The following is a 54,706-nucleotide window of genomic DNA, read 5'->3' as shown; positions in this document are numbered from 1 at the left end:
GAAGTCAGATGTCTGTTATCTGTTATCTGTTATCTGTTGACTGTTGATCAGCTGGTCAGGGATGCGGCGAGGGCGATCATGACGATGTTCACCACCATCCACACGACCGACACGGCCAGATAGCGGCGAATCCAGGTGGTCCAGTGTTGGGAGATCCGTGCGATCACGACCCCGGCGAGCCACCACAGCGGGGCGCTCGTCACCATGCCGAACACGATCACGGTGAATCGCGTCACATCGATGAACGGGAAGGCGAGCACCCAGGCGGTGGGCGCGACGATGAGGAACAGGATCGAGGCGGCGACCGAGCCGGCGAAGTCGGTCATGTCGCCACCCTCCCTGAACCCGACCGACAGCGCCATGACACCGATCACCGTCGGGAACACAAGGGCGAAGGCACCACCAAGAACCGGTGAAACGGTGGTCCGCCTCGGGGCAAAGGAAACATCTCGCTTCACACCCCGAGCTTACCGCCCGTGGCCGGGGGGCCGATAGTGGTCCGCTGTCCTCGGCGGCGGCGGCGGAAGCCACCGGCGGTAAGCTCATCACCATGGATATCGAGACGAATGCTGTCAAGACGATCGAGATCACCGGTGTCTCAACGACCGGTTTCGAGGATGCCATCGACAAGGCCGTTGCCAAAGCCGCGGAGAGCGTCAGCGGCATCACGACCGTCGAGATCACCCGCCAGACGGCCGATGTTCGAGACGGACGGGTCGCCGCGTACCGGGCAACCGTGAAGCTGTCCTTCATCGTTCGGTAGTCGCCGACTGGCCCCTATCCGGGTCGGTCCACTACGCTTCGTGCCTCGTATGCAGCATCTGCAGAAGTCCCGAATACTGCTCATCGTGGTCGCGCTGGCCGTTGTGGTGGTGACGCCGGTAACAGCCAATGCCCAATCGAAGTCCGATGTCACGAAGGCCAAGACGGCGGCGGACAAGGCGCTCGCCGCCCTCGAGGAAGCCGATGCCGAGCTCGAGGCAGGCCTCGAGGAGTACGAGCGGATCCGCGGCAAGCTCGCGAACCTCACCTGGCGCATGGAGCGGCTCGAGGAGGCGATCAGCACCTACGGACTCGATGTCTCGAACCTCGAGACTCGGGCACGCGATCTCGTGGTCGACGCCTACACCAACGGCGGACGCTCGGTTATGACGACCGCGTTCACGGCCGAGAACATCCAGGACCTCATCACCACCCAGGCGCTGTACGACAAGGCGACGACGAGGGATCTCGCCGAGCTCGACCAGCTCGGAGCGGTCCGAAGGCAGATGGACCGCCTCACGGTCGAGCTCCTCGACAAACAGGCCGAGGTCGAGGCCCTCAAGGCCGAGCAACAGACCGTGGTTGAAGCACTCGCCGCGAGCAGGGAAAAGGCCGACAAGGCCCACGAAGAGGCGCGCACCAAGTACAAGAGCGTCTACGCGAAGTACAAGGCGCGGATCGCGAGGGAAGCAGCGGCAGCCGCTGCACGCCGATCGGGCCCATCTGCGGGGATTCCCGGCCAGACCAAGGGAGTCGTGTGCCCCGTGAAGGGCTCATCCTACTTCATCGACTCGTGGGGCTACCCCCGATCGGGTGGGCGCACCCACAAGGGCACCGACCTGATGGCGGCGTACGGGACCGAACTGGTGGCGATGACGAGCGGGTCGGTGCGTCTCAACAGCCACTACCTCGGCGGCAGACAGGTGTACCTGTACGGTGACGACGGCGTGACCTACTACTACGCGCATCTGTCGCAATGGCCGAGCGGTCTCAACAGCGGTGAGCGGGTGAACAAGGGCCAGACGGTCGGCTTCGTCGGCGACTCCGGAAACGCGAAAGGGACCCCGCATCTGCATCTCGGGATGATCGCCGGTGGCATCTATGTGAACCCGTACCCGACGGTGCGACCGGTCTGCTGACCGTCAATCGTCCTCGACAATCTCCACATCGAGCTCCTCGACTACCACATCGTCGATGTTGCCGTCCCCGGTCGTGTCCAACCCGTAGATCCGGGCACCGTCGGCTTGAATGTCCCTGAGGTTGCCGTCCTCGTCCGGATCGATCCCGGAAACGGTCACGACATCGGTCCGCGTGACATCCGGGATCCCGTCCCCGTCGAGATCGTGCGCAACCGTACGCACCTCGGTGATGTCAACGGAATCCGCAACCCCATCGCCGTCGACATCCATGACCACCTCGGTGGTCTCCACGGTCGTGATGACATCGACGACACCGTCGCCATCCACATCGATCGCGGTCTCCTCGATCGTTGTCGTCGAGACGATGTCAGCGACACCGTCGTCGTCAACATCGATCTCGCGGACCTCGGTGTGGACCGAGCGAACGCCGTCGGGCCTGCCGTCACCGTCAAGGTCGATCTCGGTTGTGCTCGAATCGCGGTACTCGACCTCGCCGCGGTTCACAACAGGTGTGGTCTCTTCCGAATCATCCGGCATTGATGCTCCCTCGTCGGCGTCAACCCTAGCGAAACCGCGGGTCCCGGATGATCCGTCAGCCGACCGAGATCATGGCGACGGCGGAAGCGGCAAGGGCGACTCCTGCCCACTGCGATCGAACGAGGCGCTCGTCGAGGAACAACGCGGCCAGGATCACTGTCACGACCGGGAACATCGCGACCGCGACCCCAACGACCACGAGCTCCCCGACCTGTGACGCAGACACGAAGAACCCCATACCGACGCCGGCGAAAACGCCGGAGAGCACCGCGGGTTTCACCGCCGTTCGCGACACCCGACGAGGAGCCCCGACCGCCACCATGGCAAGGGTCGCGAGGGTCGCGGCACTGATCCGTCCCGATACGGCTGCGGTGAGCCCCGAGGCTTCCGATGTGGCTGCGTAGATGACGACCATGGCAGCGAAGCCGCTGCCTGCAACGATCCCGTGAGCCACGCCCCGGATCGACAGCCGGGCCTGTCCACGGACATAGCCGACGAGAAGAACCGAGGCAACGCCGAACACCAAGCCCGTGGCAACGAGCGCTGATGGGCGTTCGCCGGTGGCGAGTCCGACCACGATCGGGAGCATGGCTCCGACCGTGGAAGCGATCGGGGCAACGACACCGACGGACGCGACCGAGAACCCCCGATACATCACGACGACGCCGAGCGCGGACCCTACGCCCGCGAGGAGCCCGAGCTGCGCGTCCCTCGCAATCATCGCACCGCCTTCGAGGAGGGCAACGACGGTGATGACGGGAACGCCGACCCACTGGGACAGCGCCGCGACCGTGAACGGGCTCGATCGCTTCGACGCGATGCCACCGAAGAAGTCGGCGCTGCCGATGAGCCCGATCGACAACACGACGAGGACAAGGACACGAGGAGTCACGGCATGACCCTAGAACCCAGTGGCCACGAGCGTCGGGTGCCGACGCATCGGTGGCGGGACGATCCGCCAAGACCCATACGATCCCTGCATGACCCAGCTGCTTGCCATCGCGTCTGCCGCCATGTTCGGAGTTGCCGATTTCGCCGGTGGCTTGGCGACCCGCAGGCTCTCGGCGTGGACGGTCACCGCATGGTCCCAACTTGCCGGCACACCCATTCTGGTGCTCGGACTCGCCGTCGTTGCAGCCCCAAACCCCACCCGGGGAGACTTGGTCTGGGGCGCGACCGGAGGCATCTTCGGCCTGATCGGCCTCGCGATCATGTACGCCACTCTCGCCGCGGGCACCATGTCGATCGTTGCTCCGATCATCGGGGCGGGTGCCGCCATGCTCCCCGTCGCTTGGGCGGTCGCGACCGGAGAATCCATCGTGGGGGTCCAGTGGATCGGGATCATCGCAGCCGGGTGCGCCGTGGCGATCCTCGCCTCCGAACCCGGGGCGGGACGGCTGGACCGCAGGCTGTTCCTTCAGGCGCTCGCTGCGGCGTTCGGCTTCGCCGTGTTCTTCATCGCCCTCGGCCAAACCCACGAGGACTCGGGGCTGTGGCCGCTCGCAGCCGCGCGGGCCGTGACGATACCGGTCGCCTTCGGTGTGCTGATCGTCACACGCCGGCACCGCCTTGTCCCGCATGGGACCTGGAGGTTGATCGTGGTCACCGGGGCCTTCGACATGGCGGCCAATGTCGCAATCGTCCTTGCCGTCCAGCGTGGACCCCTCGGCATCAACGCGGTGCTTGGAAGTCTCTATCCGCTCTTCACCGTTGCGGCAGCGATCACGATCCTCCGCGAGCGTCCGTCGAGCCGTCAAGTGGCAGGCATCGTGTTGGCGCTCGGCGCCATCCTGCTCCTTGCGATCTAGATCCCGGGCTGGTTTCGCTACCGCTCCTCACACCGGCTGCGCAGGCATGAGTCGAGCCACGCTCGTTCAAATGTGCCATTGGCGAGGCGCGTGATGATCTCGTCGGCCATCGACTCGGTATCGCCAAGCAGCATCCAGTCGTTCAACCTGAGGTGGATGTCGGCCGCTGCCAAGCCGACACGCTTGTTCCCATCGACAAGAGGATGGATCAGGATGAGACTCTCCATGAGCGCAGCTGCCTCCGCAATGGCATCGTCGTAGTAGCCGGTTTGCGGTCGAAAGACGGCGGCTTCGAGGGCGCCCATGTCTCGGACTCCCTTGCTGCCTCCGAATTCATCGATGATCTGTCGGTGTACGGCGAGAAGCTCGACCACCGTGAGGTATGTTCGCTCCATCTACTCGGCGAGTCGCTTGTATGCAGAGCGATTGCGCGCCATCGAGTCCTTGAGATGTGCAAGCACCTCCGGACGGGGAGTCAGTCCGCGTTTGCGGTTGAGCCACTCAGTCAGTGCTTCATCGAGTATTGATTGGAACTGCCTGCCTTCTTCGTCCGCGATCTCTCGGATGTCAGCGAGCAGTCCCTCTTCGAGCTGCGAGGAAAACTTCTGCTTCATATCCACCCATCGTATCATGATCGATCATGAAACATCAATCAGGTGTATTGCGAGGAGGTGTGGGCCGGTAGGGTCGCACACGAAAGCCGACGACACCGTGGCTGGTCGCCTCGATCCAGATCTCACCGCCGAGAGCGGTCACGAGTCCGTTGGCAATGGCCAGTCCGAGGCCCGCTCCACCCGAGCGGCGCGACCGGGAAGCATCCGACCGGGTGAACGAATCGAACGCCTGATCAATGAATTCGGGAGGGAAGCCCGGGCCTTCGTCTGCGACGACGACCGTTGCTCCCCCACCGCCGGTGACAGTCACCGTGACGGTTGATCCTCTCGGCGTGTGACGGATGGCATTGTCGATGAGGTTCCGGATGACCCTTGCGACCGCTGCGGGCGCCGTCTCGACAACCACGCGTTCATCGACATCGAGTTTCAGCGCAACACCCTTGTCGTCGGCGACCGGCAGCATCGATTGCACGACATCGTCTGCGACCTCGGTGACATCGGTCGCGTCGATGTCGAGCGTCATGTCGCCTGCCTGGATGCGCGCGAGCAGAAACAGGTCGTCCACAAGGGTCTGGAGAGCCCGCACATCGGTGAGGAGCGAAGCGAGGTAGCGGTCCGGATCGGCAGCGACACCGTCCCGCAGCGCCTCGGTCGCCGCCTGCATCGAGGCGAGGGGCGTGCGCAGATCGTGGGACACCGCTGCGAAGAACGAACGGCGGCGGGTGTCCTCCTGCTCCCTTGCGATCGTTGCCTCCTGGAGGAGACGGGCCAGCTCGTCGAGATCTCTGGCGAGGTCCCCGATCTCGTCCGCCCGATCGACGCTTGTCCGTGCAGCCAGGTTGCCGGAGGCGACATCTCGCGCAACGGACGACATCCGGGACAGGTCGGTGGTGAGCCCTCGGGCCGCTGCGACGGCGAATCCGACCGCCGCGATGAGTCCGAAACCGAGGACCACGAGCACCAGCGTGAGGTCGTGGTCGGAGATGAACATGCGGTTTGCGGCAACGGCGAGCCCGACCGATGCGACAACGAGCGACACGAGGGCGAGTGCGAACAGGGTGACGATCAGCCGCTGGAAGCGCCTCGCAAGGAGGGGAAGGAAGGCCGCAGCGACACCTGACAGCGTCGCCATCAGGACGAAGATGACCGCAAGCTCCGCGCGTTCGGATCCGGATGGCTGCATTGTGACCTCGAACAGTGCAAGGCCAACGAGCACGGCAGTGATCGACGCGAGGGCGATCCTCATTGTTCGAAACGGTAGCCGCGGCCCCACACGGTGGTGATGCGTTCCGGATTGTCCGGGTCGCGCTCGATCTTCTTGCGAAGTCGACGGATGTGAACAGTGACCGTCGAGGGGTCCTGCCAGTCGGCGCTCGAGTTCCAGACATGTTCGAGGAGATCGGCACGGGAGTGCACGGTGTGCGGCGATGCGGCGAGATACAGGAGCAGATCGAACTCCAGCGGCGGCATCGGAACGGAGATCCCGTCCAAGGTGACCTCGCGGGACGCCCCGTCGACGATGAGATCACCGGATTCGACACGCCGTGGTTCGGTCCGTGCGTCGGGTGCGTCGGCACGACGCAGGACCGCCCGCACCCGCGCCACAACCTCACGGGGGCTGAACGGCTTCACGATGTAGTCGTCTGCGCCGAGCTCGAGGCCGAGGACGCGATCGGTCTCGGATGATCGTGCCGTGAGCAGGATGACCGGGACCTCCGTTCGCTCGCGCAGCTGCGAAAGCACCGAGTAGCCGTCGAGTCCGGGGAGCATCACATCGAGGATGACGAGGGCAGGTGACAGCGCCCCGACCGCGGCGAGCGCTGCTCGGCCGTCATCGACCTCGCAGGTTGCGTAGCCCTCCTTCGCGAGATAGGCGCAGATCACCTCGCGAACCATCGGTTCGTCGTCCACCACGAGTACGGTCGTGTCGCCCACACCCCCATCGTATTCCCCCAACCACGATCGGCACCCGGTACCGGCGAACCCGGGGCTCCCACTCGGCTCTATCCATGTGGCAGCCCCGGGTACAGCCCTGGGTTGCACCACGGCCGACTTCGGGGGTGTCATAGACTCGGGGACGGAGGCCGCATGACGAAGCGTTTTCGGGACCATCTCGCTGGTGAAACAGCCGCCATCAAAGATGCCGGTTTGTACAAGTTCGAGCGGGTCCTCGCGTCGCCCCAGGATGCCGTCATCACGCTCGATGACGGCTCGCAGGTCATCAACCTCTGCGCCAACAACTACCTCGGCCTCGCGCACAGCGATGTCCTGGTGTCGGAGGCAAAGGTCGCGCTCGATCGGTACGGCTACGGGATGGCGTCGGTGCGTTTCATCTGCGGCACCCAGACCGTGCACAAACAGCTCGAGGCCCGGATCAGCCGCTTCCTCGCCAAGGATGATGCCGTGTTGTACTCGTCGTGCTGGGATGCGAACGGTGGCCTGTTCGAAACGGTGCTCGGCCCCGACGACGCGGTGATCTCCGATGCGTTGAACCACGCCTCGATCATCGACGGTATCAGGCTCTGCAAGGCACAGCGGTTCCGCTACGCGAACAACGACATGGCCGACCTCAGGGCACAGCTCGAAGCCGCTCAGGATGCCCGCTTCCGGATGATCGTCACCGACGGGGTGTTCTCCATGGACGGGATCATCGCCAACCTTCCTGCTATCTGCGACCTTGCAGACCAACACGATGCGATCGTGATGGTCGACGATTCGCACGCCGTCGGGTTCGTTGGCCGCAACGGCGGGGGGACACCCGACTATTGGGGGCTCACCGACCGCGTCGACATCGTCACGGGGACCTTCGGGAAGGCGCTCGGCGGTGCGAGCGGGGGGTACACGGCGGGACCATCGGAGCTCACAACGATGTTGCGGCAGCGTTCGCGACCGTACCTCTTTTCGAACTCCCTTGCTCCGGTGATCAGCGCCACGACCATCGCCGCGATCGACCTGCTGGAAGGTTCCGCCGAGCTGCGCACCCGGGTCGCTGACAACGCCACACGGTTCAGGGCCGGCATGGAGGCAAGCGGGTTCACGCTTGCGGGAGCAGACCACCCGATCATCCCCGTCATGCTCGGAGACGCGAGGCTCGCCACCGAGATGGCGGATGCTCTCCTTGAAGAGGGTGTCTACGCGATCGGGTTCTCCTACCCCGTTGTCCCCCACGGAGAGGCCCGGATCCGCACCCAGATGTCCGCCGCGCACACCCCTGACCATCTCGCTACCGCCATCGATGCCTTCGCCACGGTTGGGCGCACCCTCGGAGTGGTGGCGTGATGCGGGCGCTGGTCAAGGCAAAGCCGGAGCGCGGCATCTGGATGGAGGACATCGAGCGGCCAACCGTGGGCCCAAACGATGTCCTCATCGCGGTGCGCAAGACCTCCATCTGTGGAACCGACCTGCACATTCTCGAATGGGACGAGTGGGCGTCGTCGACGGTGCCAACACCGATGGCCATCGGGCACGAGTACATGGGAATCGTTGCCGACATCGGTTCCGAGGTCGAGGGGATCGATATCGGGCGGCGCGTTTCGGGTGAGGGCCATGTGGTGTGCGGCCGGTGCCGTAACTGCCAGGCGGGACGCAGGCATCTGTGCATCCGAACCAGCGGCGTTGGGGTCAACCGTCCCGGAGCGTTCGCGGAGTTCGTGGTCATACCGGGCTCGAATGTCCAGCCCCTCCCAGACGATGTGGACGACGACATCGGTTGCATCCTCGACCCCCTCGGCAACGCCGTCCACACGGCCCTCAACTTCGATCTCGTCGGCGAAGATGTGCTGGTGACCGGGGCAGGGCCGATCGGCATGATGGCCGTCGCGATCGCGCGCCATGTCGGGGCACGGTTCATCGTCGTGACCGACATCAACGAATATCGGCTTCGCCTCGCGGGTTCCCTCGGTGCGGACGCTGAGCTCAATCCGACCAGCGGGACGCTCGCGGAGGTCATGGCCGATCTCGGGATGGTCGAAGGTTTCGATGTCGGGCTCGAGATGTCGGGGAGCCCCGATGCGCTCCACGACATGATCTCGACGATGGACAACGGGGGCAAGATTGCGCTGCTCGGCATTCCTCCCCGGCGTGCCCCGATCGACTGGAATGACATCGTGTTCAAGGGCCTCACCCTCCAGGGCATCTACGGGCGACGCATGTTCGAGACCTGGTACAAGATGCTTGCGATGCTCCAAACCGGCCTCGATGTGGCGCCGACCATCACGCACCATTTCGCCGCAGCCGACTTCGCGACGGCCTTCGAGGTGGTTGCATCGGGCGAATGCGGCAAGGTCATCCTCGACTGGACCTGATGAGCGAAAAAGGTTCGTTCTGAGGCGTCAATCGCTCAGAACTGACACACTCGGTTCCCGCTCGCTATGGTGACAGGCAGTCAGCGGATGAATCCGCTGTTGATTGATGCCCGTGTGGCCTGTTGTTGAGCGTGTATCGCTCCGACCTCGAAGCCTCGACACGGGATCAGGTGCCAGCGGACTCGAACCCACCGACAAAGCACACCAACGGTTGCAATCGTGCTACGGGGACCGCCGATGTCGTCGCGACCGGCCGTTGGTGGCCGGACACGACACAGCCAGAACCGAAGCCACAAGAAGGGGACATCCATGCCATACCGACCCAAGACGCGCATCGTGGGCGTGTTACTCATCGCGGTTGCCCTCGTTGCGTCAGCGTGCGGGAGCGACGACGGAGCCGAGGGTGGAGCCCTCGCAGAACACGATCTCAGCGGAATTGAGATCGCCGTTGGATCCAAGGACTTCGATGAGCAGCTGATCCTCGGAGAGATCCTCGTCGCCGCCTTCCAAGCTTCGGGCGCCGAAGTGGACAACAAGGTGAACCTCGGCGGTACGAATGTCGCAAGGGCTGCACTCGAATCTGGTGACATCGATGTCTACATGGAATACAACGGAACTGGATGGACCCAGCATCTCGGACTCGAGGACCCCAGCTTCGATTCCGAGGCTCTCACACAGGGAGTTCGCGAGCGTGATCTGGCCGAGAACGACATTCACTGGCTTGGTCGCTCACCGTTCAACAACACCTATGGCTTCGTATCGAGTCCCGAACTCACGGAAGATAACGGCGGAGCGTTCGGAATCCAGACGATGGTCGACTATCTCGAAGCAAATCCCGATGCGTCCTTGTGCCTCGAATCTGAGTTCCCGAGCCGGTCGGACGGGTTGGTGCTCACGGAGGAGTACGCCGGCTACGACATCCCGGACAGCCAGATCACGATTCTCGATACCGGCGTCATCTACAGCGAGACAGCTGCCAACAACTGTGACTTCGGTGAGGTTTTCACCACCGACGGGCGTATCCCGGCACTCGGCCTGACCTTGGTTGAGGACCCGGGTGTCAACATCGTGTACAACATCTCGATGAACATCCGGGATGACAAATATCAGGAAGCGCCCGAGGCATTCGACGCCATCGCCGAGCTGATTCTTGCACCCCTTGACAACGAGCGGATGGGCGAACTCAACGCGAGAGTTTCGGCCGAGGGCGAAGATCCTGCCGATGTCGCTCGGGACTTCCTCGTCGAAGAGGGGCTCATCTCCGACTGACGGGCAAAGAGATGAAGGAGGGGGAGGGATCCGCGCTGATCCCTCCCCAGCCCCCAGCTCCGCCCGAGGAGGTCGCATGGACGGCGTAACAAGCTGGTTCGAATACATGGTGGACCGAGCCGACGATATCGCGGTCGGTCTCTACGAGCATGCCATCTACATCGTGACCGTCGTCATCGTCGCAACCATCACCTCTCTTGTCGTGGGGATCCTCGTGCGGCACCGGCCCGTGGCCAAGGAGATCTCGCTCGGGATTGCGAGCGTGTTCCTCACGCTGCCGTCGTTGGCGCTTTTCACCATATTCATCCCCCTGACAGGCCTCGGATTCCTTCCTTCCTTCATCGCCCTCTATCTGTACGCCATTCTGCCGATTCTGCGCAACACCGTCACCGGACTCGCTGGCGTGGATCCCGCGGTGCTTGAATCGGCACGGGGGATGGGACTCAGTTCGTGGCAGCGGCTGCGCAAGATCGAGATCCCGCTCGCATGGCCCGTGATCATCACCGGTATTCGGATCTCATCCCTGCTCACAGCAGGTATCGCCGCGATCGCGACCCTTGTGGCCGGAGGCGGGCTCGGTGACTTCATCAAGAGTGGCCTCGCCCGCCTGCCTCTCCCGAATTCCCTCGAAGCCATATGGACAGGAACCGTATTCACGGTGCTGCTCGCACTCGCGTTCGATGTCCTCTTCACCCTTGTGAGCCGTCTGACGACCTCACCGGGATTGCGACCATGAAAGCAGGATCCATGTCAGACATCCTCATTCGCCTCGAGCATGTCACCAAGACCTATCCCGGCACCGAACAGCCAGCGGTGGCAGATCTCAATCTGGAGATCCACGAAGGTGAGGTCCTAGTCCTCGTCGGCCCATCGGGATGCGGCAAGAGCACCACATTGCGACTCATCAACCGCATGATCGAACCGACATCAGGTCGGATCATCTTCGAAGGTGACGATGTCACCGATGTGAATCCGGATCGTCTCCGTCGCCGCATCGGATATGTGATCCAACAGATCGGGCTCTTTCCGCATCGGACAATCCGGGAGAACATCGCCACGGTGCCCGAGCTGCTCGGCTGGGACAAGGCCCGGGTCGATTCGAGGGTCGACGAGCTGCTCGACATGGTCGGCATGGATCCTTCGATCTACCGGAACCGCTACCCCAAGGAGTTGTCGGGCGGGCAGGCACAGCGAGTTGGAGTCGCCCGTGCACTTGGCGCGGATCCCGATGTGTTGCTCATGGACGAACCATTCGGTGCGATTGATCCCATCACCCGCGATCGCCTCCAAAATGAGTTCCTTCGCCTCCAAGCCGACCTGAAGAAGACGATCGTGTTCGTCACCCACGATGTCGACGAGGCGATCAAGATGGGAGATCGGATTGCGATCCTCAAGGAACAGTCGGTCATCGCACAACACGACACCCCCGAAGCGATCCTTGCATCCCCCGCAAGCGCATTTGTCGAGGACTTCCTCGGATCCGGGGCAACGCTCAAAAGCCTCAGCCTCATGCGCGTCCGCGACATCGATGTGGGACACGCGGTGTGTGTCCAAGACACGGGATCGCGTGACTCGATGCGGGCCACGCTCGCTGGCACATCCCGCCAGTGGCTCTTGCTCCTCGATGAGAACCGGATACCCGTACGCTGGATCGACGCAACCGCTCTCGACGCAACCGATCTGCCGCTTCACGAGTCGGGTCTTCCGATCCGCGCCACGGTCGAGCCAGAGGACACGCTCCACGACGTCCTCGAATCGATGCTGCACTCGTCCGTCGGTACGGCGTGTGTCGTCGACCCGAAGGGTGAATACCAGGGCGTGATACGGCTCGAGAGCCTCATCGACATCATTCGCTCAGCCGAGGAAACCCAGCGTTTGCGCAACGGAGCCGCCAATGGCCGTTGACATCGCCGCGAGAGCCCCCGACATCGCAAGGGAGGTCCCATCGACCACGCGCGACCGACGATACGACCTGTGGATCACCCCCATCACTCTGATTCTGCTCGCCACCATGGTCATCATCGTGTGGACCTATTCGGACTTCGACAAGACAACGGCCGACATTCTCGAACCCGACAAACTTCTTCGGCAAGCGCGACAGCATATCGGAACAACGCTGTGGTCCACGGTGGTGGTGGTGGGCGTCGCGATACCTGCAGGAATCCTCATCACCCGGCCGCGCTTCAAGCGCCTCGCGACACCCATCCTGACGATCGCGAACTCTGGACAGGCGATTCCCGCCTACGGGCTCATCGTGCTGTTCTTCGCATGGCTCGGGCAGGGAATCGGCTTGTGGATCGGAGGTACGACCACCGCGGTCGTCGCCCTGGCGGTGTTCGGTCTTCTGCCCGTGCTGCGCAACACGATGGTTGGCCTCGAGCAGGTCGATCAGTCAGTCATCGAGGCCGGGCGGGGCATGGGCATGTCTCGTCTTCAAGCCCTCGTGAAGATCGAGTTGCCCCTTGCGGTGTCGGTCATCTTTGCCGGCGTACGGACCGCTCTGGTCATCAATGTCGGCATGGGGGCTCTCGTGTTTCTCATCGGCGCCGGTGGCCTTGGCGAGACCATCAACTCGGGGCTGAAACTCCAACGCAACACGGCCATCTTTGTCGGCGCGGCTCTGGTTGCGATTCTCGCGCTGCTGGTCGATTGGCTTGCCGCCCTCGCTGAGCGATATCTTCGACCCAAGGGGCTCTAGCGGGGAACCCTCCCCGCGCTCTCCGTCCAAGGGTGGCGCCGTCGGTAGGGATACCATGACCGGGTGGAAGCCCGTGTCGAGGACGAATCGTGACGAACGGATTGTCGTTCACCTGTGCCCTCCCGGACTGGATTTCTTCGGTCGTCGACTACGACGAAGTGTATGAGTCCGACGAGGACAAGGTTGGACTCGCGAACGCGCTCGCCATGGGCAATGTCGCGCACGGGACGGGAGGGCCCTTCGGGGCGGCTGTCTTTGACGCATCCACCCACCGGCTCGTGGCACCCGGCGTGAACCTCGTGGTCCCCGCATTGAACCCGACGGCGCACGCCGAGATCATCGCGATGGCCATCGCGGGTGCGGCCCTCGGCCGATACGATCTCGGGGACCGAAGACGCCAGCCGATGATGCTCGCCACGAGTGTCGAGCCGTGCGCGATGTGTCTCGGGGCGATCCCATGGAGCGGAATCTCTGCGGTGATCATCGGCGCCCGCGACGAGGATGCACGAGCAGCCGGGTTCGATGAGGGCGACAAGCCGTCCGATTGGATCGACCGACTCCACGCACGGGACATCGCGGTGACCAGGGATGTCCTCAGAAACGAATCGGTCCTCGTGCTCACCTCCTACAACCGGGTCGGTGGGGAGAATTACAGCGCGGCCACGGGGTCTTCGTCCTGAGATAGAGTTCGGAGATGGAAGAGCTTGCCAAGGGCGTCTATCAGGTGTCGACCGGGGCGAACGCGTTCGTCGTCGACGGTGACGAGGGCATCACGCTCATCGATACCGGGCTCCCGAGACGCCACGGCGTCATCATCGAGGGTCTGTCCGACATCGGGCGCTCTTCGAAGGACATCACGGCGATCCTGCTCACCCACGGCCACTTCGATCACTTCGGTGGCGCTGCAGCTCTCCGGTCCGCTTCGGCAGCACCCGTCTTCGCATCCCACGAGGACGCCGCGATCATCCGGGGCGATCTCCCTGCCCCACCACCACCGGTCCTCGAACGGGTCCCACTCGTTGACCTGCTGATGAAGATCATGCCGAAGGCGGCGAGCCTCCCTGTGGACCACATCGTTGCGGAGGGATTCGAGGGCGGCTTGCCGGAGGATTTCTCGGTCATCGACACACCCGGCCACACGGATGGCCACCTGTCGTTCCTCCTCGACCGCGGCGACGGAATCCTGTTCGTCGGCGACGCTGCGGCACACTCGGGTGGCACGATCAAGCGGGGCTGGTTCAACCGATCGACCGATTCGATCACCGCGAGCATCACCAAGCTCGGAGCCTTCGACTTCGACATGGCATGTTTCGGCCACAGCGGTCCTCTGCGAACCGGCGCATCCGCTGCATTCGCTGCGTTCGCACCGTGACTCAGCAGGACTCGACGGCAAGATCTACAACAGCGGTCCTCGAGTTGCCGCGGGTGTCGGTGGCAACGATCGTCGGTGAGCCCGAGCCCGCCGCCGAGAAGGGCCCGACCTCAACGAAGTAGCTGTCGTTGCCCTCGGACTGGGCGGGAACCTCGACCATCTTGAGCCCATCCCACCACCGTACGAGGACGGTCGCGATCGGGGATTCGTCGGCCACGATCCACGCCATCGGAGCGATCGTGGGCGCGCACACGATGTCACCACTCACGGCGTAGACCACCTGATACGGGGAGTAGATGTCCGAGATGACGGGGTTGCGCTCGACCGATCCGATCAGGTCGACGGTTGCGACCGAAGACGCCGATGAGAAGGTCACGGTGCGGCTGCGATCTCCTTCGCCCACCTCCGAGCGCCCGAACCCGACGGTGACGGTCGCCGATTCGCCTGCCCCGAGTATGCCCCGACCGGGCCGGACGGTGAAGGTGCCGTCGGTGCGGCCTACTACCCACTCCGTGGACTCCTCACCCGTATTCGTGAGCACCACGGTGGCGGTCGAAAGCGTCGAACCGAAGTCGATACGCGCCCTATCCACACGCAGCATCGCCGGCGCCGGTGGTGCGGGCGCTGTTGTGGTCGTCGAGGTTGTGGTCGTCGTCAAAAGCGTCGTTGTCGTGACGGTCGTCGGCGGTGCCGTCGTTGACGAGGTGAGCGACACGACCGGGGAGACAGCGGGTGGTTCCGGTTTCATGAGCACCGTGCCGCTGCCGACCCCGAGGATCATCGCGGCGGCGACCACCAGCGCAGCGAGCCCCGCCTTCGCCAAGCGCGCGCTTTTGGAGGCGCTTCCCGACGAGACCGCAGGCCCTGACCCCGACGCCGCTTCCATGCTGGCCAAAGCCGGATCGACATCGGTGAGCACGAGGGTCCGCACGGCGGCAGGTGCTGGCACGAAGACGACGCTCGGCAGCAGCGCTGCGGGAGAGACCAGCGCCGATCGCTTCTCGTCGCACACATCACAGGACTCCACATGCCGCGTCACCTTGGATCTGACTTCGAGCGTGAACTTCCCGTCCCAATCGGAGAGCAGTGCGGCGAGTTCGTTGCAATCGTCACGACCGAGCCGGGCGATGAGGAGGGCGCCGAGGGCCTTTTCGACCCGATCGCGCATGCGTGACAGCATCACATGGAGATGGGCGGGTTGGACACCCATCGCTTCGGCGAGGTCAGCGCCGTCGAGGCCTTCGACGAGATGGAGGGTCATCAGGTCCCGGTCTCGCTCCTGGAGCCCCGCCACCGCCGACCATACGAGCTCCTTGAGCTCGGCCTGCGCCAAGCCGTAGCTCGGGTCGGGATCCGACACCAGCTCCTCCGAGAGATCCTCGACGGGGGCCTGCCGCTGCCGCCGTCGACCCTCCGCGAGCGCCTCGTTGCGTGCGATCGAGAACAGCCACGGTCGGAGCTTGGACGGATCACGGAGCTGCGACAGACGGGTGGCAGCCTTGACGAAGGCATCGTGCGTCGCATCCGCTGCGGCGTGGGGGTCACGAAGCATGACGAAGCAGTACGAGTGGAGCCGGTCGGCGTACCGGTCGTAGATCGACGCGAACGCAGCCTTGTCGCCCCCCAAGGTGAGGGAGACAAGCTCGGAGTCGGTTCGAGGGTCGTTGTTTGGCATACACATCCGATAGACGCGCCAACTCCCGAGAACTTACACCCGGGCTGTCCAGGTGTCGCAACCGGAGCATGACCTGCACAACTCCCCACAGCGGACCTGAAAAAGAATCCTTGCGTGGGGTGTAAGGGATCGTCGTCGTGTCCGTCTCTCCTGTGTCCGGACAGTCCGGACGCTTTGGAACCGGAGGACCGACCATGACCGATCAGACCACCCCAACCTATCCGAGCCCCGTGCGGACCACGAACTGGCGTCAGGCCGTGGTCCTTGCCATCGCCTTCGCGATCGCCGCAGGGACCGCAGCTGTCGCCCTCATCATGAACGGCGGTGGCGACGAGGCCCTTGCAGCACCGCAGGAACCCGCCCCAACCACCACAGTCGTCGAGGCCGCGGCTCCGACCACGACAATGGCTGCAACGACCACAACCGAACCGGCGGAAGCCGCACCCGAAGCTCCCGCACCGGCACCCGCACCAGAACCCGCACCGGCACCCGCACCAGAACCCGCACCGGCACCCGCACCGGCACCGGCACCGGATCCGGCGCATCTCGAGGCACCGTCCGATGTCGATCTCGGCGTCGCAACGAGTGGCACGATCGTGGTCGGCAACACCGGAGATGAGCCGTTGACGATCACCGGGATCTCGTCGGACTCACCCCACATCTCGTTCGGGCCCGCCGCGGGAGTCACGGTCGCCGGTGGTGCTTCCCATGCGATCACGCTCACGGTCGACACCACACCACTCGCTTCCGGTGCCTACAGCATCCTTGCCGGACTGTCCACCGACGCCGGTGACAAGGTCGTCCATGTCACGGGATTCAAGCCGTTCATGATCGACCCCCTGTTCCCGCTCGATCCGATCGTTCCGATCGGGCCGTGGATTCTCGTCGACTACAACATCACCGTTGACCCCACCACCATCACGATGGGCCACAATGTCGGGTTCTCAGCGCTGAAGGTGACCAACAATGAGGCCTTCGATGTGACGCTGACCATCGACGAGAGCTATGACCGGCTCTCGATCGCCGACGAATTCGTTCTCTCGCCAGGGACAAACTTCGTGTGGCTGACCGTGGACCCACGGCCCGTCGGACCGCTCAGCCTGTCGGTCATGAACATCGACCTGACATGGCTCGGCGGATCCGAGACGGTCAGGGTGTTCAAGTTCGGCTCATAACCACAGACAGCCAACCTGCGATGCCCCCGCACGCCGGGGGGCATCGTCGCGTCCGGAGCCTCGCATCACACCGGCTCGCGCCACACGGGGCAGGTCATGCAATGCCCTCCGCCACGCCCGCGGCCGAGCTCGGAACCCTCGAACTCGAGTACGGTGACGCCCGCGTCCCGGAGCCGGGCGTTGGTCCACTCGTTCCGGTCGTACGCGACGACCACACCCGGCTCGAGTGCAATCACATTGTTCCCGTCATCCCACTGCTCACGCGCCTGTTCGAACGGATCGCCGCCCGTGGTCACGACCCGCAATTCGGAAAGGCCGAGCGCATCGCCGACCACTTCGATCCAACCACGCTGCTCGACCACAACATCGAGGCCGCGATCCGACGGGTAGTAGCTGATCGGCTGGATCGACTCGATGACCGGTTGATAGACGGTGACGAGGTCGACATCGCAGAAGGTGAAGACCGTGTCGAGATGCATCGATGCCCGATCGGCTGGCATCTTCGCGACGATGATCCGCTGTGCTGCACCGGCTTCGAACAGCCGCTTTGCGACCTGCCCGACCGCTTGGTATGTCGTCCGCTCACCCATGCCGATGAGGACGACACCGTTGCCGATCGGCATGACATCGCCCCCTTCGAGCATCGCGTTGCCGCGGTCCTCCTCCACCGGATCGCCCCACCACACCGTGAAGTCACCGTCACGGAACGATGGATGGAACTTGTAGATCGCTGCAAGGTGCAGGGTCTCTTTTCGTCGCGCCGGCCAGAACATGGGGTTGAGCGTGACCCCTCCATAGATCCAGCAGGAACTGTCCCTTGTGAAGAGCTGATTCGGGAGTGGCGGAATGGCGAACTCGTTCTCACCCCAGGCCTTGGACGCGGCAACACCGAAATCCGGTGGCATCTCACCGACGGTGAGGCCGCCGATGAGGTGCCGCACCAGGGTGTCGGAATCCAGCTCGTCCATCCACGCCCGAAGCTCGTCGGCACCGAGGACCCCGACCTCATTCGGAACGATCTTGCGGTCGAGGATGAACGCTCGTCCCTCGGGTTGTGACACGACCTCGGCGAGCAGCGTGTCGATGTGCATGACCTCGATGTCGAAGTCCGATCGCATCAGCGACACGAACTCGTCATGTTCCTTCCCCGCCTTCTTCGCCCAGATGACATCTTCGAAGAGCAGTTCGGAGGCGTTGGTCGGTGTCAGCCGACGCATCTCGAGTCCGGGACGGTGCACGAGGACCTTCCTGAGCCTCCCGACCTCGGAATAGGCGCCGAATCCCGTCATCTCCACCTCCCGTCCGATGCACCCTAATCTCGCCTCGATGAGAGCATTCGTTCCGTGAGAGTCGTCGTCGCACTCGGCGGCAACGCGCTGCTGCGAAGGGGCGAGGCGTTGACCAGCGCCAACCAGCGAGCCAATGTCGGTGTCGCGTGCGACCAACTCGCGCCGGTCGCCCTCGACCACGAACTCGTGATCTCCCACGGCAACGGTCCCCAGGTTGGCCTCCTCGCCCTCCAAGGCGAAGCGATCGAGGACATTCCCCCTGCTCCCCTCGATGTCCTCGGTGCCGAGACCCAGGGCATGATCGGTTACATCGTCGAGCAGGAGCTCGGCAACCGCCTTCCGTTCGAACGGCCGCTGACGACCTTGTTGACGATGATCGAGGTCGATCCGAACGATCCCGCCTTCGAGAACCCGACGAAACCGATCGGACCGTTCTATGACCGGAAGACGGCCCTTGCCCTCGTCGACCTGAAAGGATGGCGTTTTATGTCCGACGGGGATGCGTACCGCCGCGTCGTTCCCTCTCCGCGCCCGAAACGGATCTTCGAGCTGCGCCAGGTCCGCTGGATGCTCGAGCACGGATCGGTCGTGATCTGCGCAGGCGGAGGTGGGATCCCAACGATGTACGACGACAACCACAAGCTCGTCGGGGTCGAAGCCGTGATCGACAAGGACTACGCCTCGGGCCTGCTTGCGACGGGGGTGAACGCTGACTTCTTCGTCATGGCAACCGATGCTGACGCTGCCTATCGCGACTGGCGGCTGTCGACGCAGCGGGCCATCGCGACGGCACATCCCGAGGCCTTGCTCGAGATTGCTGACGAGTTTCCCCCCGGTTCGATGGGTCCGAAGGTGGAAGCCGCATGCGAGTTCGCCATGGCGACAGGCAAACCGGCCGGCATCGGATCCTTGGACGAGATTCGTCTCATCCTCGCCCGCGACGCAGGGACCATCGTCGCGGCCGAGTACGAGGGAATCACCTACCGTGAGACCTGATCACCCGAAAGGAAGTCCAAGACCGATGACCGTGAGCCTCACCGGGCGTTCGTTCGTCAAGGAAGTCGACTTCACCTCGGACGAGTTGCGATCGCTGCTCGACCGGTCGGCAGATCTCAAACGGGCGAAGCGGGACGGAACCGAGACGCCGATGCTCGCTGGGAAGAACATCGCCCTGGTCTTCGAGAAGCCATCGACCCGGACACGAGCCGCTTTCGAGGTTGCCGCATTCGACCAGGGAGCCCATGTGACGACCTTCGATCCGTCGGGGTCCCAGATGGGCGACAAGGAATCGATTGCGGACACTGCAAGGGTGCTCGGACGCATGTACGACGCGATCCAGTACCGCGGACGACACCAGGCCGACATCGAGGTCCTTGCAGCATGCGCAGGAGTGCCGGTGTACAACGGTCTCACGAACGAATGGCATCCGACCCAGATGCTCGCCGATTTCCTGACCATGGCCGAAGCATCCGGGAAGCCGTACGACCGGATCGCATACGCCTTTGTTGGAGACCTCCGTTTCAACATGGCGCGGTCACATCTCGTCATGGCAGCCCTGCTCGGCGCCGATGTGCGTCTCGCCGGTCCACCCGACCTCCACCCCCCGTCCGATGTGCTCGAAACCGCACGGGGCATCGCGCAAACCACAGGAGCGTCGCTCACCCTCACCGACGATGTGCACGCGGCGGTGAAGGGGGTCGATTTCGTCCATACCGATGTGTGGGTGTCGATGGGAGAACCGAAGGAGGTCTGGGCCAAGCGCGTCGCCGACCTGACCCCCTACCAGGTGACATCCGGGCTCATGGCGGCGACTGGCAACGCTGATGTGAAGTTCATGCATTGCCTGCCCGCATTCCACGACGCCAACACCGCGGTTGGCGCCGAGATCATGCAACACACCGGCATGTCATCCGGCCTCGAGGTGACCGACGAGGTATTCTCGTCGGACGCGAGCATCGTCTTCGACCAGGCCGAGAACCGGCTCCACACGATCAAAGCCCTACTGGTCGCCACCCTCATCTAAGCCGCGTACCCAGGGTTCGCGGACCACCAAAACGGTCGGTTCTGGCCCACGGAACGGCAGTAGAACGGCAGTGTGACGGCGGTCAGGCCAGCACATACTCCAACGCCATCGCACGGAAGTCGGCAACCTGGGCAGCTTCCCATTCGCGATCGTGACTGAGTTCGTCCGCCATCAGGGCGGCGACCGCCGGTGCAATGTCCGCAGATGCCCGCGCATCGAGCAGGAGGGCCCTCGTCCTGCGGGCGAGTGCGTCCTCGACCGTCCTCGCCATCTCACGACGGACCGCCCACACGATTTCCGCTCCGACATAGGGCAGCCTTGGATCGAGCGGTTCGCCAAGCTCTGGGCAATCTTTCACAAGGCCCTCGATGTGTCGGGCATCGGAGCCGTATTCGGAGAACCCCTCACCGAGGGCCGAGTCGTCCGCGACGGAACCGTGAAGAAGCAACGACTCGGTGACCGAAGGGCGCTCCTCGAGCTGCCCCACCGTGACCGCACGATCGATGACATCCTCTCCCATCCTTCGGTAGGTCGTCCACTTCCCGCCCGTGACGGTGACCAATCCCGATGAGCCGATCACCACCGTGTGGTCCCTCGACAACTCCGAGGTCAGGTCCTCGGAATCAACCCTCACAAGGGGACGCAGGCCAGCGAAGATACTGAGCACATCGCCGGGCTCCGGGTCGTGGGTGAGATAGCGCGCCGCATGCGTCAGGAGGAACTCGATCTCTTCTGGCAGCGCCCTCGGTTCGAGTGACACCGCGTCGAGCGGTGTGTCCGTGGTCCCGACGACGACTCGGTCGAGCCACGGCACGGCGAACAGGACGCGCCCATCGTCGGTCCTCGGGACCATGATCGCTGCCTCACCGGGCTGGAACGATTTCGGCAGGACCAGATGAACGCCCTGACTCGGTTGCAGGATCGGTTTGGCATCGGGCTGATCCATGCGGATCACCTCATCGGCGAACACGCCCGTCGCGTTGACGACGACCCTCGCGCGAACCTCATACTCGATGCCGGACTCGACATCGCGGGCGACGACACCGGCCGTCAGCCCGCCCCGCTTGGTAAGGGCGACGACACGCGCATAGTTGACGACAACCGCACCCTTGTCGACGGCCGTCCGCGCGAGCGTGACCGCAAGACGCGCGTCGTCGAACTGACCGTCGTGGTACACCGTCCCGCCCCGTAGCCCCTCGGGTTCGACGGTCGGAATCAGCCGGAGGGTCTCGTCGACATCCAGATTCCGGGAAGAGCCGAGTCCGAGCTTGCCAGCGAGCATGTCGTAGACCCGCAGGCCCACGCCGTAGAAGGGCCCTTCCCACCAGTCATAGCGCGGCACGATGAACGGAAGGTTCTTGACGAGGTGCGGGGCATTGTGGATCAGGCGTCCGCGCTCTTTGAGCGCTTCGAGAACCAGCGAGACATTGCCCTGCTTGAGATATCGCACACCGCCGTGGACGAGCTTGGTGCTCCGGCTCGATGTGCCCTTTGCGAAATCGGACTGCTCCACAAGGAGGGTGCGGTACCCACGGGAGGCCGACTCGACCGCCGTGCCGAGACCGGTTGCACCGCCGCCGATGACAACGACATCCCAGACCTCATCGGATGAACCCAGCGCAGCGACGGCGTCGGCGCGATTCACGGGACCGTTGCAGGGATTCGAAGGCGCTGGGCAAGGGATCGGATACCGAGGACGACGAAGAACAGCACGATCGGCACAACGGCAACCGTTGCGGAGCCCGAGGTGTCGGCGTGGTAACTGATCAGGAGCCCGACGAACACCGACGCGACGCCGATCAGCGATGCGGTCGCCATCATCAACCGCACACGCCGCACGATCAGGGCCGCGGTGGCCGGAGGACCGACCAACAACCCGAAGACGAGCAGGGTTCCGACGGTCTGGTACGAGCCGATGATCGTCACCGCGATGAGGCCGAGGAGGGCGGCGTGGGCGAAGCGGGGTCGGAGCCCGAGCAGCTCGGCCTTCTGTTCGTTGAACGATAGCACGAGAAAGGCGCGATACAGGACCCACGAAGCCACAAGGACGAGGCCCGTGAGCACGGCGAGCGTCACGATGTCGCCCGATGTCACTCCGAGCGCATCACCGAACAGGATCTCGGTGAGATTCCCTGCGTACGCATCGGTGCGCGAGATGAGGATCACACCGAGACCGAGCATGCCGACGAAGAGGAGTCCGATCCCGGTGTCCTCCGAAAACGAGGTCTGGCGGTGGACAAGGTTGATGCCCAGCATCATGACGGTGGCAGCAAGCGCGGCCCCGACGAGGACATTGAAATCGAGCAGGATTGCGAGCGCGATACCGGGGACGACACCGTGGACGAGGGCGTCGCCGAGGAAGGACATGCCACGGAGAACGACCCAGGTGCCGACCAAGGCGAGCGCGATGGCGGCAAGCGAGCCCCCGACGAGGGCCCGTTGCTGGAACGCAAGCTCGAACGGAGCGGTCAGCCAGTCCACAGGAGTGAACCTACCTCGCTCATTGCAGCGCTCCAGCGATCCGCTCTGCGTCGATGCGGAGCATCTCGGCGAGCGACGACGCCTGATCCTCCGGCCCCGACAGCGACCCGATGAACAGCGGCACGATCGACGCACCACCCTCGACGCCACCAGCCACCGCCTCGGCGAGAACGACCGGGTCCCCTGCACCGGTGAAGATCACGCCGATCTGCTCCTGGTTCATGACCGCGGTCAGGTCGGCGAGATCCGAAGAGCTCGGGTTCCCGAGGCTCGTGCCGCCGGGAATGACGCTTCCGACCACTTCGAAACCGAAACGGTCGGCGAAGTATCGGAGCGAGTCGTGGTTGGTGACAAGCCGTCTGAGTTCCGGGGGAACACTCGAAAGCACCTCCGCCATGTCGTCACTCGTTGTCTCCATCGTGGCTGCGTACTCGCGGGCCCGGCCATTCCAGTCGGTTTCTGGGTCAATGGCCGCAAGGGCATCAGCGATCTGGAACGCCCCGGCCGCGACCCGTTCGGGGTCCATCCACACATGGGGGTCACAGGCATTCTCTTCGAGGCAGCTCGTGCCTTCCCATGACCGTGGATCGACGAGCGGGCCAATCGCAAGGACCGTCTGCCCATCGGCGGCCAAGGCGTCGAGGACCTTCTCAAGGCCATGTTCGAGACCAAGGCCGTTCGCCACGACGAGGTCTGCGGTCGCCATCGCGGCGACCTGCTCCGACGACGGTTGGAACTCGTGGGGATCGGTTCCAGGGGGCATCAAGCTTCTCACCGTTGCGTCGGTTCCGACGATGGCTCGCACGACATCGGCCCAGATCGTCGTGGTCGCCACGATCACGAGCCCGCCGCCATCAGGCGGTTCGGCGTCGGAGCACGCGGCCAGCATGAGACTCACCGTGACCACCACGACAAGGAACCGTCGGGCCCGAGTCGAGCCGATCTGTCGCCATGGGTTCTGCATCATATCCGTCCTATAATGAGAACGGTTATCGTTCTTATCTGAAGCATAGGGATGCACCGTGACCGTTCACACACAGATCCGTGATCGCCTGACGCGCAGCGGCATTCGCTACACGCCGGGTCGCCGTGTCGTCGTTGACGCCCTCGCCGACGCTGACGGACCGCTCTCGGCCCAGGAGCTCGGCGACAAGCTCTCGGTGCCCCTCTCGTCGATCTATCGAACCCTTGCAACGCTCACCGATTCGGGCGTCTTGACTCCACACCTGTCGACAAAGGGGCTTGCCCGCTACGAGCTCGCCGAATGGCTGACCGGCCACCATCACCATCTGGTGTGCACCGAATGCGGGTCGGTGGAGGATGTGGACCCTGCATCGGTGCATGAGCACGACATCGAACGAATCGTCGCTGCGATCGCACACGACGCGTCGTTCAGCGTCACGAATCATGCGCTTGAGATCGAAGGGGTGTGCGCCGAATGTCGGTGACCGCGGTTGTCGCCGAACGCATCGTGCTCGCCTACGGCAAACACATCGCGATCGACGAGTCCTCGTTCACGGTTCCCGCCGGATCCGTCACCGCCGTCATCGGTCCCAACGGTGCAGGGAAGTCCACCATCCTCAATGGCATCGCTGGCCTCATGCGTCCCGTCCGAGGCTCCCTGCACTTGTCCGGCATCGGAGACGATCGGCGTCGTATCGCGTATGTTCTCCAGACAACGAAGGTGAACGAAGCCCTCCCCATCTCGGTCCGTGAGGTCGTCACGATGGGCCGATACGCCTCGGTCGGCTGGCACGGGAGGCTCACGGCTGCCGATCGTGCTGCCGCTGCCGCCGCGATGGACAAGATGGGCATCACCGACATCCAAACGCGGCACCTGCGCGAGCTCTCCGGAGGTCAACGCCAGCGCGTCTTCGTTGCTCAGGGGCTTGCCCAAGACCATGATCTGTTACTCCTCGACGAGCCGCTCACGGGGATCGACCTTCCGACGGCTCGCGCAATCGACGCCGTGATCCACGACGAAGTGGCCGCCGGGGGCACGGTGATCATGACCACCCACGACCTGTCGGAGGCCGCGGTCGCGGACCATGTGCTGCTGATCTCGGGACGCGTCGTGGCCGAGGGCAGGCCCGACGATGCGCTCACCGTTGCCAGCCTGACCGAGGCGTACGGCACCACGCTGCTCCATGTCGGGGACGAGGGCGGTGTCTTCGTCGACGACCCAGCGCATGCACCCGTCGCGGGTCGTCACCTGCACCGTCATCGCACGATCCACACCGAGAGCTCACCAACCGACCTCCACGGCGAATAGCTTCAGCCCGGGAGATCGCGGCGAACGAACACGAGTCCCGCGCACCCGAAGACGGCTGTCCCGATCGCCCCCATGATGGCGATGAAGCCCCAGTTGACCCCGTGGATGAGCGGGTTCTCTCCCCAGTAGTAGTACCAGGGCGACAGCTCGGCCCAGCCTGCCGCCTGATCGAAGAGCGGCAGCATCGATGCGGAGATGTACGCAACCGCGGCGATGGCCCCAACGACCACCATGGCCTTCGCGCGCTTTCCAACGAGTGCCGATACGGCCACTGTTGTCGCTGCGGCCATGAACCCGAGCAGTGCGAGATGCAAGGTGGCGCCCCAGATGAGGTTCGCGTCGAGGTCCAGACCGATCACGATGACCGCCAGCCATGACAGCAGCCCCATGAGAGCCGATGCCACCAGCATGTGAACAACCACCGCCCCCGATTTCTCCGCGAGGATGCGAGTCCTGCTGATCGGGTTCGCGGCCAGCATGCCGATCATCCGCTCTTCCTCCTCGGATCCGACCGACCGCGCACCGTCAACGAGTACGAGCGCGACAATCGCAAAGGGCGCAACAATGCTCCACATCTCGGCCGAGAGCCACCCGGCTGGTGTGGCGAGGCTGGCTCCACCGAAGAAGTCGGCAAAACCGGACCCGAGGTCGAGCTCTTTGAGGGACTCCTCGAGCGACGGGAACATGGCGGTGACCGCGAACGCCATCAGCCCGACACCGACTCCGGTGAGGACCGTCATCGTCGTGCGGTCGGCGAGGCTCTTGGCAAACACCGACCGGATCGAGACCCGTCGATACCACGAGAGCGGCACAATGCCCGAGGTCATGCCTTCATCCCTTCAGGTCCCTGCGAACCAGTCCGAGCGGCGCAAGGTAGGTGAAAAAGGCGGCGGCACCAAGCGATACGGCGAGCGCCCACCACGAGATCCCGTTGTTCAACGGATCGGTACCGTCGTACAGGTACCAGGGGGTGAACTGGGAGACCGTCGCAAGCGACGGATTGACCGCGAGAATCGTGGTCGACAGCCACGACGCGGCCACAATCCCCCACGCGACGCCCATTCCGACGCCGGATCGGCCCGTCCACGCGGCAAGCGCCATGGCGAAGGCACCCATCATCAGGCCGAAGCCGATCAGCATCACCGTGAGTGCGAAGAGGTCACGGTGACCGGTCGGTTCGCCGATGATGAGAATCGTCCCCCCGATCCCGATCCAGGTGGCCACGGCAATGGTTGCGGTTCCGAGCGCGACGACTGCCCACTTCGACCACGCCACCCCCGCACGGGTGACCGGGTTCGCAAGCAGCAGGTCCAGTGTCCCGTTTGACTCTTCACCGACGGCCGCCGCGACACCCCCGCTGATCGCGAATACGAGGACCGTCGCGGGTGCAATGATCGCGTACACCGCACCGACAGCCATCCCGACGGCAGTCCCATCGTTGGCGCCGTAGACAGCCCGAAGTGCCTCGGGCATGCTGTCGAACAGGCTCGTCATCGCGTCCCCGAACCCGTTGTAGGCGAAGATCGCGACGCTGCCGTAGAACACAACGAGCACAACGGCTGTCGCCGCGGCCCGGGAGCGATCGAGGATCGCCTTGGCGAAGACACTACCGAGCATGGAACCGTGCCCCGCCACCCGTTGGATCGCCCTCTTGGGCCCGATTGCCGCCCGCGTGGTCGTTTGCCTGATCGTTCCGGTAGTAGGTGAGGAAGATCTCCTCGAGGTCGGCGTCGCGGCTGTGGATGTTGAGCACCGAGTGGTTTACGACCACTCGCAGCAGATCGCCGACAGGTCCATCGAATGACACCGAGACATGGGTACCTCGTGCGTCGACGCTGCGAACACCGCTGACGCCGTCGAAGACCGACGCGGCAACATCGTGTTCGAACTCGATGTCGAGACGCCGGATCGCCTTTCGTTTGAGGTCATCGACGCGCTCGACGACGACGAGGTGGCCAAGCCGAAGAATGGCAACCCGGCCGGCAACCCGCTCCACCTCACCGAGCGTGTGGCTCGAAAGGAAGACTGTACGCCCCTCATCTTGCGCCTCGCGATACATAGCCTGGAGCTCGGTTTGGACGAGGGGATCGAGGCCGGTTGCGGGTTCGTCCAAAAGCAGCACCCTCGGCTTGCTCATGAATGCCTGAATGAGGCCGATCTTCTGCTTGTTCCCGGTCGAGTAATCCGAGATCTTCTTGGTGAGATCGGCTCCGAGACGCTCGGCGAGCGCGTGAACATAGGCATTGTCGACACCGCCTCGGAGGTTGGCGAAGTACTGGAGGTACTGGCCACCGGTGAGGTTTGGATACATGGAGTATTCCGCAGGCTGGTACGAGATGTGTCTCCGAAGCTCGACCGATTGGGTAGCCGCGTCCATCCCGAGCACCTCGGCGGACCCGGATGTTGGCGTGATGTAGTTGAGTACAGCCCTGATCGTGGTGGTCTTGCCGGCTCCGTTCGGACCGAGAAAGCCGAAGATCTCACCTTGCTCCACTTCGAGATCGAGATCGTTGAGTGCCTTGGTGTCGCCGTAGTGCTTGGTCAGCCCCATGGTCCTGATCGCTGGAGGTTCAGCCACTCCGTGCACCCTTCCGATCTCGCTCCGCATCGTGAGCGTATCGCGTCGATGCACGGGGCGGCTTCGCCGCCGTGTCTCGGCACGCGACCATCGCGCATCGACGGCGATGCCAAGGTCCGGCATCGACGGTCGGTGCGACGGTCAGGAACGCGTCGCCCGTCGAACCACCCAGCTGGCTGCTGCCACGACGATCACCGATCCGATCAATGCACCGACGATGCCGCCCCAATCGAACTTGTCGGCATCGCCGATGCCGAGGAGCCCCGTGAACAGCCAGTAGCCGACGAGCGCGCCGACAAGACCGAGCACGATCGACGCGAGCCACGACTTCCATCCGGCGAGTCCACTGAACGCATCGTTTGGGACAAGGGCTCGTGCGACTGCGCCGCACACAAGGCCGAGCAGAAGTGCCCCAATCATCGGTGATTCCGGTCTATGGGGTGCGCGAGCAGCCCATCGGCGCCGAGCTTCGGAATCGCCCCGTTGTGGAGCGTCACCAGGTTCGGCTCGTCACGCCTCCGAGCAGGACGGACATGAGAACGCCGAGGGGAAGCACCTCGACATACCCCCAGCTCCAACCCACATTGCCCGCAAACAGCATGAACAGCCAGGTCGCGGGGAAGGTGAAGATCGCGAAAGCGACGACCATCACGATCAACGACTTGATGAAGTCACCCATCTGCCACTCCTCCGTCTCGCTTGCCCCGAAACGCTACCACGACGACCTGGCGGTTTGTTGGATCGCAGTGGTTTGTGCTTTGACGACCGAGACGATCGGCGCGACGATATTGTCGTGATCCCAACAGTCATCGCTGCCGGTTGCATTTTCGGCTTCTGGGCTGGCCTCCGTCATCAGCCGCGGAGCGCTGTTGCGGGTCTGGTGCTGATGATGGTGTTGTGGCCGATCGCCCTGTGGGTCGACGATGTCGCCCCGTCCAGCGGTTGGTTTCCATGGGTCATCGGTGCCGCCTTCCTCGCAGGCGCAAACTACGGCGCTGGGGTCCTGTTCGGGGTGGCAGTCGTCGGTTCCGTCCGGTGGGTCAAGAACCTGCTTGCACCGAATCGTCGATCCGAACGAACAGCTGACACCCCGCCTCGTGCGGATCGCGCGGCGTGAGCCCCTCGATCGAGATGCCGTCGAGGCGGTCAGCGACACCCTGACTCATGCCGAGATGTAGCCCACAGATCGTATCGGCATCTGCCGCCGCGGCCTCGGCAAACGGACACGCGTCGAGAACGATCTCAAGGTCAGAGCCATGCGCAACACCAACGGGCTCGAAACCCCCGCGGGCGATCGCTGCGAGGAGCCGGTCGACAGCGGAAGAGCCTTCGGGAGCTCCGACCTCGATCCGATTCCCTGCGCGACGCCCCACCTCGACGGCGTCGTCGCCGGTGGCAAGCATCTCGAGCAGCAGCATGGTGAGGCGTTGATACGGGCCGTCGACATCCCAGCGCGAATCGGCCGATGGATCGAGCGAATACAGCAGCTTCGGACGCCCACGCCCTTCTGCCTTTGCCGTGGACTCGACCACGAGACCCACCTCGACGAGTTTCGCGAGGTGTTGACGGATCGCGTTGTGGCTGACCCCGACCGAGTCGGTCAGGGCGCCAACGGTCACCGGGTCCTCGGCATGCGCGACGAGACGGAAGATGCGATACCTCGTCGGATCGCCGAGCGCCCTTGCTTGCTGCTGAATGGCCGCCTCGGACATGTGCCTCCTACTTACTGAAGATCACACGCCAGCTGTTGGGAGCCAGTTCGTCGACACGGTGTGTGAACCCCTGCTCGCCGAGGACACCTTCGAGTGGCACCGGTTCGAACGGTGCGTACACGACAAGGACCTGACCGTCCTCAACGGCGGAAGCCGCCGCCATGATCTCGCCGAAGGGCTCGCCACCGGCGGCGATCGTCGGCCTCGCATCGATCACATGCGCGACGCTCGTGATGTCGACCTCCCATCGGTCGGGACCGCTCTCGACATACTCGAAGACGAACTGATCCGGGTATTCAGCCTCGATCTGATACTTGAGTGGAACCGGGTCGTGGTCGTTGACGAGGGTCAGCTTCTCGCCCGCGGCGAGTTCGTGCAGCTTTTCGAAGATGCGAGGGTGCTTATCCTTCGGCTCGATCACCCGCACATCGATGGTGGCTGATGCCATGGCCTTGCTCCTTGGGTTGGCCAACAGTATTTTTCTAGTGTATACTTGTTTTATTCCAAAGGCAAACGGACGAGATCGATGACCCAACCCGGCATTCCCCTTGCGGCTGCTCCCGGCAGTGGCCCCGCCGCGGTGCCGCCTCAATGGATTCCTCTCGGATTCATGCTCGCGGCTGGCGTCGGATTCACCGGTGTGGGCTTCTCGACATGGTTCGGCGCAGACAAGTGGGTGCTCTCGCCGTTCCACAGCGCCGTCGTGTCAACGGCGCATCTCGCGATGCTCGCCTTCCTGACGACTGCCGTCCTCGGGGCGCTGCACCAGTTCGGACCGGTCGTCGGTCAGCGACCCCTCCGGTCGATTCCGGTTGCCGTCGCCACCATGATCGGCATGATCCTCACCGGTTGGCTCCTCCCGATGGGTTTCGCGCACGGCCCAGAATGGCTCGTTGCGACCGGCGCGACCATTGGCGTCACCACCGTCATTCTTGCGGCATGGAACCTGTCGGGGCCGTTGCTGTCACGCGTCGGTGGAGTGCCGGTCGTTGGGCTCCGAATCTCGGTCCTCTATCTCCTCGTGACCGTTTCGTTCGGCATCGTCTACGCGTTCAACCGAGAAGGTGGCTGGTTTCCTCTTCTCCCGACGAAGATCCTCGCCCATGCCCATCTCGGACTCCTCGGATGGCTCGGCCTCACCTACATCTCGGTTGCCGAGAAGCTGTGGCCGATGTTCCTCCTCGCTCACCGGCCTTCGAACCGATCGGGCGCGGTCGCCGTCGCGGGCGTCGCGATCGGTACCCTCCCACTCGCACTCGGCCTGTTGTACGCCAACCCCGTGGCAGCCTGGATCGGGGCGGTGTTCGTTGTTGTGGGGCTCGCCGCCCATCTGATTTCCCTTGCCGCTTCGGTCCGGCACCGCCGACGAAAGCTCGAACTCCTGCATGCATTCCTCTTCGCGTCCACGGCCTTCCTTATCGCCGGCGTAGCCCTCGGGGGAATTGCGGGATTCGGTGGCGTCGATGCACCGCTACGGTTGAGGATCGCCGTCGCCGAGATCGTTGCCATCGCCTCGTGGCTCGGCCTCGCCATCGTCGGACACGCACACAAGATTGTCCCGTTCATCACCTATTCGATGCTGCGGGCGAGAGGGATCAGGAACCATGTGTCCGGTCGTCCGCTGCTGTTCAGCGATCTGTACAACAAACGCGTCGCCTGGGTCGTCCTGTTTGGTTGTGCCATCGGATTCACCGGCGTCCTCGTCGGCACCCTCATCGACTCGTCTTCCGTCGTCGCCGTCGCCGGGATGCTCATCGCGGCGACGGCCGCCACGGTGACCACGAACTTCATCGTCGGAACACGGTCGGCACCCGTGTCGCCACCCGATCCATCCTCGATTGATCACACCACCATCCCCGTGAAAGGAACCGCATGACACTGCCAACCGAACCGATCCGAGCCGAGCACCGGGATCTCTTGCCCCACCTCGAGCACCTCGAAGCAGCATCGCGCGAGCTCCCGTCCTGGGATGCCGCAACGGCGGCCGCACGGCTGCCTCGCTATGTCGAGTTCCTCAGCGGACATCTCATCCCACACGCCGTTGCCGAAGACGAGCATCTCTATCCGGCGATCAACGAGGTCGCAGGATCCCCGGTCGCGACCGCGACGATGCGGGCCGACCACGATGAGATCGCCACGCGCGTCGGTTCGTTCGCGGCATCCGTCGACGAGGCGCTCGAAGACTGGGATGGCGGCACACACGCCGGCGCCCTCGCCCATCAGCTGGCCGGGCTGTCGGCGATCGTGAGCCTTCACTTCAAGAAAGAAGAGGAGGTCCTTCTCCCGCTTCTCGATGAGGCGATGACACCAGCCGAAGTCGCCGCCATCTACCAGCACATGGGCCACGCGCACGGTGACCACGACCATGGGGAGCACGAACACTGATGACCACCGACACCGACGCCATCAAGACCCGGGTCCTCGACGCGCTCCGCACTGTCTGGGATCCCGAACTCGCCATCGACATCGTCACGCTCGGACTCGTCTACGACACGCGCGTCGTCGACGATGCCATCGAGGTCGACATGACCCTCACCACACCGGGATGTCCCGTATCCGATTCACTTCCTGCGGAGGCGACAGCGGCCCTCCAGAGCGCGTTCCCGCAACGGAAGGTCTTCGTGAATGTCGTGTGGCACCCGCCGTGGGACCCGTCGCGGATCGGTGCGGACGGGTCAAACATCACGGGCGTGCTCGGCGGCATGTGAATGTGCGAATTCTGCAATTGCAGGCGGTTTCCTGAGATCGCCCGCCTCGGTGCCGAACACGACAAGATCGGGCTCATCGCAGACGACATCCTCGACCCCCCAGCCTCTGGGGAAGCCACCACCGGCGAGTTGCTCCGGGAGCTTCGCGACCACATCGAACCCCATGTCAGCCGAGAGGAAGACGGTGTGTTCGTCCAGGCCCGCTCGGTTGGGATCGCGCAGAACTACTGGGTCGAGGACCTCGAGAGCGATCACCGGCGATTCGCTGAGATCCTTGAGCGGTCCGAATCGCTGACGCCCGATGAGATCGAAGCATTCCTCGATGACCTCCATCGTCACATCGCGATCGAGGAATACGACCTGTTCCCCGCCCTTGCCCGCACACTCGACGATGAAGACTGGGCCGCGATCGAACAGCGACTTGGGAACGCGGGTACCTGATCTACCGCGGTGGGGGCTTGCGGAGCGACGCGAGGCGTCGACCAAGATCGATGATCCATAACGCAAGGAAGACAGTTGCGACCGGAGTCCATCCCGCAACGAGCGCGACACCAGCCGCATTTGCCAGGATCACCGGCAGCCACGGATTCCCGGTCATGCGGTCGAGGTTCGCACCGATCGGCGGTCCCACCAGAACAGGAACCAGATACGCCACCGACCCCACGATGACCTGCACCACACCGACGACGACCGCCGCAGCGGTCCATCCCGAGAAGTGCCCGAGTGGCTGTTCGGTGAGGAGCCCGAAAGCGTCCACGCACGCCCACGCCACCAGCCAACAGACACCGGCGAGGACATGGAAGAAGGGCAACCCTCCCCGAAGCCCCTTCCGTCCGAGCCTCCCAACGATGCCGACGACGATGGTGGTGGCCGCTGCGGCGACAAGCAGCGTCCCGGCACCGATCGTCCACAAGGGTGCGAACAACCCGGCAGCGATCGCCACGACGCCGCCGACCCCGAGCCACCACGCAATCCGCGCCTCACGCCTGCTCACCGCCCGATGTTTGACGAATGTCGGCAGCAGCGTCGGGAGAGTTCCGACGACCGTGAGACCGATCAAACCGACAAGATTCAGATGCAAATGCACCTGTCGGAAATCGCCATATCGGGACGCCACCGACCCCGTTCCCAGCAGAACGCCGAGTGTCACCCCGATGACACCAGCAGACAACGCAACGAAGTAGAAGCGTATCGAGAGGTCGAAGCGGCGAAGCAACGACCGTCGAATGGTGCCAAGGAGCGCGGCACCGAGCAGGATCAGCGCCACAACCACCGCGGTCCCGCCCGACCAGACGATCCAATCCCTGTTCGTAGGAATGCCGACAAGTACAAGAGCCACCCCGACCCACAGGACGACACCCTGTGTGATGATGAGAGGCCGCCGCGGGGCCCTCGCCGACGACCAGGTGATCGTGAACATCTGGGTGGCCCCCGAGATCGCCGACAACGCCGCTCCCGCCATCAGGGCGTGGATCGGACCCCACCACGAACCGCCGCGAATCGCCACGCCGATCGCCCACGCCACGCCAACGACTCCGAACACGCCTGCGGCAAGGAGCATCGCGGCCAGCAGCCGGTGCGATTCGACAACGCGTGCCCGTCCCTGCCCGCGATCACCGGTCCTGATCTGCATGCCTCAACCTCTTCGACACCGCTGCCCATGATGGTCGAATCGGGGAACCTGCCGACCGATGGCTCACAAGCGCCCGACCAGAACTTTCGATCGGACCGTGGGACAACCCTGATGTCACTCGGTAACGATCGGTCAGATCCCGGCGAGGGGCCCATCGTCGACCAGGTGGCTCTCGGCGCCGCAGAACTGGCATGTTGCCCGTCCCGCAGGGACCATCGAACCGCAGGACTTGCATTCGGATGCAAGCACCGTCTTCTTGCCGTCCTTCGAACCGTCGGCCATGTCGATCTCGGCGATCCTTCGGCGCAGTTGATCCTCGGAGTAGCCACCCTCCTCAAGCAACGACCACATCGCCTCCACCACGAGCAGGAGTCGATCGACCCTGTCGTGGACCTCGAGAACCTCGATCGTCGACGCACCCGGCGCGCCCGCCGCCGTCGACGCGAGCCTCGCAGACTGCGTCCCATGCTGGCCCAGGACATATCCGGTGAGAAACGGCAAACCCATCGTGTTGGAATCGACGCATCGGCGGCTGGACTTGAACGATCTCGACGCACAGCGGTACCGGGGACTCGGGGCTCGTGCGCCAACGGCGTGTCCCGTCTGGGAAACCAGCGATCGGTATATTGGTCGCTTGGCATAGGAGAATCTCATGGCGCCATCCAAACTGCCAGGCAAGGTCATCGGCTGGCGCGAATTCATCGATCTGCCGGATCTCTGCCCGGTTCCGATCAAGGCGAAGATCGACACCGGTGCGAGAACCTCGGCGCTGCATGCGTTCGGCTTGCGGGTCAAAGAAGTCGAAGGCATCCCCGTCGCGAGGTTCGAGATCCATCCGGTACAGCGATCGTCCCAACGAGCGGTTCGGGTTGCGGTTCCGGTGCACCGCTGGCGCCGGGTGAAGTCCTCCAACGGTGTCACCGAGCGACGCCCGTCGATCATCACCCGCGCCCATGTGGGCAGCACTGCCTGGGACATCGAATTGACCCTCACATCGCGTGACACGATGGGGTTCCGGATGCTGCTCGGACGGTCGGCGATCAGAGGGAGGTTCCTCGTGCACCCAAGCCGGTCCTTCATCCTGTCGGAGAGACCCCAGCAGGTGAAACGAGGCTCTCAATGAAGCTTGCGATCCTTTCGCGAGCGCCGTCTGCGTACAGCACCCGTCGCCTCAAAGCGGCAGCAGCCGATCGCGGGCATACGGTGCGTGTCCTCAACACCCTCCGCTTCGCCATCGATCTATCCGGCGACGAACCCGATCTGCACTACCGGGGCAAACCGCTGTCGGATTACGACGCGATTCTGCCCCGAATCGGTGCTTCGATCACCTTCTTCGGGATGTCGGTGGTGCGCCAGTTCGAACAGATGGATGTCTACACACCGAACACCGCAGCGGGGATCGCCAACTCGCGGGACAAGCTCAGAGCGATCCAGATCCTGTCACGACACGAGGTCGGTATTCCGGGAACCATGTTCGTCCGGCACAAGGCCGACATCCTCCCGGCGATCGAGCAGGTCGGCGGAGCACCGGTCATCATCAAAGTCCTCGAAGGCACGCAAGGCATCGGCGTGATCCTCGCCCCCGACACGAAGGTCGCGGAGGCGGTGATCGAGACACTCCACTCCAAGAGCGAGAATGTCCTGATCCAGCGGTTCGTCCAAGAGAGCCGCGGACGCGACATCCGAGCGTTCGTGGTCGGTGACCGGGTCGTCGCCTCGATGCGGAGGAAGGCGGTCGGCGACGAGTTCCGTTCCAATGTCCACAGGGGTGGGACGGCCGAGGTCATCGAACTCGCCCCCGAATACCAGCGGGTGGCCGTACAGTCGGCCCAGATCATGGGCCTGCGGGTTGCGGGTGTCGACATGTTGGAGGGAGCCGACGGACCACTCGTGATGGAAGTCAACAGTTCCCCTGGCCTCGAGGGGATCGAGACCGCGACCGGCCTCGATGTGGCAGGCGCCGTTGTCGACTTCATCGCGAGCCAGGTCGACTTCCCGGATGTCGATGTGCGACAGCGCCTGACCGTCAGCACGGGATACGGAGTTGCCGAGTTGCTGGTACGCGACGGTGCGAAGATCACCGGACGCACGATCGCGGACTCCGGACTCCTCGACCGCGACATCGTCGTGCTCACCCTCACACGGGGCACGACGGTGATCCCGAATCCAAGGACCTCCCGGGTGCTCGAGGCCAATGATCGGTTGCTGTGCTTCGGCAAGCTCGAGGAGATGCGGGACCTCGTGCCGGAACGACGCAGACGCAGAGCCCGCCCTAAGGTGCAGCAGCTTCCGAAGGATCCTCTTGCGGCACCCAAGCATGACCCCTTGGCCGGTTCAGATGGTTGACCGGGTCCTCGGTCCTGAGCCGTTTACGATCGCGGGCACCGTGGTACAACCCGGCACCCGCCACAAGCTCGAGATACCGATCGCCAATCTGATGTCGGGGACCCCGGTGTCGTTGCCGGCGCTCGTGTTTCACGGCGCTCGAAGGGGCCCAAAGCTGTGGCTCACCGGCGCGGTGCACGGCGACGAGCTGTGCGGTGTCGAGATCATCCGCAGCGTGCTCTCACGATGCGAGCCGGCGTCGATGGCTGGGACCATCGTGGCGGTCCCGATTGTCAATGTGCATGGGTTCAACACCGGGAGCCGGTATCTGCCGGACCGTAGGGACCTCAACCGCTCGTTCCCCGGCTCCCTTCGTGGCTCACTCGCCGCGAGAATCGCGAGGCTCCTGATGACCGAGGTGGTGGAACGGTGCGAGATCGGCATCGACTTCCATACGGGATCCGACGACCGGGAGAACCTCCCACAGATCCGCGCCAACCTCGACGATCCAGCCACCGAACAGCTCGCGAGGGCGTTCGCACCTCCCGTCATGATCCATTCACGACTCAGGGACGGATCGCTCCGCCAGGCCGCAACCGACCTCAGGGCGACCGTCCTGCTGTACGAAGGAGGTGCGGCCGAACGCTTCTCGTCAGCGGCGATCGCGGCAGGCGCGGCCGGGACTCTCCGAGTGCTCTCCCATCTCGGCATCCGCGACGGGGAGACGGCGAGGGGGGCAACGACCCTCACCGCCCGATCCTCGTCGTGGGTGCGCGCGACACGCTCGGGCATCCTGCATCTCGATGCCGCCCTCGGGGATCAGATCGGTCCAGGGGATGTGATCGCAACGATTCACGATCCGTTCGGAGCGCGTCTCGGGAAGGTCGCGGCACGCAAGGGCGGCCTGGTGATCGGGCGGAAACTCAACCCACTCGTCAACCGTGGCGATGCGATCGTCCATGTGGCCGCGCTGTCGAGCCCCTGACTACGCCGGTTCCTGCTCGATCCTGATCGGATCCGTGATCACGGTTCGTCCCGTTGGGTAGGCGAGTTCGACGGTGGGTTCGGCCGCGATCAGATCCAGGAGACGGCGCCAGATGGCATCGTCGACGCCACGACGGCTCCTCGCCTCGACGAGAAGTCTCCCGGTGAGGAGAACACCGCTCGCGGTCGTCGAGACATAGACGGTCGGTTTCAGCTCGCGATAGGTGATCAGGTAGTCCCGAGCCGCGCTCGCGGCACGCTGATGGGTTCGCAGCTCCTGTTCGGAGATGGCGACCGGTGCGAGACACTCAAGGATCATCTGCTCGGCGCGGGACCAATCCGATTCGAAGGTCACCAGCACGGGGACCTCGTGCCAGATGTGGAAAAAGCCCTCGGTGAAGTTCGCGGTCGGGTGCTTGAAGAGGGAGCCGTTCGGGATGTGGACGACTCTGCCGGTGGACTGGTCGGCATCGACCCAGTTGCGGATCTCGAGCACCGTGAATCGGAAGGCGCGAACATCGATGACATCGCCAGCCGTCCCGTTGATCTCGATGCGGTCGCCGACCTTGAAGGGACGCCGGAAGACGATGAACAGCCAGCCCGCAAGGTCAAGGAACACATCGGCGAGAGCGATCGCGATACCGGCGCTCACCAGGCCGAGGAAGGTCCCGAGATCGTCGAAGAACGGCAGCCACAGCCATGACATCGTGACCACGAAGATGACCGTTGCGACATAGGTCGCCGTCTTGCGGGCCCTGAACATGAGCTCGGGATCGACGATCTTCTTGCTGATCCAACGCGCGACGAGCCATCGCGCAACGAGCAACACAATCAACACGACGACGGTTGTCGTCACCCGGTACGCGACATCGGCAGAAATGCCGAGGGTGTCTTCGATCCACTGTCTCACGATCCCATCGTAGGGACTCCGCAACCGGCACGACCGCAAGGAGCCCAGGGAGCTTCAGATGCCATCCCCAGCTCTGGGGAACGGTCCCGCCGCTGCGGGCCATGGTTACTCTCGGAACGGTGATCGTGTGCTGTGGTGACGCAATCGTCGATGTGATCTCGGACGCCGTCCCGGGCGGTTCCAACCTCAACACGGCTGTCGCCGCCGCGAGGCTCGGCGCCCCGACTGCCTTCTTGGGACGAATCTCGACCGATGCCGACGGGGCGATGCTGGTCCGACACCTCGAGGATTCCGGCGTCGACCTGCGGCTGGTCGAACGCGGTCCGGAACCAACCGCACGAGCGATCGTGACGGTGGATCCGACGCCTTCGTTCCGGTTCGAGGCCGACGGTACCGCAGAGGCGAACCTCGAATCGGCGAGCCTCGATGTCATCGGACCGGGACCCCACATCATCCAAGGTGGGACCTTCGGCATGTATCGGGGCGCGACCGCTGCGACGCTGCACCGCCTCATCGCAGACAACCCGGGGCTTGTCGTCCTCGACCCGAATGTGCGGCCTTCGATCATTCCCGACCGATCGCTGTGGGATCTGTGGCACGAACGGTGGCTGGATCACACGGCGCTGTATCGCTGCTCCAACGAGGACCTCGACTGGATCTGGGGTGGGCGCTCGGAATCCTCGGTTGCCGGGGAGCTCCTCGATCGGGGAATCGCCGCGGTGGTTGTCACCAGCGCCGACGGATGCACCATCCACACTGCGGGCTGGGATGCCCGAGTCCCCGGTGTTTCGGTCGAGGTCGTCGATACCGTCGGGGCAGGCGACACCTTCACCGGGACCCTCCTTGCCGGGTTGCATGAGTCCAAGGTTCGCCAGCCCGAAGCCTTGCGGTTCCTGAACAAGGCGTCCTTCGTCGCCGCTGCCGAAGCGGCCGTCATCGCCGCCGGATTCGTGTGTACCCGCCAGGGCGCCGACCCGCCGTGGAAGGACGAACTCAGGGAGTTTCGGGCCCGGCTCGGTCGATGACCCGTGAGCCGGGGATCACTCCGATGCCGTCCGAAGAGCCGCCAGCACCTGCTCTTCGATCGCGGGCTCGTCGGTCCAGCGCTCCTCGAGGTTCTCGATTCCGACGAACGCCATCAGCGCCCCTCTTGCCTCGTCCCCGAATGCTGCGACCGCGTGGGGCAGGTGTCCGAGCCGGGCGAGGCGGTCCCCGATCTCGGATGCGAGCGCCTCGTCGATCGGGACAAAGACGAGATCTGACGGCCTCGGGAACAGCAGCCGGTGAATCTCGCAGAGACGCCCGAGTTCCACGACCGGCTCTGGGTGATCGTCGACCCGGAGATCCACGGCGACATCGGTGTCGCCGAGGTACCCACCACCTTCGCGAACGATGAGGATCGCTGCCGACTGGCGCCCGCGACGGTCACCTCCGGCGCGGTCCCCTGCGAGCAGCGCAGCAACGAGACGCGCTGTGAGGTCACCGGGTTCGTGGAACGCAGCCACCATGGCGTCGAGCACTTCGGGACCGGTGAGGATGTTGCCTTGGCAGGCGTAGCCGTCCCCGGTGCGTCCGCCTGCCCAAGGGAGGCACTCACCGCCGGTGAAGGTCGCTGCGCGCCCGCGGGCATCGACGACACCGAACTGGCGGTGTTCCCGACCGTCGTCGTTGGCCGTGAGGAGCTCGACCACGGCGCCAGGCGACATGCCGTTCGCGAGCAGCTCGAGCCCTCGTACCCCGTACCCGATGTTGGCGAGCGCCTGGGTCGCGATGGCACCGACGCCTGCGCTGGCCCATGGAACGACCGAACCTGCGGCGAGGAATTTTGAGGCCACCGCAACGCCCCATTCGGTGCCGTCGGACGCATCCGGGTCGTGTGCGACGATCGAAAAGGTCATGGAAAGAGACCAGTAGGGCCTCGCTCCGGGGCTACGACTGCGACTGCTTCCACGCTTCGTATGCCTTCGGGTACTTGTCGGGGTGGGAGCCGCGGACATGGGCAGACAGGCCGACCATGCCCTTGGTCACCCCTCCGCAGAACGGGCAGGCGACAGGTGGCTTCGGGGCGCTGCGGCCGTCACGCTTTGTGGATCCCGTCTTCGATCGAGTCTTGGATCGTGTCGGCGGCGTTGATGACACCGACTCGAGAGCCGCAATGGCCTCATCGATGCGGGCACACTCCTCGCCGAGGCGGTTCCGCTCCCCGTACAGTTCGGTCAGTGCTTTTTCGATGCTCATGACCACGAGCGTATCAGGTGCGTAGCGGGCTCGTCGCCGCCGCCGGGGTTCCGGGTGCCGCGTTCATGCGATGAATCGGACCGCCTTCGAGATCGGCTGCTCCTCGCGACCTGTCGGGTCGCGGGTTGCGCGGCCGGGGAGGAGCACGGAAAAGCAGGCCCCACCGAGTAGCTCGGAGGACCGGTAGGTCGTGACCCCGCCGTGGGCTTCGGCGATCGCCCGTACGACGGCGAGGCCGATACCGGATCCGGGGACGATCGCGTTGAGACGGTTCGGGCCACGCTCGAAACGCTCCCAGACTCGCATCTCGTGGCGACGCGGCACTCCTGGACCGTTGTCGTGAACCTCGACCGTGATGTCCGATCCGTCGGCGGTGATGCGCACGATGCGGCGTTCTCCCCCGTATCGCTCGGCGTTGGTGAGGAGGTTGACGAGGACCTGTTGCATACGGGACCGGTCGACGAATGCCCCGAGCGCTGGCTGACATTCGACTTCGACGCTTGACGGATCGATCCCTGCCGCGTGGAGCGCCGCCACCGTGAGGTCGACAACCCGGACCGGTTCGATGTCGAGGTCGATGCCCCCGTCCGAACCGCGGGCGAGCATCATCAGATCCGACACGATCGTCGCCATGTAGTCGGCCTGCTCATGGATGATCGACACCATCGACCGTTGCTCCCGCTCGAGCTCATCGTCGTTCTCCATGAGCAGATCGAGATAGCCGACGATGGCTGTCAGCGGGGTACGCAGTTCATGGGAGATGGTCGTGACGAGCAGATCCCGCTGCTCTTCGATGGTTGCGCGGTTGTCAACGATCGCAACACCTTGCCGTGCGATCACGAGCAGCCCGACAACGATGACGGCAACCACCAGGATGGGCTCGACGGTCTCTCCACCCCCGACGACTGCTTCGGCGACGAGGACGCCGAGCATGCCCACCGCGGGGACATACGGGGCAACCTGTGTCCACAGGGGCGGGTTGCGATCCGCATATTCGCGGCCGATGCTCGGCTGGCCTACCAGCGAAGCGGACGCGAAGTACAACCCGATCGCGATGAGGTTGATGACATACAGCGGGTTGGCGTCCTGGAACGAGCCGGTCTGACCAGAGGCAAAGAACGCGATGTCGCCGACCACCTGGAAAAACACGCCTGCGGTGAACAGGGCAACCCGGACATCGAACCGATGCCGCGACCGGCGAAGAAGCACCGACATCGCAACGGTGAGAACCGCGAGGTCCAAGAACGGGTAGAGGGCACCGATCGTCCGCGTGAGGGCGGAGGCGCCCGCGAGTCCCATCGTCATGTCCGCGAGCAGGAACACCCACAGCAATGCAGCTACCGAGACCGCTCCGATCAGCCCGTCGAGCAACATCCGCGCCCGTTGGAGGGGAGAACCCTGCGAGTAGGGAAGTGCCGCGGCGCCGACGATCACAAGGAGATAGGTCGTGAGGAAGAACAGGTCGGTCCAACCGAACGCAGGGGCATCGCCTTGAACGAAGTAGACGACCGCAACCACGATCACACCCATCGACGCGATGCACAGGCCCACACCGATGAGAGACCAAGCGACGCGTTCTCTGCCTGTGACCGACCGGGCCCGGTGGATGAACAACCAGCCGGCGATCCCCGATCCGACGAACACACCGAGCGCCCCTGCGGCGTCGGCAACATCTTTCGAACCGATGAGTGTCACGAGGCCGCAGAGCCCAAGGAACCCGAATACGGCCAGCGCGAAAGGCCCAAACCGCTGTTGGGTGCTGATTCGCTTCGCGCGCGGACGCAGGGATCGTGCCACGATTGAGTTATCGGTCGGGTCGACTCAGGAATGTAGGAGTTCAGCGCAGGTCGATGTGCCACTCCACAGGCACCACGAGGCCTTCGATGTTGCGTTTCAGGGAGGCCGTGAACCGATCGATATCGCTGTCGGGCTGAAACAGGGTTGTGGTGAATCGAATGCCGTCCATGCCCTTTGGCACAACCGGAAAACCCGACACATTCGTGTAGTACCCATCCACCATCATGCGTCGCCCGAGTTCGATCGCGTTCTCGGGTGTGCCGACCCTGACATACCACAGGGGTGTCCGCTCGAGGGAAAGGGCAGGAAGCTGATGCGCAACGAGGCGTTCACGCATCAGGTCGATCTTGGCGAGGAGTCGTTCCTCTCGCTCGTCGCGCTCGGGCGACAGGTGGATGTCGGCAGCAGCGACCGCAGCTCCCAGCTGCGCCGGATGCAGCGGTCCGGAGAAGGTGAAAGTGGCCCCGGCGAGCAGCACATGCTGGGCAAGCATCTCGTTGGGGAGCACGACGACCGACCCACCGGCTCCCCACGACTTCGCGAGGGACCCGATCACGATCATGCGTTCGTGGAAGCCCGCCTCGGCAAGCACATGGCCGATACCGTGCTGGCCCTTCCAACCGACGCCGTGCGCATCGTCGTAATACACATGGAGGTTCTCGAAGTCGTCGAGCAGCGACCGAACCTCCTCGGCGGGAGTCGTGTCCCCGTACATCGAGTACACGCCGTCCGCCAGATACCAAACGGCTCGGTGCTTGGGCGCGTCCGATTCGAGGGCGCCTCGCAGCGCACCCATGTCGTTGTGTGGGAGATCCCGCACGGTTGCACCGATCCCCCGCAGGACCCCTGCGGTCAGCTGAACCGAGGCGTGCACCTGGTGGTCGAGCAGGACAAGGTCTCCCGGTGCGATGAGCACCGGGAGCACCGACAGGTGCCCGAGTGTGGTGGTGGTCGGAACCAGGAGGCGGCCCTCAGGGAAGATCTTGCCGAGGCGGTCCTCGAGGTCGGTGTACAGGTCAACGGAGGTGTACGCGGCAGACGAGGAGAAGACGGGGCCGTACTGGTCGAGTGCCGCCTTCGCCGCGTCGATGAGGCGCTGGTCCGTGTTCAGTCCGAGGTAGCCGCACGATCCGTAGTTGGCGTACGGACGGCCACCGACGGTGATAGTTCTCCCGTCCCGCGACTGGTCCTCGACGCGCAGCCGGATCACCCCCCCGCGGACCGCCATCCCCAGGCGTTCCCTCACCAGTTCGAGCGCCCTGCGGCGATCGTGAGCAACCTTGGAGTCCACGGTCTCCTCTCTCTGTTGTCGGCTGGCCCGACGGTGACGGCACGGAGACCATACCCCCGCCAACCAGGATGCCCGCGGATTCCGGTGTTCACGCGTACCCAGGGCTCCCGTTCAACGAAAAGGTCAATGTGATGTCGCGGGACATCCCTCACACTTTTTGGCGATGTCGCGGGACATCCCTCACAGTTGGTTTGCCTGGTCGATCGTAGAGGGGTTGGGTTCTTTGGGTGGGGTCGAGTTCGAGTTGGCGGATGAGGTGGCCGTCGATGAAGATGTGGCATGTGGGTTCGGTGATGATCACGGTTGCTTGCATCGTGTTGTAGGCCGCTCCGATGGTGATGGTGAATCGCCCTGGGATTCTTGGAGGCTCTTGAGTGTGGAAAGATGAGAGTCATGTCAAGGGAAATCACACCAGGAAGGCCGACGACTCGTCGGTATACGAAAGAGGAGAAGGATCAGGCTGTCCGGCTGGTTTTCGAGCTCCGTAAGGAGCTTGGGACGAGCCAGGGCACGGTGGTTCGCGTCGCTGACCAGTTGGGGTATGGCCCCGAGTCTGTGCGTCGTTGGGTAGCTGACGCTGAGATCGAAGCAGGGGATGCCCCGGGCATGTCTGCTGCTGAGCGGGCAAAGATGAAGAAGCTGGAGCAGGAGAACCGTGAGCTGCGCCGTGCGAACGAGATCTTGAAGCGGGCTTCGGCTTTCTTTGCGGCGGAGCTCGACCGCCCACACAGATAATGGTCAAGTTCGTCGACGAGAATCGTGACGAGTTCGGGGTCGAGCCCATCTGCACCACGCTGGAGGTGGCCCCCTCAACGTATTACGACAACAAGAAGCGGCCCCTGTCCGCGAGCGCTGCGGGATGCGGTGATGATGCCGATCCTGTTGGCATTGTGGATCTCGAACCGGAAGGTGTATAGGGCTCACAAACTGTGGAAAGCAGCCCGGCGTGCCGGCCATGACATTGGCCGTGACCAGACGGCTCGTCTGATGAAACAGCTCGAAATCCAAGGTGTGTCACGGCATCGACGGGTTCGTACAACACGACCCGACGAGTCAGCCACACGCCCCCAAGACCTGGTGGATCGTGACTTCACCGCGGCTCGTCCGAACCGTCTGTGGGTAACAGACCTCACCTTTGTGTCGACCTGGTCGGGGGTGGCATACGTGTGTTTCATTGTTGACGCATTCAGCCGACGGATCGTTGGGTGGAGGGTTGCTTCCAACATGCGCACCCAGATGGTCCTCGACGCACTCGAGATGGCACGCTGGTCAGAGGCACCCGCCTTGAAGGCCTCGTTACGCATTCCGATGCCGGATCTCAATTCACGAGCGTCCGATACGGTGAACGTCTTGCCGAGATCGGAGCGGTGCCTTCGATCGGGTCGGTCGGTGATTCGTTCGATAACGCCCTGGCCGAAACAGTGAACGGTCTCTACAAGACCGAGTTGATCTACGGACCAGACCAAGGACCGTGGAGAACGGTCGAGGAAGTCGAACTCGCCACCTTGGGGTGGGTGCACTGGTACAACACCGAGCGGCTCCACAGCCACTGCAGCGATATCCCACCAGCCGAATACGAGGAGGCCCGCTACGCTGAACTAGCCACAACTGGCAAGTAAGGAAACCAAACAAAACGGTCTCCATCAAACCCAGTGTGATTCAGGTGGCGGCGGGTGTTCGGTGTCCGAGTCGGGCTTGGTGACGGTTCCGGTTGTAGAAGGTTTCGATGTATTCAGAACAGGACGGTGCGCAGCTGGGAGCGGGTCATCTGTGACCAGTCGCCCTAGATGTGTCGGATCTCGCGCTTGATGGTTGCCCAGGTGGTCTCCATGGCGGCGTTGTCGTAGCAGTTCCCGGTCCTCGAGAACGATGGTGCAATGCCCCAGCCGGCCATTCGGTTCGAGAACTCCAGGCTCGTGTATTGGGATCCCCGGTCGGCGTGATGGATGAGTTCATCGTCTGGGTGGCGCCGGCCGAGCGCCATGACCAGGGCGTTGACGGCCAGGTCGGTGGTCTGACGCACCCCATGGACCAGCCAACGATCGACTGATCACAGAGGTCCTTGATGCCTGCGAGGTAGAGGGTGCCGTCCCAACAGGCGAACTCGGTGATGTCAGCAACCCATCGCTGATCCGGTGCCTCGGCGGTGAAGTCGCGTTGGAGCCGGTCTGGTGCTGGTGCCGTGTTCGGTCGTCCTTTCCGCCACTTGCGGCGCCCGTGAACACCCACGAGACCCTCAGCAGCCATGAGGCGAGCGACCCGCTTGCGGCCTACCTGGATGCCTCGATGCCGTAGCTGGCCACAGACCCGCGGTGCCCCATAGGTGCCGTGAGACGCCGTATGGATATCGACGATCTCAACGGTGAGTGCAGCGTCGTCGCGGTCACGTTGGGACGGCTCCCGGCTCCGCCACTCGTAGAACGTTGAACGAGGCACCCCAGCAAGTGCACAGAGCCTGGTGACCGGATACCGATCGGCATGCTCGGAGACGAACCGTCGGCTCACCTGTTCGTCTCCCGAGCGAAATACGCTGCCGCCTTGCGGAGGATCTCCCGATCCAGACGCAACTCTCGATTCTCCTTCCGGAGCCGCTCGAGCTCAGCACGCTCATCAGGATCAAGACCCGACTCGGCTTCGGCACGAGCCGCCTTGACCCACGCTGCAAGCGTGTTATCCGAAATCCCCAACGACCGAGCAACCTCGACCCTTGGACGGTCAGACGACCGATACAACTCGACAGCTTCCCTCCGGAACTCCTCCGGATACTTGCTTGGACGACCCATCGAAGGGCTCCTTCCCCTGAGACTCACCCCAGGATCGGGTGTCCAACAAACCGGGTCAACTCCAAACGAATCACAACCACAGGTGTGAGGGATGCCCCGCGACATCAACATCGACAGTGTGAGGGATGTCCTGAAACAGCACATCAACGAAAAGGTCAACTCTGGCCCACAGAACGGGGCTGACCGCAGTTGCCAGGTCCCGCAAGGGGTCGGACAGCCGTGATCGGTCCAGCGCGGCGTCGCAGAGCCCGTGGTCGGACGGCACTCCTATGATCGCGACATCAGCTTCGATGTGGCGGGCAATCCTGCTGCGGCGGACCACATCGGACCGAAGGTAGGAAGGAAGTCTGCATGGCCCGGATACGCCCCTTGACGAAAGAAGAGGTGTCAGGCGAGGTTCGCAAGGTGCTCGAGGCCAGCGAACGATGGCTGGGTGAACCAGTCGTGCCGACCGGCATTCAGGCACACTGCCCTCCGATCCTCCAAGCGAGCCGTGCACTCGGCGACGCCCCGGCGAGAAGTGGCCTGCTCGATGCTCAGCTGCGGTCCCTCGCCTGTCTGCGTGCTGCCGAGATGGTGGGGTGCCCCTTCTGAATGGATACCAACACTGCCGGGAGCAGTGAAAACGGTGCATCCGACGCCAAGATCGCGGCGCTCGGGAGCTTCCGCACCAGCAACCTCTTCACGGAGGCAGAACGAGCTGCCCTCGAGCTCACCGAGGCGATGACACGCACACCCGCGAATGTGACAGACGAAATCTTCGCAGCGGTCCGTATCCACTTCGATGAGGCCCAAACCGTCGAACTCGTCGCGACGATCGCGATGGAGAACTATCGCGCTCGCATGAATCGGGCGTTCGGTGTTGAAGCGCAGGGACTGTGTGAGCGACGAGGCATCACGCCGCCTCCATCGTCGTAGCGACAAGCGTGAGCCGGATGACGCCGCTCCGAGACCCCCGCGCCTCCATACCCAGGGTATCTGGCCACCGACATTTCGCTTGAATTCTCCCTACGCGTGTAGTAGTAATAGAATTAATAGTTCTAGCGAACGATGGAATAAATGGGATGACCGCCCCAAGCCAGCTCCCCGGCATGAACACGATCCCCGCCATTCACACCGATCTCGGTGAGGGCATCGACCTCGGCTACACGGTGGAGGTCCGTACCTCGACACCCTTCCTCCCGAAGGTTGCGTTCGTGACGATCACCCTCGCATCGATCGCAGGGGCCATCTTCACGGGGCGCTCCTTCGGACTCGGATTGGGCCTCGGGCTGATGCGCTGGTTCATCCTGTGGACGATGGCGCTGACCCTCGGGTTCGCCGCCTGGAGAACCATGTACCTACGAACCACTGAGAAGGGACTCAGCGACGAACGGATGCGACCTCTGGCTGACAGCGCCCTTGCGCATGCCCGGCCCATCAGCCGGATCCTCGCCGCCTTCGCCACCGTTTCGACGGCCGCCGTCGCGTTCGTCCCCTACTTGAGCACGACCCAGCAGCTCTGGCTGATGATCGCCACCGGCGCCACAGCCGCACTGCTGTGGCGTGGAGTGGCAACCCGCCGAAGCGGAGCGGTGATCGTTGCAGGAGCCGCCGCCCAGGCCGCCATGTGGGGGTCGTTTGACGCGGCTGCCGGTCTTCCCGAAGTCGTCAGGACCCTCCATCTCGTCGCATTCGGACTCTGGCTCGGAGGCGCCCTGTGGAACCTCGGCGTTGCGATCCCCGCGGGACGCGATCATCCCACCATCGAAGCGGTCATCGCGCTCGCCCGACAGCTGCAACGGTTCCGTTGGGTGGTGCGGTTCGCGATGCCCACGGTGATCATCACGGGACTCATCCAGACCGATGTGTACCGCGCCATGCCGGCGGACTGGTGGATGTCGATGCCGGGGATCCTCATTCCTGCCAAGGTGCTCTTGATCGTCGCCCTGATCGGGATCTTCATCACCTGCCCGCTGTACCGGCAATGCTCGCCTGTCACCGGGGTGTGCCGGGTCGAGGACCTCGACGACACGGCCCCCGACCGATGACAACGGCTCGACCATGACAACGGCTCGGGACAAACGGCTCGACAATCGAAAAGCACCATGCGCTACAGGGCTGATCCGCGCTGACAAGCTGATGCGATCCCTGCCGTCCGGTTCCCGCGTCGAAATCCTCAGCCGGGATCGTTTCGCGCCGACCGAAATCTCCTTGTGGGCCGAACGCGACGGGTACCGAGCCCTCGAGGCTGATCGCGCAGGCATGTGGCCATTCCGCTATCACCGCTTCCTCGTCGCCAAGTAGGGCACTCCCGACCGGGAGCACCAGCGGCAACGCTTGCGTCGATCCAGTGTGTCCGGTGATCAGGCCAGGCTTGTGAACACGACTCGAACCAAGTCGCGGCTACTCGGAGAGGACCTCTCGCCGGCGGCGGTACTCGTCCTCGTCGATCTCGCCTTTCGCAAACCGCTGTGCGAGGATCTCGACGGCACTCGGTGGCGCGGGGGACGATGCGCTGGATGCCGACGACCCGGATGCTGCGATGCTGCGGACGATCGCCCAGATAATGGCTGCGGCGACGATCGTCCAGAAGCCCATCATCAGCCACCATCCCCCTCCACTCATATGTCCGTACTCGAAAGTCATTGCCATCATGCCGTGTCCAATCGACGGGAAGCTCCACTACGACTCTAGGTAGTAGATCAGCGTACTGTGCGAACGCTCATGGTGGGTACGGCTCGAAGCCGAAGATTCGCTGATTCTCCCTCACGAAAGCGATGATCGCGTCAAGATCGTCGTCGCTCAGCCCGGGTACCGGGGCCATGTCACCGAACGGCCAATGATGCTGTGTGACGCCGTTCCTTGCTGCGAGTACGAACGCTGCATCACCGTGATGGTTCGGTTCATAGACAACCGAGAGGTGGGAGGGCCCGGTATCGGTTCCTCGGAGATCGGATCCGTGGCATTCGGCACAGTGTGCCTGATAGAGATCATCTCCTGCCGCGACGAGGTCGGGGTCTTGCACCGGAATCCCGGTGCCTGCGTCGGTGTCGGACGGGGATCCACTCCCGAAGAACACCACCGCGACGACCATCACCACTGTCAGAGTTCCAATCGCGATCCAGGTGGCGTGCTTCTTCAAGCGATGCTCCCGAGGACGAGGGCCAGCGGTGCGGATGTGGTCGTTGCCGATGTCGCTTTCGAGTTGGCCATGTCGCTTCCCTGTTCTCGTTTGGTCTAGAGGAACCAGAATCGGACGAGTGTCCACGCTGACACCCCAGCGAGTGTGGACGCTACCGCGTACAATGCTGCCCGAAGAGCCGCATTCGGTGTCTCGGCTATCGCCAGCGCGTCGACCCGGTCGGCAAGGTCGCCCGATGTGAAGGCTGCGACTCCCGGATGGGGGTTCATGCCGCTCAGCGTGAGAAGTGCCGACCTTGTCGCGGCATGATCCGATGTTGCCGCATCCGCAGCCCGTTCCAACCCCGCGCGGGCCACCTCGGTGAGTCGCCGCAACGGTGCAAGCACGACTGACAGCGGTTCGACCATTGCGATGAGTGCCAGGTCGGAGCGATGTCCGAGACGGAGATGTGCGGCCTCATGTTCGACAACGGCGACAAGCTCTCGGACACTCAGCTTCGCCATGAGCCCCTCCGAGATCACAATCTGGCGGTGCTGTCTCGTGCCGACGGCATAGGCGATGCTGTGTGCCGTCGCCAGGATGATCAACTCATGGTCACCGCGGTCAATGTGGATGCCAAGCGACGGTTCGACCGCGAGGATTCGCTCGAGGTTCCGGGTCCGCCGGTACCCGATCGCGAAGGAACCGACCACCACGAACGCAACAGCCGCCGATACCCATCCGACGATGGCATCTCCCGGGAAGAAGTGCCGATCAGGCAGCTCGACGCCGGCAATGGCTCGTGCGACCGGAACGGCGCATGCGACGAGCGCGACGAGCAGGAGCGCAAGGCCGGTGATCATCGTCACGGAGTTGTACCGGGTGAGTTGGGTGGGGCTGAACGCCGTCCTAAACCGTCTGGACACGAGCGGCATGGCAACGAGACCGATGGTGGCGACGAGAACTCCTTCCGCGAGCAGATCCTGGATCATGGGCCCTCCAGATACTCGCGGAGGCGCCTGCGCTCGGACGCCGACAGTTGCTCGGTGAACCGCGCCAGCGCACGACTGCGATCACCAGCAGTATCGAGGATCTCCTCCATTCGTGCAGCGGCATGTTCACTGCGCGTGAGGACTGGTTGATACGAGTAGGCCCGCCCTGAGCGCTCGCGTTCGACGCGGCCCTTCTTCCACAACCGCGCGAGGACGGTCATCACGGTGGTGTATTGAACGGCATGCTCAGATGGCAAGTCCTCGAGAACTTCGCGGGGTGTCATCCCACCTGCCGCGCCCCACAGAACCTCCATGACAGCGTTCTCAAGAAACGGATCTTTGGCCATGGCGTACGCCCTCTTCGTGCTTTGTCGCCTCGGGCAATGCTACTACACTGCGTAGCACATTGGGCGCGAACCGACACACGGCCGATCGGCACGGAGTAGAGCCGACCTGTGTGCTCGGACGGATGAAAGAGTAGGTTTACATCATCGGTGACGGATCTGACGCCAGTGCGGATCGTGACAGCGTGGCGGTCCTTCTTTCGGCGTGGTTCGAGCGCGCAGGAACGGCTTCGATGGAACTGCCCACCGGCTGGTTTGGTCGACCCCGTGACAACATGCACCGGCTGACATGGTCCACCGTTCGTGATCACAAGGTCTTCGTGGAGTTCGACGGCCAAGTTCACCTGCTCCTCGCCGATGCCGAAGTGATCGAGGACACAACACCAGTGCTTGCACTCCGGTGCAGCCAGCTGGTTGTCGATTGGCGTGAGTTCGGGACGAATCGGCGTCACGCTGAAGTTCATGACAAAGGCGGCGTGGTCAGATTCCACGCGTCCGACCCTTGAGCAAGGGAGACACACAGATCGCAGCGCATCTCCGTGTTTCGGCAATCGTTGCTGGATTCCGCGCTGGTACCGCCAACGATCCGCCGATTACGATGCCAGACGACGCCGCATCATCAGGAGACCAATGGCACAGTCGGAGAAGCGGGCGTGGGTTCCTCCACGATGGTTGGTTCGATTCGCCTGGTCGACCCATCGGGGTATCTATCGCATGACCGGTGGCCGTATCGGTCTGTCTCGCCCGAAGCCTGGGAAGTGGGGCACGGCCCGGCTCACCACCACGGGACGCCGCTCCGGCAAGGAGCGAAGCGTCATGATCGGTTACTTCGAGGATGGCCCAAACCTCGTCACGATGGCGATGAACGGATGGTCTGCCGGCGAACCGGCCTGGTGGCTCAACCTTCAGGCGAATCCCGCCGCCGCCGTACAGCTCGCAGACGGACGACAGACGGTGAAGGGCCGCGCCGCAGCCGGAGAGGAGCGGTCGCGACTGTGGGACCGGTGGCGCAGCATCGATGACAACCTCGATGCGTATGCCGCGCGCCGATCGGGCGAAACTGCGGTGGTCATCCTCGAACCCACCGAATAGTGCGGCGCTTGCGGCGCGTTCGCCCTTGCGACGATCCGCTCGTGAATGACGGCGGCTCCCCGGTGAACTGCGAAGCCCGCGTCCGAAGACTTCGCAGCTGAAGTCGTGACGGCGACATTCAGTGTGGTTTCCGCGATGCGCTGCGTCGCCGCCGTGATGCTGATCTGGGGAGTCGCATCGCTGTACATCAACCACGCAGGCACAAGTGGCCGCTTCGGTCTCTTCGCAGCATTCGCCACAGTCGCATCACTCGTGATGCTGTCCGGCGGATACTTCACTGACCTGTTCACTGCACGATCGATCAGCCCCACGCCCCCGAGGTGCTCAACGGCGCCGTCGACACGCCATCGGTCGGTATCGGGTTCCTGCTCGTGTGGGGTCTGCTGATCGTCGCCTTCGTGCTGCTCGGTGTCTCGCTGCTGCGCTCGAAGGTGTACGCGAAGTGGGTGGGCTACGCAAGCCCGGATGGCTCCCAAGCGGCAGAAGGCCAGCGAGCTTCCATCGACCTAAGCCCTTGCAGTACAAGCGTGGCGCTTGGGATTTCACCTCACGACGGTTCGCGTCGTTGACGGTCGTTTTCCAGTGTCTCGCGGCCCAGCCGCGGCCCAGATCCCTGGGCACGGCGGACGAGAACGAGCTGCGCCGCGGCACCGGTGCCTTGGTGAAAGGCCCCTCCAACGTGAATTTCACCCATGAGATTTCACATCTAAAGCGTTAGTTGTGATATTCTGCCTTGCGAATGCACGATGTTGTGAAATCGGACCCTCGAATATCACAACTAGAGCATGGGGTATGCATGAAGCCATGGACATAGACCGATTCCGCGACTCCCCTATAGGAACACTTGTTCCCATCACAGTCGAACAGCATGGGCGCAAGATCAGCCACCACGCCTTCCAACCGGACCCGCTCCCGAAGAGCATCGATCTCACACCCGACACATACTCAACGATCGAAGCGGCAGCGATGGAGCTCGGTCGGCTCGAAGGGGCATCTACCCAACTTGACAGGCCATATCTCCTCACACGCCCGATCATTCGCCGCGAGGCGGTGAGTACATCGGCCCTCGAGGGCACGTTCTCCACACTGGAGGACCTCTTTGCCTCGGAGATCGACGAGATCGAGCTGACGCAGCCGATTCAAGAGGTGGCGAACTACGTAGATGCTGCCGAGATGGGAGTTCGCGAGCTCGCCACTCGTCCCGTGTCCCGCAACCTGCTATGTGAGCTCCACGAGGTGCTGATGCGCGCGTCCGAGAACGAGTCGTCTTCGGGTCGCCTTAGATCGACACAGGTTGCTATCGGACCGCGTGGCTCCCTGATCACCGAGGCTCGATTCGTGCCTCCACCGCCTGGACCGGGTCTAGAGGAGCTGTTCTCAGATTGGGAGCGATGGAATTATGAAGAGGACGCGCTACCCCTTCTCGCCCGCATCGCTGTCAGTCACTATCAGTTCGAGACGATCCATCCATTCATCGACGGCAACGGCCGGATTGGGCGACTAGTCGCGATCCTCCTGCTGATCGACCGTGGACCGTTGTCCAACCACTACATGGTTCTCTCGCCATACCTGGAGCGACGTCGCGAGCGCTACGTAGAGCTTCTCGCCCAGACAACGGCGACAGGTGACTTCGATCCGTGGGTTCGATTCTTCTCGGAGGCGATCCGAGCTGAGGCGAGCGTCGCCCGTTCGCGCATCACCGCTCTGATCGAGTACCGGACCAACACCGTTGAGCGTGTTCGTCGAGCAGGCTTGAAGGGAACCATCATCACGATCACGGAGCAGCTGATCGAACGCCCCGTCCTCACCCCTTCTGCCATCGCAAAGCGCCTCAACGTGCGATATCAGACCGCGAATCGCGCAGTGTCAAAACTCGTCGAGGAAGGAATCCTCGAGGAGACCACCGGCCGTACGTACGGCCGAGTCTTCGTGGCGAGAGAGGTCCTGAGACTCTTGCGTCTCGGCGCTGACTGACTGATCTAGCGCTCCACGTCCGGCTCGATGAGATCCGTCTTCACCCAACAGCGGAGCTGCTGCCTGCTGATCGCAGCGAATCTCAGCGGCACGGTTGTCGGGAACGGCGGTGAGCAGATCGGCATCGGTCATGGCGCTCCTCGGTCTCCCGTCGGGGTGCCGGCCGCCAAGGACCGATCCGGGCTTTGGGACGGGGTAGGTCAGCCGAATTGAAGAAGGCTCGGCGGAACAAGATCCCGGTAGGCCTGCTGTTCGCGTCTCTGCAGCTCCGAGAACGCCGGACTCCCCGAGGGTCTGCGCATCCACGACCCCAGGCATACATGCACCAGTCTGTTGATCTCGGCTAGCGCCAACCCGAAGTCCGTTCAGGTGCATCTCGGCCACTCGTCGATCGCCGTCACGATGGACCGCCACAAGCACCTGTTCCCATCCGACAATGAGGCGCTGATCGGCCGCCTCGACGACGTCCGGAGCCGCGCCCTCGCGGCCCCACCGCGGCCCAGCCGCGGCCCAAGGGTCGTCGGTCTCGACCGGACATGAGAGAAGCCCTTGCGGCACGCCCGGAGGGACTCGAACCCCCAACCTTCTGATCCGTAGATCTCCAAGCCCTGTCCATGGGCGTCCACCCGGGTCCACAGATGCCGGAACGATGCGCTTTCGCGTCCACCGGCCTCCACAGCCGTCCGCAGCCATCCACAGAGAATGGCTCCCAACTTGGCTCCCATTGTCGGCGCCGTGGCAATGGCGGTACTGGAGCGCAGGTACTTGGCCCTCTTCGCTCCCTCCGACCCGGGTCTGCTCGCAACTCGCCCAGCCGTACGAGG

Annotated in this window: 64 protein-coding genes, 1 pseudogene and 1 other annotated feature; of the genes and pseudogenes, 33 read left to right on the top strand and 32 right to left on the bottom strand. The window is 63.8% G+C overall.

The features are described from left to right. Positions 1–47 precede the first annotated feature (47 nt). Complete coding sequence (locus R2823_03360; protein MEZ5175225.1) at positions 48–458, bottom strand: hypothetical protein; 411 nt, start codon at positions 456–458, stop codon at positions 48–50. Positions 459–550: 92 nt separating this feature from the next. On the opposite strand from R2823_03360, the gene R2823_03355 reads away from it, so the two are divergent. Both R2823_03355 and R2823_03350 read left to right on the top strand, forming a co-directional pair. Then, on the top strand, positions 551–763 hold the full coding sequence (locus R2823_03355) for a dodecin family protein (GenBank protein ID MEZ5175224.1): 213 nt from the start codon (positions 551–553) through the stop codon (positions 761–763). Between the two features lie 49 nt (positions 764–812). Further along, positions 813–1,901, top strand: a complete 1,089-nt coding sequence (locus R2823_03350) for a peptidoglycan DD-metalloendopeptidase family protein (GenBank protein MEZ5175223.1) — start codon at positions 813–815, stop codon at positions 1,899–1,901. Between the two features lie 3 nt (positions 1,902–1,904). Here the strand turns inward: R2823_03350 and R2823_03345 are convergent, their stop codons facing one another. Both R2823_03345 and R2823_03340 read right to left on the bottom strand, forming a co-directional pair. Continuing rightward, positions 1,905–2,438 carry a hypothetical protein gene (locus R2823_03345; GenBank protein MEZ5175222.1) on the bottom strand — a complete coding sequence of 178 codons (534 nt, stop codon included), beginning with the start codon at positions 2,436–2,438 and terminating at the stop codon, positions 1,905–1,907. Positions 2,439–2,493: 55 nt separating this feature from the next. Continuing rightward, complete coding sequence (locus R2823_03340) at positions 2,494–3,330, bottom strand: DMT family transporter (GenBank protein ID MEZ5175221.1); 837 nt, start codon at positions 3,328–3,330, stop codon at positions 2,494–2,496. Positions 3,331–3,418: 88 nt separating this feature from the next. Between R2823_03340 and R2823_03335 the strand changes: the two genes are divergently transcribed. Beyond that, entirely contained in the window at positions 3,419–4,246 is an 828-nt protein-coding gene (locus tag R2823_03335) for a DMT family transporter (GenBank protein ID MEZ5175220.1), read from the top strand. A gap of 17 nt (positions 4,247–4,263) precedes the next feature. Here R2823_03335 and R2823_03330 read toward each other — a convergent pair whose 3' ends face one another. The 4 genes from R2823_03330 to R2823_03315 are packed head-to-tail and all read right to left on the bottom strand — an operon-like array spanning position 4,264 to position 6,795. Further along, a complete protein-coding gene (locus R2823_03330) occupies positions 4,264–4,641 on the bottom strand; it encodes a type II toxin-antitoxin system death-on-curing family toxin (GenBank protein ID MEZ5175219.1) in 378 nt (125 codons plus the stop codon). Then, a complete protein-coding gene (locus tag R2823_03325) occupies positions 4,642–4,860 on the bottom strand; it encodes a hypothetical protein (protein MEZ5175218.1) in 219 nt (72 codons plus the stop codon). 34 nt (positions 4,861–4,894) lie between these two features. Continuing rightward, positions 4,895–6,106, bottom strand: coding sequence for a HAMP domain-containing sensor histidine kinase (locus tag R2823_03320; protein MEZ5175217.1), 1,212 nt, complete (start codon positions 6,104–6,106; stop codon positions 4,895–4,897). Then, positions 6,103–6,795 carry a response regulator transcription factor gene (locus R2823_03315; GenBank protein ID MEZ5175216.1) on the bottom strand — a complete coding sequence of 231 codons (693 nt, stop codon included), beginning with the start codon at positions 6,793–6,795 and terminating at the stop codon, positions 6,103–6,105. The genes R2823_03320 and R2823_03315 overlap by 4 nt, the downstream gene beginning before the upstream one ends. Positions 6,796–6,948: 153 nt before the next feature. Here R2823_03315 and R2823_03310 point away from each other — a divergent pair, with 153 nt between their 5' ends. From R2823_03310 to R2823_03275, 8 genes are all read left to right on the top strand, one after another. Then, a complete protein-coding gene (locus R2823_03310) occupies positions 6,949–8,139 on the top strand; it encodes a glycine C-acetyltransferase (GenBank protein MEZ5175215.1) in 1,191 nt (396 codons plus the stop codon). Further along, on the top strand, positions 8,139–9,164 hold the full coding sequence (tdh, locus tag R2823_03305; protein MEZ5175214.1) for an L-threonine 3-dehydrogenase: 1,026 nt from the start codon (positions 8,139–8,141) through the stop codon (positions 9,162–9,164). Before R2823_03310 ends, tdh begins: the two co-directional genes overlap by 1 nt. A 309-nt stretch (positions 9,165–9,473) precedes the next feature. Next, positions 9,474–10,433 carry a glycine betaine ABC transporter substrate-binding protein gene (locus tag R2823_03300; protein ID MEZ5175213.1) on the top strand — a complete coding sequence of 320 codons (960 nt, stop codon included), beginning with the start codon at positions 9,474–9,476 and terminating at the stop codon, positions 10,431–10,433. A 76-nt stretch (positions 10,434–10,509) separates the two neighbouring features. Beyond that, positions 10,510–11,169: an ABC transporter permease gene (locus tag R2823_03295; protein ID MEZ5175212.1), complete on the top strand. Its 660-nt coding sequence runs from the start codon at positions 10,510–10,512 to the stop codon at positions 11,167–11,169. 11 nt (positions 11,170–11,180) lie between these two features. After that, positions 11,181–12,338 (top strand): betaine/proline/choline family ABC transporter ATP-binding protein, encoded by a 1,158-nt coding sequence (locus R2823_03290; GenBank protein MEZ5175211.1) that lies wholly within the window; start codon positions 11,181–11,183, stop codon positions 12,336–12,338. After that, entirely contained in the window at positions 12,328–13,131 is an 804-nt protein-coding gene (locus R2823_03285) for an ABC transporter permease (protein ID MEZ5175210.1), read from the top strand. The genes R2823_03290 and R2823_03285 overlap by 11 nt, the downstream gene beginning before the upstream one ends. Before the next feature lie 89 nt (positions 13,132–13,220). Next, a complete protein-coding gene (locus R2823_03280; GenBank protein MEZ5175209.1) occupies positions 13,221–13,811 on the top strand; it encodes a deaminase in 591 nt (196 codons plus the stop codon). A gap of 14 nt (positions 13,812–13,825) precedes the next feature. Beyond that, entirely contained in the window at positions 13,826–14,503 is a 678-nt protein-coding gene (locus R2823_03275) for an MBL fold metallo-hydrolase (GenBank protein MEZ5175208.1), read from the top strand. A gap of 1 nt (position 14,504) precedes the next feature. Here R2823_03275 and R2823_03270 read toward each other — a convergent pair whose 3' ends face one another. Beyond that, positions 14,505–16,178, bottom strand: coding sequence for a sigma-70 family RNA polymerase sigma factor (locus tag R2823_03270; GenBank protein MEZ5175207.1), 1,674 nt, complete (start codon positions 16,176–16,178; stop codon positions 14,505–14,507). Positions 16,179–16,372: 194 nt separating this feature from the next. Between R2823_03270 and R2823_03265 the strand changes: the two genes are divergently transcribed. Beyond that, a complete protein-coding gene (locus R2823_03265; protein MEZ5175206.1) occupies positions 16,373–17,353 on the top strand; it encodes a hypothetical protein in 981 nt (326 codons plus the stop codon). A 65-nt stretch (positions 17,354–17,418) separates the two neighbouring features. Here R2823_03265 and R2823_03260 read toward each other — a convergent pair whose 3' ends face one another. Continuing rightward, positions 17,419–18,642 (bottom strand): arginine deiminase, encoded by a 1,224-nt coding sequence (locus R2823_03260; GenBank protein MEZ5175205.1) that lies wholly within the window; start codon positions 18,640–18,642, stop codon positions 17,419–17,421. 54 nt (positions 18,643–18,696) lie between these two features. On the opposite strand from R2823_03260, the gene arcC reads away from it, so the two are divergent. Next, positions 18,697–19,638, top strand: a complete 942-nt coding sequence (gene arcC, locus R2823_03255; GenBank protein MEZ5175204.1) for a carbamate kinase — start codon at positions 18,697–18,699, stop codon at positions 19,636–19,638. A gap of 25 nt (positions 19,639–19,663) precedes the next feature. After that, entirely contained in the window at positions 19,664–20,665 is a 1,002-nt protein-coding gene (argF, locus tag R2823_03250; GenBank protein MEZ5175203.1) for an ornithine carbamoyltransferase, read from the top strand. 82 nt (positions 20,666–20,747) lie between these two features. Here the strand turns inward: argF and R2823_03245 are convergent, their stop codons facing one another. From R2823_03245 to R2823_03235, 3 genes are read right to left on the bottom strand one after another with little or no spacing between them, the layout of a single operon-like run. Next, positions 20,748–22,310 (bottom strand): glycerol-3-phosphate dehydrogenase/oxidase, encoded by a 1,563-nt coding sequence (locus R2823_03245; GenBank protein ID MEZ5175202.1) that lies wholly within the window; start codon positions 22,308–22,310, stop codon positions 20,748–20,750. Then, positions 22,307–23,146, bottom strand: a complete 840-nt coding sequence (gene aztB / locus R2823_03240; GenBank protein ID MEZ5175201.1) for a zinc ABC transporter permease AztB — start codon at positions 23,144–23,146, stop codon at positions 22,307–22,309. The genes R2823_03245 and aztB overlap by 4 nt, the downstream gene beginning before the upstream one ends. A 19-nt stretch (positions 23,147–23,165) precedes the next feature. Next, entirely contained in the window at positions 23,166–24,113 is a 948-nt protein-coding gene (locus R2823_03235; protein ID MEZ5175200.1) for a metal ABC transporter substrate-binding protein, read from the bottom strand. Between the two features lie 55 nt (positions 24,114–24,168). Between R2823_03235 and R2823_03230 the strand changes: the two genes are divergently transcribed. Next, the gene (locus R2823_03230) at positions 24,169–24,594 is read left to right on the top strand and encodes a Fur family transcriptional regulator (GenBank protein MEZ5175199.1); all 426 of its coding nucleotides are present in this window, start codon (positions 24,169–24,171) and stop codon (positions 24,592–24,594) included. Next, a complete protein-coding gene (locus tag R2823_03225; GenBank protein MEZ5175198.1) occupies positions 24,585–25,418 on the top strand; it encodes a metal ABC transporter ATP-binding protein in 834 nt (277 codons plus the stop codon). Before R2823_03230 ends, R2823_03225 begins: the two co-directional genes overlap by 10 nt. A gap of 2 nt (positions 25,419–25,420) precedes the next feature. Here the strand turns inward: R2823_03225 and R2823_03220 are convergent, their stop codons facing one another. The 7 genes from R2823_03220 to R2823_03190 form a co-directional block, all read right to left on the bottom strand. Further along, positions 25,421–26,245 (bottom strand): ABC transporter permease subunit, encoded by an 825-nt coding sequence (locus R2823_03220; GenBank protein ID MEZ5175197.1) that lies wholly within the window; start codon positions 26,243–26,245, stop codon positions 25,421–25,423. A gap of 4 nt (positions 26,246–26,249) precedes the next feature. Then, positions 26,250–27,035: an ABC transporter permease subunit gene (locus R2823_03215; GenBank protein ID MEZ5175196.1), complete on the bottom strand. Its 786-nt coding sequence runs from the start codon at positions 27,033–27,035 to the stop codon at positions 26,250–26,252. Further along, positions 27,025–27,996: an ABC transporter ATP-binding protein gene (locus tag R2823_03210; protein ID MEZ5175195.1), complete on the bottom strand. Its 972-nt coding sequence runs from the start codon at positions 27,994–27,996 to the stop codon at positions 27,025–27,027. Before R2823_03210 ends, R2823_03215 begins: the two co-directional genes overlap by 11 nt. 141 nt (positions 27,997–28,137) lie before the next feature. Beyond that, complete coding sequence (locus R2823_03205) at positions 28,138–28,416, bottom strand: GlsB/YeaQ/YmgE family stress response membrane protein (protein ID MEZ5175194.1); 279 nt, start codon at positions 28,414–28,416, stop codon at positions 28,138–28,140. Between the two features lie 73 nt (positions 28,417–28,489). Beyond that, positions 28,490–28,675 (bottom strand): hypothetical protein, encoded by a 186-nt coding sequence (locus R2823_03200; protein MEZ5175193.1) that lies wholly within the window; start codon positions 28,673–28,675, stop codon positions 28,490–28,492. 361 nt (positions 28,676–29,036) lie between these two features. Beyond that, positions 29,037–29,708 (bottom strand): helix-turn-helix domain-containing protein, encoded by a 672-nt coding sequence (locus R2823_03195; protein MEZ5175192.1) that lies wholly within the window; start codon positions 29,706–29,708, stop codon positions 29,037–29,039. 7 nt (positions 29,709–29,715) lie between these two features. Continuing rightward, positions 29,716–30,156, bottom strand: coding sequence for a DUF2249 domain-containing protein (locus tag R2823_03190; GenBank protein ID MEZ5175191.1), 441 nt, complete (start codon positions 30,154–30,156; stop codon positions 29,716–29,718). Between the two features lie 78 nt (positions 30,157–30,234). On the opposite strand from R2823_03190, the gene R2823_03185 reads away from it, so the two are divergent. The 4 genes from R2823_03185 to R2823_03170 are packed head-to-tail and all read left to right on the top strand — an operon-like array spanning position 30,235 to position 32,857. Next, positions 30,235–31,584 (top strand): hypothetical protein, encoded by a 1,350-nt coding sequence (locus R2823_03185; protein MEZ5175190.1) that lies wholly within the window; start codon positions 30,235–30,237, stop codon positions 31,582–31,584. After that, complete coding sequence (locus R2823_03180) at positions 31,581–32,093, top strand: hemerythrin domain-containing protein (GenBank protein ID MEZ5175189.1); 513 nt, start codon at positions 31,581–31,583, stop codon at positions 32,091–32,093. Before R2823_03185 ends, R2823_03180 begins: the two co-directional genes overlap by 4 nt. Continuing rightward, positions 32,093–32,416: a metal-sulfur cluster assembly factor gene (locus tag R2823_03175; GenBank protein ID MEZ5175188.1), complete on the top strand. Its 324-nt coding sequence runs from the start codon at positions 32,093–32,095 to the stop codon at positions 32,414–32,416. Before R2823_03180 ends, R2823_03175 begins: the two co-directional genes overlap by 1 nt. Further along, the gene (locus R2823_03170) at positions 32,417–32,857 is read left to right on the top strand and encodes a hemerythrin domain-containing protein (protein MEZ5175187.1); all 441 of its coding nucleotides are present in this window, start codon (positions 32,417–32,419) and stop codon (positions 32,855–32,857) included. A 1-nt stretch (position 32,858) separates the two neighbouring features. Here R2823_03170 and R2823_03165 read toward each other — a convergent pair whose 3' ends face one another. Together R2823_03165 and R2823_03160 are read right to left on the bottom strand one after the other, a co-directional pair. Further along, positions 32,859–34,049 carry a hypothetical protein gene (locus R2823_03165; protein ID MEZ5175186.1) on the bottom strand — a complete coding sequence of 397 codons (1,191 nt, stop codon included), beginning with the start codon at positions 34,047–34,049 and terminating at the stop codon, positions 32,859–32,861. Positions 34,050–34,181: 132 nt separating this feature from the next. After that, positions 34,182–34,556 carry a hypothetical protein gene (locus R2823_03160; GenBank protein MEZ5175185.1) on the bottom strand — a complete coding sequence of 125 codons (375 nt, stop codon included), beginning with the start codon at positions 34,554–34,556 and terminating at the stop codon, positions 34,182–34,184. A gap of 145 nt (positions 34,557–34,701) precedes the next feature. Here R2823_03160 and R2823_03155 point away from each other — a divergent pair, with 145 nt between their 5' ends. From R2823_03155 to R2823_03145, 3 genes are read left to right on the top strand one after another with little or no spacing between them, the layout of a single operon-like run. Next, entirely contained in the window at positions 34,702–35,172 is a 471-nt protein-coding gene (locus tag R2823_03155; protein ID MEZ5175184.1) for a RimK/LysX family protein, read from the top strand. Next, on the top strand, positions 35,169–36,395 hold the full coding sequence (locus R2823_03150; GenBank protein ID MEZ5175183.1) for a RimK family alpha-L-glutamate ligase: 1,227 nt from the start codon (positions 35,169–35,171) through the stop codon (positions 36,393–36,395). Before R2823_03155 ends, R2823_03150 begins: the two co-directional genes overlap by 4 nt. Positions 36,396–36,435: 40 nt before the next feature. Continuing rightward, positions 36,436–37,359 (top strand): succinylglutamate desuccinylase/aspartoacylase family protein, encoded by a 924-nt coding sequence (locus R2823_03145; GenBank protein MEZ5175182.1) that lies wholly within the window; start codon positions 36,436–36,438, stop codon positions 37,357–37,359. Here the strand turns inward: R2823_03145 and R2823_03140 are convergent, their stop codons facing one another. Beyond that, positions 37,360–38,268 (bottom strand): mechanosensitive ion channel, encoded by a 909-nt coding sequence (locus tag R2823_03140; GenBank protein ID MEZ5175181.1) that lies wholly within the window; start codon positions 38,266–38,268, stop codon positions 37,360–37,362. 101 nt (positions 38,269–38,369) lie between these two features. On the opposite strand from R2823_03140, the gene R2823_03135 reads away from it, so the two are divergent. Next, on the top strand, positions 38,370–39,293 hold the full coding sequence (locus tag R2823_03135; protein ID MEZ5175180.1) for a PfkB family carbohydrate kinase: 924 nt from the start codon (positions 38,370–38,372) through the stop codon (positions 39,291–39,293). Positions 39,294–39,308: 15 nt separating this feature from the next. Here the strand turns inward: R2823_03135 and R2823_03130 are convergent, their stop codons facing one another. From R2823_03130 to R2823_03115, 4 genes are all read right to left on the bottom strand, one after another. After that, a complete protein-coding gene (locus R2823_03130; protein MEZ5175179.1) occupies positions 39,309–40,166 on the bottom strand; it encodes a DUF1028 domain-containing protein in 858 nt (285 codons plus the stop codon). 31 nt (positions 40,167–40,197) lie between these two features. Further along, positions 40,198–40,506, bottom strand: a complete 309-nt coding sequence (locus R2823_03125; GenBank protein MEZ5175178.1) for a hypothetical protein — start codon at positions 40,504–40,506, stop codon at positions 40,198–40,200. 63 nt (positions 40,507–40,569) lie between these two features. Then, positions 40,570–42,303 carry a HAMP domain-containing sensor histidine kinase gene (locus tag R2823_03120; protein MEZ5175177.1) on the bottom strand — a complete coding sequence of 578 codons (1,734 nt, stop codon included), beginning with the start codon at positions 42,301–42,303 and terminating at the stop codon, positions 40,570–40,572. Positions 42,304–42,343: 40 nt separating this feature from the next. Further along, a complete protein-coding gene (locus tag R2823_03115; GenBank protein MEZ5175176.1) occupies positions 42,344–43,594 on the bottom strand; it encodes an aminotransferase class I/II-fold pyridoxal phosphate-dependent enzyme in 1,251 nt (416 codons plus the stop codon). Between the two features lie 393 nt (positions 43,595–43,987). Here R2823_03115 and R2823_03110 point away from each other — a divergent pair. After that, positions 43,988–45,213 (top strand): annotated as a pseudogene (locus tag R2823_03110) (IS3 family transposase). Beyond that, positions 44,290–44,403 (top strand) — a sequence feature (AL1L pseudoknot). It overlaps the preceding pseudogene by 114 nt. 164 nt (positions 45,214–45,377) lie before the next feature. Here R2823_03110 and R2823_03105 read toward each other — a convergent pair. Both R2823_03105 and R2823_03100 read right to left on the bottom strand, forming a co-directional pair. Further along, complete coding sequence (locus R2823_03105; GenBank protein MEZ5175175.1) at positions 45,378–45,617, bottom strand: hypothetical protein; 240 nt, start codon at positions 45,615–45,617, stop codon at positions 45,378–45,380. 478 nt (positions 45,618–46,095) lie between these two features. Next, positions 46,096–46,377: a transposase gene (locus tag R2823_03100; GenBank protein ID MEZ5175174.1), complete on the bottom strand. Its 282-nt coding sequence runs from the start codon at positions 46,375–46,377 to the stop codon at positions 46,096–46,098. A 351-nt stretch (positions 46,378–46,728) separates the two neighbouring features. Here R2823_03100 and R2823_03095 point away from each other — a divergent pair, with 351 nt between their 5' ends. From R2823_03095 to R2823_03080, 4 genes are all read left to right on the top strand, one after another. After that, positions 46,729–46,971 (top strand): hypothetical protein, encoded by a 243-nt coding sequence (locus R2823_03095; GenBank protein MEZ5175173.1) that lies wholly within the window; start codon positions 46,729–46,731, stop codon positions 46,969–46,971. Next, on the top strand, positions 46,972–47,295 hold the full coding sequence (locus tag R2823_03090; protein ID MEZ5175172.1) for a hypothetical protein: 324 nt from the start codon (positions 46,972–46,974) through the stop codon (positions 47,293–47,295). It begins immediately after the preceding gene. 146 nt (positions 47,296–47,441) lie between these two features. Further along, complete coding sequence (locus R2823_03085; protein MEZ5175171.1) at positions 47,442–48,407, top strand: hypothetical protein; 966 nt, start codon at positions 47,442–47,444, stop codon at positions 48,405–48,407. Between the two features lie 13 nt (positions 48,408–48,420). Continuing rightward, positions 48,421–48,663, top strand: coding sequence for a sulfurtransferase TusA family protein (locus tag R2823_03080; GenBank protein ID MEZ5175170.1), 243 nt, complete (start codon positions 48,421–48,423; stop codon positions 48,661–48,663). 99 nt (positions 48,664–48,762) lie between these two features. Here R2823_03080 and R2823_03075 read toward each other — a convergent pair whose 3' ends face one another. The 4 genes from R2823_03075 to R2823_03060 all read right to left on the bottom strand — a co-directional run bounded on the left by R2823_03075 (position 48,763) and on the right by R2823_03060 (position 50,819). Beyond that, positions 48,763–49,014, bottom strand: a complete 252-nt coding sequence (locus R2823_03075) for an SHOCT domain-containing protein (protein ID MEZ5175169.1) — start codon at positions 49,012–49,014, stop codon at positions 48,763–48,765. Between the two features lie 67 nt (positions 49,015–49,081). Then, positions 49,082–49,501: a cytochrome c gene (locus R2823_03070; protein ID MEZ5175168.1), complete on the bottom strand. Its 420-nt coding sequence runs from the start codon at positions 49,499–49,501 to the stop codon at positions 49,082–49,084. Between the two features lie 95 nt (positions 49,502–49,596). Then, positions 49,597–50,472: a M48 family metalloprotease gene (locus tag R2823_03065; protein MEZ5175167.1), complete on the bottom strand. Its 876-nt coding sequence runs from the start codon at positions 50,470–50,472 to the stop codon at positions 49,597–49,599. Next, the gene (locus R2823_03060; protein ID MEZ5175166.1) at positions 50,469–50,819 is read right to left on the bottom strand and encodes a BlaI/MecI/CopY family transcriptional regulator; all 351 of its coding nucleotides are present in this window, start codon (positions 50,817–50,819) and stop codon (positions 50,469–50,471) included. Before R2823_03060 ends, R2823_03065 begins: the two co-directional genes overlap by 4 nt. A 230-nt stretch (positions 50,820–51,049) precedes the next feature. Between R2823_03060 and R2823_03055 the strand changes: the two genes are divergently transcribed. The 4 genes from R2823_03055 (at position 51,050) to R2823_03040 (ending at position 53,882) form a co-directional block, all read left to right on the top strand. Continuing rightward, entirely contained in the window at positions 51,050–51,322 is a 273-nt protein-coding gene (locus R2823_03055) for a hypothetical protein (protein ID MEZ5175165.1), read from the top strand. 208 nt (positions 51,323–51,530) lie between these two features. Then, positions 51,531–51,908, top strand: coding sequence for a nitroreductase/quinone reductase family protein (locus R2823_03050; GenBank protein ID MEZ5175164.1), 378 nt, complete (start codon positions 51,531–51,533; stop codon positions 51,906–51,908). A gap of 320 nt (positions 51,909–52,228) precedes the next feature. Continuing rightward, positions 52,229–52,477, top strand: a complete 249-nt coding sequence (locus tag R2823_03045; protein MEZ5175163.1) for a hypothetical protein — start codon at positions 52,229–52,231, stop codon at positions 52,475–52,477. A gap of 235 nt (positions 52,478–52,712) precedes the next feature. Then, the gene (locus R2823_03040; protein MEZ5175162.1) at positions 52,713–53,882 is read left to right on the top strand and encodes a Fic/DOC family N-terminal domain-containing protein; all 1,170 of its coding nucleotides are present in this window, start codon (positions 52,713–52,715) and stop codon (positions 53,880–53,882) included. Positions 53,883–54,706 lie beyond the last annotated feature (824 nt).

It is taken from the genome of Acidimicrobiia bacterium, assembly GCA_041393965.1.
GTDB lineage: Bacteria > Actinomycetota > Acidimicrobiia > Spongiisociales > UBA5794 > UBA5794.
This window is presented reverse-complemented; position numbering and strand designations above follow the sequence as displayed.

Excerpts from the sequence above, each read along its gene's own strand:
- R2823_03355 (MEZ5175224.1), top strand. The coding sequence starts at position 551 with ATGGATATCGAGACGAATGCTGTCAAGACGATCGAGATCACCGGTGTC.
- R2823_03350 (MEZ5175223.1), top strand. The coding sequence starts at position 813 with ATGCAGCATCTGCAGAAGTCCCGAATACTGCTCATCGTGGTCGCGCTG.
- R2823_03345 (MEZ5175222.1), bottom strand. The coding sequence starts at position 2,438 with ATGCCGGATGATTCGGAAGAGACCACACCTGTTGTGAACCGCGGCGAG.
- R2823_03335 (MEZ5175220.1), top strand. The coding sequence starts at position 3,419 with ATGACCCAGCTGCTTGCCATCGCGTCTGCCGCCATGTTCGGAGTTGCC.
- R2823_03330 (MEZ5175219.1), bottom strand. The coding sequence starts at position 4,641 with ATGGAGCGAACATACCTCACGGTGGTCGAGCTTCTCGCCGTACACCGA.
- R2823_03325 (MEZ5175218.1), bottom strand. The coding sequence starts at position 4,860 with ATGAAGCAGAAGTTTTCCTCGCAGCTCGAAGAGGGACTGCTCGCTGAC.
- R2823_03320 (MEZ5175217.1), bottom strand. The coding sequence starts at position 6,106 with ATGAGGATCGCCCTCGCGTCGATCACTGCCGTGCTCGTTGGCCTTGCA.
- R2823_03310 (MEZ5175215.1), top strand. The coding sequence starts at position 6,949 with ATGACGAAGCGTTTTCGGGACCATCTCGCTGGTGAAACAGCCGCCATC.
- tdh (MEZ5175214.1), top strand. The coding sequence starts at position 8,139 with ATGCGGGCGCTGGTCAAGGCAAAGCCGGAGCGCGGCATCTGGATGGAG.
- R2823_03300 (MEZ5175213.1), top strand. The coding sequence starts at position 9,474 with ATGCCATACCGACCCAAGACGCGCATCGTGGGCGTGTTACTCATCGCG.
- R2823_03295 (MEZ5175212.1), top strand. The coding sequence starts at position 10,510 with ATGGACGGCGTAACAAGCTGGTTCGAATACATGGTGGACCGAGCCGAC.
- R2823_03290 (MEZ5175211.1), top strand. The coding sequence starts at position 11,181 with ATGTCAGACATCCTCATTCGCCTCGAGCATGTCACCAAGACCTATCCC.
- R2823_03285 (MEZ5175210.1), top strand. The coding sequence starts at position 12,328 with ATGGCCGTTGACATCGCCGCGAGAGCCCCCGACATCGCAAGGGAGGTC.
- R2823_03275 (MEZ5175208.1), top strand. The coding sequence starts at position 13,826 with ATGGAAGAGCTTGCCAAGGGCGTCTATCAGGTGTCGACCGGGGCGAAC.
- R2823_03270 (MEZ5175207.1), bottom strand. The coding sequence starts at position 16,178 with ATGCCAAACAACGACCCTCGAACCGACTCCGAGCTTGTCTCCCTCACC.
- R2823_03265 (MEZ5175206.1), top strand. The coding sequence starts at position 16,373 with ATGACCGATCAGACCACCCCAACCTATCCGAGCCCCGTGCGGACCACG.
- R2823_03260 (MEZ5175205.1), bottom strand. The coding sequence starts at position 18,642 with ATGACGGGATTCGGCGCCTATTCCGAGGTCGGGAGGCTCAGGAAGGTC.
- argF (MEZ5175203.1), top strand. The coding sequence starts at position 19,664 with ATGACCGTGAGCCTCACCGGGCGTTCGTTCGTCAAGGAAGTCGACTTC.
- R2823_03235 (MEZ5175200.1), bottom strand. The coding sequence starts at position 24,113 with ATGATGCAGAACCCATGGCGACAGATCGGCTCGACTCGGGCCCGACGG.
- R2823_03225 (MEZ5175198.1), top strand. The coding sequence starts at position 24,585 with ATGTCGGTGACCGCGGTTGTCGCCGAACGCATCGTGCTCGCCTACGGC.
- R2823_03220 (MEZ5175197.1), bottom strand. The coding sequence starts at position 26,245 with ATGACCTCGGGCATTGTGCCGCTCTCGTGGTATCGACGGGTCTCGATC.
- R2823_03215 (MEZ5175196.1), bottom strand. The coding sequence starts at position 27,035 with ATGCTCGGTAGTGTCTTCGCCAAGGCGATCCTCGATCGCTCCCGGGCC.
- R2823_03205 (MEZ5175194.1), bottom strand. The coding sequence starts at position 28,416 with ATGATTGGGGCACTTCTGCTCGGCCTTGTGTGCGGCGCAGTCGCACGA.
- R2823_03200 (MEZ5175193.1), bottom strand. The coding sequence starts at position 28,675 with ATGGGTGACTTCATCAAGTCGTTGATCGTGATGGTCGTCGCTTTCGCG.
- R2823_03195 (MEZ5175192.1), bottom strand. The coding sequence starts at position 29,708 with ATGTCCGAGGCGGCCATTCAGCAGCAAGCAAGGGCGCTCGGCGATCCG.
- R2823_03190 (MEZ5175191.1), bottom strand. The coding sequence starts at position 30,156 with ATGGCATCAGCCACCATCGATGTGCGGGTGATCGAGCCGAAGGATAAG.
- R2823_03185 (MEZ5175190.1), top strand. The coding sequence starts at position 30,235 with ATGACCCAACCCGGCATTCCCCTTGCGGCTGCTCCCGGCAGTGGCCCC.
- R2823_03180 (MEZ5175189.1), top strand. The coding sequence starts at position 31,581 with ATGACACTGCCAACCGAACCGATCCGAGCCGAGCACCGGGATCTCTTG.
- R2823_03175 (MEZ5175188.1), top strand. The coding sequence starts at position 32,093 with ATGACCACCGACACCGACGCCATCAAGACCCGGGTCCTCGACGCGCTC.
- R2823_03170 (MEZ5175187.1), top strand. The coding sequence starts at position 32,417 with ATGTGCGAATTCTGCAATTGCAGGCGGTTTCCTGAGATCGCCCGCCTC.
- R2823_03165 (MEZ5175186.1), bottom strand. The coding sequence starts at position 34,049 with ATGCAGATCAGGACCGGTGATCGCGGGCAGGGACGGGCACGCGTTGTC.
- R2823_03160 (MEZ5175185.1), bottom strand. The coding sequence starts at position 34,556 with ATGGGTTTGCCGTTTCTCACCGGATATGTCCTGGGCCAGCATGGGACG.
- R2823_03155 (MEZ5175184.1), top strand. The coding sequence starts at position 34,702 with ATGGCGCCATCCAAACTGCCAGGCAAGGTCATCGGCTGGCGCGAATTC.
- R2823_03150 (MEZ5175183.1), top strand. The coding sequence starts at position 35,169 with ATGAAGCTTGCGATCCTTTCGCGAGCGCCGTCTGCGTACAGCACCCGT.
- R2823_03135 (MEZ5175180.1), top strand. The coding sequence starts at position 38,370 with ATGGTTACTCTCGGAACGGTGATCGTGTGCTGTGGTGACGCAATCGTC.
- R2823_03130 (MEZ5175179.1), bottom strand. The coding sequence starts at position 40,166 with ATGACCTTTTCGATCGTCGCACACGACCCGGATGCGTCCGACGGCACC.
- R2823_03125 (MEZ5175178.1), bottom strand. The coding sequence starts at position 40,506 with ATGAGCATCGAAAAAGCACTGACCGAACTGTACGGGGAGCGGAACCGC.
- R2823_03100 (MEZ5175174.1), bottom strand. The coding sequence starts at position 46,377 with ATGGGTCGTCCAAGCAAGTATCCGGAGGAGTTCCGGAGGGAAGCTGTC.
- R2823_03095 (MEZ5175173.1), top strand. The coding sequence starts at position 46,729 with ATGGCCCGGATACGCCCCTTGACGAAAGAAGAGGTGTCAGGCGAGGTT.
- R2823_03090 (MEZ5175172.1), top strand. The coding sequence starts at position 46,972 with ATGGATACCAACACTGCCGGGAGCAGTGAAAACGGTGCATCCGACGCC.
- R2823_03085 (MEZ5175171.1), top strand. The coding sequence starts at position 47,442 with ATGACCGCCCCAAGCCAGCTCCCCGGCATGAACACGATCCCCGCCATT.
- R2823_03080 (MEZ5175170.1), top strand. The coding sequence starts at position 48,421 with ATGACAACGGCTCGGGACAAACGGCTCGACAATCGAAAAGCACCATGC.
- R2823_03075 (MEZ5175169.1), bottom strand. The coding sequence starts at position 49,014 with ATGATGGCAATGACTTTCGAGTACGGACATATGAGTGGAGGGGGATGG.
- R2823_03065 (MEZ5175167.1), bottom strand. The coding sequence starts at position 50,472 with ATGATCCAGGATCTGCTCGCGGAAGGAGTTCTCGTCGCCACCATCGGT.
- R2823_03060 (MEZ5175166.1), bottom strand. The coding sequence starts at position 50,819 with ATGGCCAAAGATCCGTTTCTTGAGAACGCTGTCATGGAGGTTCTGTGG.
- R2823_03055 (MEZ5175165.1), top strand. The coding sequence starts at position 51,050 with ATGGAACTGCCCACCGGCTGGTTTGGTCGACCCCGTGACAACATGCAC.
- R2823_03050 (MEZ5175164.1), top strand. The coding sequence starts at position 51,531 with ATGACCGGTGGCCGTATCGGTCTGTCTCGCCCGAAGCCTGGGAAGTGG.
- R2823_03040 (MEZ5175162.1), top strand. The coding sequence starts at position 52,713 with ATGGACATAGACCGATTCCGCGACTCCCCTATAGGAACACTTGTTCCC.